The following is a 56,546-nucleotide window of genomic DNA, read 5'->3' on the forward strand; positions in this document are numbered from 1 at the left end:
AATCTTAGTGGGCCTTGGTGTAGGGTATTTTTTCGTTGCAGCTCCGCCGCTCACACACTCTAACTCAGCCATGGTTAATGTTTGCATTTTGAATATCCTTTTATATTATTGCGAATCAACATCTTGATTGAAAATACTCAGGCCTGAGTAAGAATCAAGCTAATCTTAAAAACAAAAAATGTCAATGTCATTTATTTTGTTACTTTTTACATTGTCCGACTGCTTATGGCATGTGCGATGCCCGTCAATATCTAGACCGACTTAATTGTTCTGCCGCGTACGATTACCGATCCACCTTACCTATCAGCAAGCCACTCCACTCCCAGACAGCCCCTCCATTTCACGCCATAATGCTAGGCTTTAGCCTCACACGCTCGCCTGCAAAAAATGAAAACCCTGACCAATCAAGACCTGGCGGCCATGTCCGCCAAGGCCGCCTGTGCGCCGCGCCAGCGCGCCCACCACAATCTGCATGAACAACTGGAAGACGAGATCCAGCGCCTGGCCATCGCCATGGAACCGGACACCTATGTCCGCCCGCACCGCCATCCCGGCAGCCCGGAGCTGTTGATCATGCTGTCCGGCTCGCTGGACTGGATAGAATTCGACGCCGCCGGCGAAACCGTGGTCGCCCGCCACCGCCTGGGCGCGGACGGCGCGCGCGTGTTTGAAATGTCGGCCAACACCTGGCATTCGGTGGTGTCGCTGGAGCCGGGCTCGGTGGTGTTCGAAGTGAAGCGCGGCCCTTACCAGCCTATCCCGCCGGCCGATACCGCCGCCTGGGCGCCGGCAGAGGGCGAAGCGCGCGTGGCCGAGATGCTGGCCTTCCTGCGCCGCTGCCAGCCGGGCGACCGCTTTCTGTAACATCGCTTAACACTTGGCCGCCCTTCCGCCAGGAACCCATGGCGGCCTCTCCACCACCAACCGGCATCGAACCACCCTTTGCAGAATTCAACGATGCCGCCTCCCCGCTTGTCCGCGCTGCTGATCGCGCTATTGCCTTTTGCCGCCGTCTCCGCCGAAACCGCCAATCCTCCGCCCGCACTCTCCTCCGCCCACCCGCCTGAAAAAGTGGCCGAATGCATTCAGCAGGGCTTGCAGAAACTGCACATCCCGCCTGATTTCATCGAGCGGCGCGACGCCTCCGCCGGCAGCAGCCTGACCTTGCGCAATCCGGTCAACGACGCCTCCGGCACCAGCGTGGACATTCTTAGGCAGGCCGACGGCAGCCAGCTGCAAGTGCAATTGAATGGCCTGCCGCTGAGCCCGGCCTGGAAGAAACTGATCCAGCGCTGCGCCGGCAAGCCGCTGTGAATAAATTGCAGAAAATGCGCCTGGCTGTGGGCAAGTTGAATAAGTCGGGACAACTCTGTGCATAAGCGTCAGCAAATCGCCATGCCCATCGCCCTGGATGTGAACAAGCCAATCCATCCACAGCCTCCTGTGCATAGTGTGGATAATTTTCTAACAAACTGTGCATAAAGCCGACCGCCGTCAGTCGGCAAACGGCCGGCTCTGCGGTTACACTGTCATGATCACGCCATAACCGGATGTTGCCGATGTCTGTTTCCCACCCCAAGTACGAACAACATTACGCCGACGGCAAGGCGCGCCGTCAGGACTGTTCCCGCACCCGCCAGGCGGAATGCTCCCTGGCCAAGGACAGAGACGTGCTGGCGCTGGTGGAGTCCACCTCGCAGGGCCGGGTGCCCACGCTGGCGCCGCTGCGCTACGCGCGGATGCGCGTGTCGCCGTTCACCTTTTTCCGCGGCATGGCGATGATCCAGGCCGCCGACCTGGCCGCCGGCCCGGACAGCGGCATCAGCCTGCAGATCTGCGGCGACGCCCATCTGATGAACTACGGCTTCTTCGCCTCGCCGGAACGCCATCTGGTGTTCGACATCAATGATTTCGACGAAACCCATCCCGGCCCGTGGGAATGGGACGTCAAACGGCTGGCGGTCAGCCTGGTGCTGGCGGCGCGCAGCCGCGGTTTCGCGGCGGAAGACGCCCATGCCATGGTGCAACGATTAGCCAGCACCTATCGCCGCCGCACGCAGGTCTTCTCGCAAATGAGCCAGCTGGAGCTGTGGTACAACAAGGTCGGCTTCGAGCAATTGCTGTCGCACGCCACCGACGAGGCGATGCGCCAGCAGCTGTTGAAAGTGGCGGATAAGGCGCGCAGCCAAACCCAAGAGCGGCTGCTGCCCAAGATGACCGAAAGCGAAGACGGCGCGCTGCGGCTGCGCGACAACCCTCCGGTGATCTTCCACCTGGACGAGCCCGGCAGCCCGCTGGCCGCCTGCGACGACTGGCTGGGCGCGGACAGTGTGGCCAAGGTGGGCGGCATGCTGGAGCATTACATCGCCACCTTGAAGGAAGACCGCCGCGAGCTGCTGCAGCGCTTCCGGCTGGTGGACGCGGCATTCAAAGTTGTGGGCGTGGGCAGCGTCGGCACCCGTTGCCTGGTTCTGCTGCTGCAGGACGACTACGACCAGCCGCTGTTCCTGCAACTGAAGGAGGCCCGCGCCTCGGTGCTGGAGCCCTTCACCCAGCAGTGCGTGCATGGCAATCAGGGCAAGCGCGTGGTGTTCGGCCAGCGGCTGATGCAAGCCACCAGCGACCTGTTCCTAGGCTGGACCCGCAGCGACGACGGCCGCCACTTCTACATGCGCCAGCTGCGCGACATGAAGGGCGCGCCGGCCCTGGAAACCTTCGCCAGCGCCGAAGAGCTGGCCAGCTACGGCCAAGCTTGCGCCTGGACGCTGGCGCGCGCCCATGCCAAATCCGGCGGCTGCGCGGCCGAGATCGCCGGCTATCTGGGCCAGTCGGACAAGTTCGACCTCGCCCTGGCCGACTACGCCCAGGCTTACGCCGATCAGGTGGAGCGCGACTACCAATTGTTCGACGCCGCCGTCGCCAGCGGGCGGTTGCCCTGCGCGGCTCAGGTCAAATAGTGAAAAGTTTGAACGGTGATTTTGATACTCTGGACTAGACTGAAACAATAATTCAGCATAATCGACAGACGCCCGCCCCGCCCCGCGGCCGCGGGCGTCGTCGCAAACGTCCCCGCAACAGAGTGTGAACATGCAGCTTAATACCCGTCTGATCGTCATCATCGCCGCCAGCCTGCTCGCCTTGCTCGCGTTGTCCACCGTCGCCTTGCTGTCCACCCGCGCCACCCTGCATCAGGAAAAGCGGGAACAGATCGTGCATCTCCTGAAAATGGCGGAAAACTCGCTCAGCCACTTCCAGCAGCTGGAGCAGCAAGGCATGCCGCGCGCCGAGGCGCAAAAGCAGGCCATCGCCGCGCTGGCGGCGCTGAAAGTGGACGACATCTATTTCTTCGGCCGCAACCGCGACCACTTGGTGTTGTTCCACCCCAGCAAGGACCGGGTGGGCAAAGTGGATGAAGGCAGCAAGCTGCCGGACGGCCGCACCACGGTGCAGGCCTACGAGGAAGCGATGCAGCAGGACCACTACGGCGTCCTGGTGATCCAGACCAAGCGCGCCGGCTCCGGCGCCGAGGAGCTGCCCAAGCTCAACGGCGTGTTCCGCTTCGCTCCCTGGGACTGGACCGTGGGCACCGGCATCTTCATCGACGACATCGACCAGCTGTTCTGGAGCGAGGCGCGCACGCTGCTGATCGTGGCGGCGGTCTGCGTGGCCGTGCTGGCGGTGCTGGTCGGCGGCATGGCGCGTTCCATCCTCGGCTCGCTGGGCGGCGAGCCGGCTTATGCCGCGCAGGTGGTCAAGGCCATCGCCAGCGGCGACCTCAGCCTCGCCATCGCCGCCAAAGGCGGGCCGGACAGCCTGCTGGGCGCGATGGGCGAGATGCAGACCAAGCTGCGGCAGATGATAGAAGAGATCAGCCGCGCCACCGCCAGCATCAACCAGTCCTGCCATCAACTGACCGAAGACATGGAAAAAGTGCACGAGGTATCCGGCATCGCCAGCTCGTCCACCACCTCCGCGGCGGCGGCGATCGAACAGCTGTCGGTCAGCATCGACCACGTCAGCGCCAGCACCCGCGACACCGAGACTGGCGCGCGCGACACCGCGGTGCTGGCCGGCCAGGGACAAGGCAAGGCCGGCGAAGCGGCCGACGGCATCCGCCGCATCGCCGACCAGGTCCGCGGCGCCAGCGATATGGTCAGCCAGCTGGCCGAGCGCAGCCGCAGCATCAGCAGCATCGCCGAAACCATACGCGACATCGCCAACCAGACCAATCTGTTGGCGCTGAACGCCGCCATCGAAGCGGCGCGCGCCGGCGAGATGGGCCGCGGCTTCGCCGTGGTGGCCGACGAAGTGCGCAAGCTGGCCGAGCGCACCGCCAGCGCCACCGACGAGATCAGCAATATCGTGCAGGCGGTGATAGACGACACCGGCATGGTGTCCGGCCGCATGGACGAAATCCGCCCGGCGGTGGAATCCGGCGTCGATCAGGTGCAGCAGGCGGCGGAAACGCTGCAGGCCATCAACCAGCAGGCCAGCGCCGCGCTGGAGCGGGTGCACGGCGTGGTGGTGGCGATGGGCGAGCAAAGCCAGGCCGGCACCAATATCGCCGGCAATGTCGAACAGGTGGCCGGCGTGGTGGAAGAAACCCAGAACGCGGTCAGCCACGCGGTGGCGGCGGTGCGCGCCATCGACCAGCAGGCGGCCAATCTGCACCAGACCGTAGGCCGCTTCCGCTTGTAACACCACTCCCCCCTTGCCGCCGCCGTTGCGGCTGGCATAATGGGGGACGGGCGCACGCTCCATGAAAGCAAGAAAAAAAACTGAGGACAGACAGGAACCCCAGCACGCTTCAGTGGAGAAACGTATGTCTGATGCCCGCATGCCGGCAGGCCGTATCGAATGGCTGCAACAGCGCAAGGTGCGAGACGTGGAGCTCGCCTTCGCCGACGTCCACGGCTTTCCCCGTGGCAAGACCCTCCCCGCCGCCGCCTTCATCCAGGGGCAGGCTTTGCGCATCGCCCGCGCGGTGCCGCTGCAAAGCTGCGTCGGCGAATTCCCCGATTACAGCTTTTACGGCGAACACGACCCCGATGTGACCCTGGCGCCGGACTACGCCACGCTGCGGCCGGTGCCGTGGGCCAAAACGCCGCGCGCCATGGTGATTTGCGACTGCGTGGACCACGACGGCAGCCTGTCGCCGCTGGCGCCGCGCTCGGTGCTCAAAACCCTGCTGCAGCGTTACGCCGCCCGCGGCTGGACGCCCATCGTCGCGCCGGAGCTGGAGTTTTATCTGTTCGCCGCCCACGGCGATCCGGCCGCGCCCTTCCAGGCCCCGCCGCTGGCCGGCGGCCGCCGCGAAGCCGGTTTCGACGCCTTCGGCTTTTCAGCCTTGGGCGAGCTGGAAGCGTTCTTCGACGACCTTTACCTCGCCTGCGAACAGCTGGAAATCGCCACCGACACCTGCGTGCACGAAATGGGCCCCAGCCAGTTCGAGATCAACCTCAAGCACGGCGACGCGCTGAAGCTGGCCGACGACACCTTCTTGTTCAAGACCGCACTGAAGCAAACCGCGCTGCGCCACGGCCTCAACGCCGTCTGCATGGCCAAGCCGCTGCCCGGCCAGCCCGGCAGTTCCATGCACCTCCACCAGAGCATCGTCGACCGCCAGGGCCGCAATGCCTTCAGCCGCGAAGACGGCTCGGAAAGCCCGGCATTCTTCGGCTTCATCGCCGGCTTGCAACGCTATCTGCCGGAGCTGATGCCGCTGTTCTGTCCCAATCCCAACTCCTACCGCCGCTTCGTCAAGGGCATGGCCGCGCCGGTCAACTTGAGCTGGGGCCTGGACAACCGTTCGGTAGGCCTCAGGGTGCCGGTATCCGGCCCGGAAGCGCGCCGCGTGGAAAACCGCCTGCCCGGCTGCGACGCCAACCCCTACCTGGCGCTGGCCGCCAGCCTGGGCGCGGGCCTGGCCGGCATCGAGCAAGGCTTGACGCCGGATGAAGCCGTGCGCGGCAATGTGTTCAAGCAGCAATCCGCCAGCCTGCCGTCCACGCTGGACGCGGCCTGCGGCGCGATGCAGGCCGGCGCCGCCGCCGAGTCGCTATTCGGCGCGGAGTTCAGCCGCGCCTATCTGGCGGTGAAGGAAGTGGAGTTGAACGACTACCATCGCCAGGTCACCACCTGGGAGCGCCAATACCTAGGCCCCTTGGCCTGAGCCGGCGGCGGCCATGGCCGCCGTTTGCGCTGGATCAAGCGTCCGTTCGGACATCATGACGGCAGCCGCCCGGATGGGTATGCTAAAGGCATCCCCACCAGCCGCAATGCAAGGAGCAGCTCATGTATCGACATCTGATAGCCGCGATAGACGGCAGCAACAATTCCGACAAGGCGCTGAACGAGGCCATCCGCGTGGCCAAGCATACCGACGCCCGCCTGACGCTGGTGCACATCGCCAGCCTGCGCGACTTGGCCGTGGACAGCCTGGGCGTCTACGCCGGCGATCCGGGATACGATCTGGCCTTGCAACAAGGCGAAGAGGCGCTGGCCCGGGCGCAGAAGCTGGCGCGCGACGCCGGCCTGATCAATGTGGCCAGCCACCTGGAAAAAAGCTGGGAAGGCGGCCACGACCTGGCCGACTTGCTGATCGGCTACGCCCAATCGCAACAAGCCGATCTGATCGTGCTGGGCACCCACGGCCGCAAGGGCCTGGCCCATCTCTTCCTCGGCAGCTTCGCCGAAGACATCCTGCGCCGCAGTCCGATTCCGCTGTTGGTGGTGCGCAGCACCGAGGATGAGGACATCAGCGTAGAGTAAGCATGCGGATGGCCGCATGACCGACCTGCGGGCGATTCGCCAGACGCGAACGGCGCAATGCCGACAATGCCAGAGGTCAGCAAAGAGTCCGGCTTTGCAGTATGTCGGCGGAACGCCCGCTTGCGGGCTTCCGCCCTACGGGAATCGAGGGTCTGATGAGATTGCCCAAGCAGCCCATCTCGGCGGACAGCAGGGATGCGACTCAGCGCCTCACTGCGTGAACGAAGAATTCGCGATTGCCGTCGCCGCCCTTGATCGGGCTGTCGAACCAGGCCAGCGCGCGCATGTTTTGCTCGGCCAGCACCTGATTGATCTTGTCCTGCACCCGCGGGTACAGGCTTTCGTCGCGGACGATGCCGCCCTTGGACAGACCCTCGCGCCCCACTTCGAACTGCGGCTTGACCAGGCTGAGCAAGCGGCCGCCCGGCTTCAGCAACGGCAGGGCCGAGGGCAGCACCAGGCTGAGCGAGATGAAGGACACGTCGCAGACCATCAGATCGAAGCCATCGCCGTCATTGGCCGCCAGCAAGGCCGCGTGATCCAGCGCTCGCGCGTTCACGCCCTCGAAAAAGCGCACCCGCGCATCCTCGCGCAGCCGCGCATGCAACTGGTCGTGGCCGACATCGACGCCCACCACCCGGCGCGCGCCGGCTTGCAATAAACAATCGGTGAAGCCGCCGGTGGACTGGCCCACATCCAGCGCGTCCCAGCCGCTCGGATCCAGTCCGGCCGCGGCCAGCGCGCCCTGCATCTTCAAACCGCCGCGCGAGACATAACGGTCCGCTTCGTCGGCGACGACGACAAATTCGGCATGCTGCGGAAACTTCTGGCTGGCCTTGCCGATCAGCGCGCCGTCGCAGCTGACGCGCCCGGCGGCGATCAGGTTCTGCGCCGCGGTCCGCGATGCCGCAAGCCCTTGCTCCACCAGCAAAATATCCACTCGAATCATCATCCGCTCCCAACTGCGCTCATCCGGCAAACGCGACAGGTTGGCGAAGGCCGCCGCCGCTGTCAAGCCGCCCCGTCTGCGTAAAAAATACGCCGCCAAGGTTTACAAGAAAATGCTAATAATGTTAACCTAAAAATCAAGCAATTGATTTCATTCAATTATTCATCAGGATAGCCGCCGAACCTTATCGCTGAATCTGCCGACCACAGGCCGATTTATGCGCTCGCGCTGACGCTATCCCTCTCGCGCCCGCCTTGCCGGGCCGTCCGCGGCGCTCGCCACGAGCCGCCAGTCTTGCCATCCCCAGCAGCGGCCCGCCTCGCGCGAGGCTCGCGCCGCCGCATTCACAGGAGTCCCGATGGTCCTGCGCCTATCGTTATTGTTGACCGTTTTATTCGCCTTGTGGGGCGTGATCGCCCCCGAGCACATGACCCAGGCCGCCAGCCAATGGCTGAGCTTCACCATTTCCCGCTTCGGCTGGTTCTATCTATTGTCGGTGTTCGGCTTCCTTTTGTTCGCCCTCTACCTGGCCTTCGGCCGCTTCGGCCATATCCGCCTGGGCAAAGAAGACGAAGAGCCCGAGTTTTCTCGGATGAGCTGGTTCGCCATGCTGTTTTCCGCCGGCATGGGCATAGGCCTGGTGTTCTGGGGCGTGGCCGAGCCGATCTCCCATTTCGCCACCCCCGCCAGCAAAGCCACCACGCCGGAATCGGCCGAGGCCGCGCGGCTGGCGATGCGCCATGTGTTCTTCCACTGGGGCCTTCACCCCTGGGCGGTGTATAGCCTGACCGCGCTGGCGCTGGCCTATTTCAAATTCAATCGCGGCCAGAAAGGCCTGATCAGCGCCGCCTTCCGCCCATTGCTGGGCGAGCGCGTGGACGGCCCGATCGGCATCGCCATCGACGTGCTGGCGGTGCTGGCCACCGTGTTCGGCGTGGCCACCACGCTGGGCTTCGGCGCGCTGCAGATCGAAAGCGGCCTGCAGATGCTGTTCGGCGTCCAGCCGTCCGACTGGCTGACCGTGGCCATTGTGGTGATCGCCACCGCCTTGTTCCTGCTGTCGTCCCTGACCGGCCTGTCGCGCGGCATCAAGTGGCTGTCCAATCTCAATATCGCGCTGGCGCTGCTGTTGTTCCTGGCCGTGGTGCTGCTCGGCCCCACCGGCTTCATCTTCGACACTTTCACCACCACGCTGGGCGACTACCTGGGCAATCTGACCAGCACCAGCCTGCGGATGAGCCCGTTCAGCCAGGGCGACTGGATGGCCAGCTGGACGCTGTTCTACTGGGCCTGGTGGGTCACCTGGGCGCCGTTCGTCGGCATGTTCATCGCCCGCGTCTCGCGCGGCCGCACCATACGCGAATTCATGGTCGGCGTGCTGCTGGTGCCGGCCGTAGCCAGCTTCGTCTGGTTCTCCGCCTTTGGCGGCACCGCGCTGGATCTGCAGCTATTCGGCGGCGTGGACCTGGTCGGCGCGGTGAAAAGCGATGTTTCCACCGCCTTGTACGTGATGTTCGAACACCTGCCGGGCGGCCATATTCTGTCGCTGCTGGCCATGCTGCTGGTGATCATTTTCTTCGTCACTTCGGCCGACTCCGCCACCTTCGTGCTGGGCATGTTCACCAGCGGCGGCAGCCTCAACCCCAGCCACCGGGTCAAGCTGATCTGGGGCGTGCTGCTGGCCGCCGTGGCGCTGGTGCTGCTGCAAAGCGGCGGCTTGAAGGCGCTGCAGGCGGTGCTAATCGTCAGCGCCCTGCCCTTCATGCTGATCATGATAGGCATGGCGGTCTCGCTGTACCGCGCGCTGGATGAGGAAGAGCGCGACAGCCGCCGCCGCGAGATCCGCCGGCTGCGCCAGCTAGAAGCGCTGGAAAAACGCGGCGAAAACTAAGCCGGCGCAGGACTTGGGGCCGATTTGGTGCGATGATGACAGTATTGTCAGTCCGTGGAGAAAATATGGAGACGCACCAACTCGACCCGGCCGAAATCCGCGTGCTGGGCGCGCTGGCCGAAAAGCAGGCGCTGACCCCGGATGCCTATCCGATGACGCTGAACGGCCTCGCCAGCGCCTGCAATCAACTCACCAGCCGCGAGCCGGTGATGCAGTTGTCCGAGGCGGAAATCAGCGCCGCGCTGGATGCGCTGATCGCCAAAAAACTGGTGGCCGAACGCCTGCCGGCCGGCAGCCGGGTGGCCAAGTACGAGCACCGACTCAACTACGAGTGGAATATCGACGGCGCGCGGCTGGCGGCGCTGGCGCTGCTGATGCTGCGCGGCCCGCAAACCTCGGCCGAAATCCGCACCCGCTCCGGCCGCATCTACAGTTTCTCCGGCGTGGAGGAAGTGGAAACGGCGCTGAACGCGCTGGCCGACAAATACCCGCCGCTGACCTTCAAGCTGGACAAGCAGCCGGGCGAGCGCGAAGCGCGCTGGTGCCATCTGCTGGCCGGCGAGCCGCAAGCCGTTCCCGTGTCCGCGCCCGTCTGTGAAATGATAGATGTCGGCCTGACCGGCCGCGTGGCCGCGCTGGAAGCGGAAGTATCGGCGCTGAAAGCGATGGTGCTGTCGCTGGAACAAAGACTGAGCGGTTGAACTTTGGCGAAGTAGTCACTATCTACCTTACTTTTAAACAGGATAGTGACAAATGAAACAACTCGCTCTCGCCGCGGCGCTGGCCGCGCTGGCCGGCGGCGCCCAAGCCGCCGACTACATCGCCGGCGCCGGCCATGATTTCCAGCAGTTCTCCCGCACGCCGAACGGCCTGGGCATAGGCATCAACCTCGATTACGTCAACAGCGACCACAAGGGCAGCGCCGGCGGCGCCGGCCTGGAATTCGCGCTGCCGCTGGGCCCGGTTTCCATCGCCGCCGGCGGCAAGCTGATGGCGCTGTCGCCGGACAGCGGCTCCGCCACCGCCGCGCTGATAGGCGGCCGCGCCAGCCTGGATGTGATGCCCAAGGTCACCGTCTTCGGCCAGGCCTATTACGCGCCGGAAAGCTTCGCCAGCGGCAGCGTCAACCGCGTGTCCGACTACAGCGCCGGCGTGCGCTGGAACGTGGTGGGCCCTTTCAGCGTGGAAGCCGGCTACCGCTACTTCGACATCCGCCGCAACGACAGCCAGCGCAGCCGCACCCTGGCCGACGGCGCCTACCTGGGCGCGGGGCTGAGCTTCTAAGCGCCAAGCGGAAACAAAAATGGCAGCCAACAGGCTGCCATTTTCTTTACGCCGCGCTTACCACCACAGATGGAAGCGCTGCTCTGGCGGCAAATACATCTTGTCGCCCGGCTTGACGCCGAAGGCCTGGTAGAACGGCTCCAGATTGCTGACCGTGCCGATGGGGCGATACAGGTCCGGCGTATGCGGGTCCGAAACGATCTGCTTCACCACCGAGGCGTCGCGGCTCTTGCTGCGCCACGATTGGGCGAAGGCCAGGAAAAAGCGCTGGTCGCCCGACATGCCGTCTATCACCGGCGCTTCTTTGCCGCCCAGGGCGATGTGGTAGGCCTTGTAGGCGATTTCCAGGCCGGCGTTGTCGGCGATGTTCTCGCCCAGCGTCAGCTCGCCGTTGACATGATGGCCCTTCACCGGCTCGAAGGCGCTGTACTGCTTGACCAGCTTGGCCGTCACCTCCTTGAAGTGCTTCTCGTCCGCCGGCGTCCACCAGTTGCGCATATTGCCGTCGCCGTCGTACTGATGGCCCTGGTCGTCGAAACCATGGCTGATTTCATGGCCTATGGTGGCGCCGATGCTGCCGTAATTGACCGCCAGATCGAACTTGGGATCGAAGTACGGCGATTGCAGGATGGCCGCCGGGAACACGATCTCGTTGTTCGCCGGGTTGTAGTAGGCGTTCACCGTTTGCGGCGTCATGCCCCACTCGGCGCGGTCCACCGGCTCGCCCAGGCGCTGCACGTCGCGCTTGTAGTTGAATTCGCTGATGCGGGTGATGTTGCCGACCAGATCATCGGCCTTGATTTCCAGCGAGCCGTAATCGCGCCATTTGTCCGGATAACCGATCTTGGGCGTGTACTTGGCCAGTTTGGCGTGCGCCTCGCGCTTGGTGGCGGGCTCCATCCAGGCCAGCGTGTCTATGCTCTGGTCGTAGGCCTTGAGCAGGTTGTGCACCAGCTCATCGGCCTGGCGCTTGGCCTCCGGCGTGAAGTACTTGGCCACATACAGCTTGCCCACCGCCTCGCCTACGCCTTCATTGACCAGCGATACCGCCTTCTTCCAGCGCGGACGGTCGGCGCTGCGGCCATCCAGCACTTTGCCGTAGAAGTCGAAGTGCGCGGCGACCCATGCCGGATCCAGGCTGGAGGCGTACGCGTCCAGCGTCCGCAGGGTCAGGTAATCCTTCAGCACCGCGGCCGGCGTTTTCGCCAGCACGCCGGACAGCTTGGCGAAATAGCTGGGCTGATCCAGATTGATGTCCTTGGCCGCGGACAACTGGGCGGCTGCAATCAGCTGCGGCCAGTCATAGCCGGGCAAACGCTTGCCCAGATCGGCGACGGCCACTTTGTTGTAGGTTTTCTGGACATCCCGGTTTTCGACGTTGCTCCATTGAATCCGGGCCAGCTTGTCTTCCAGGGCGAACACGGCCTTGGCGCGGGCGTCGGCGCGCTTTTCGCCGGCCAGCGTCAGTAACTTGGCCAGATAACGCTGATAAGCCTGGCGCGCGGCGGCGAAATCCGCCGACTTGGCCAGATAGTAGTCGCGATCCATGCCCAGGCCGGACTGGCTGAGGCCAGCCAGGTAGACCGATGAATTCTTCGGATCGGATTGAACATAAAAGCGGAACGGCGTGTCCACCGGCTGGCCTTGCAGCTTGCCCATATAGGCCACAGCTTGCTTGGCGGAAGTCAGCGCGGCGATTTCGTCCAGCCGGCCGCGCAAGGGCTTCAGGCCCAGCTTGGCGATGGCGGCCTCGTCCATGAAGCTCTGATACAGATCGGCGATCTTGCGCGCTTCCGGCGAGGAGGCGTCGCCGGACGCGTGTTCGATGATCTCGCGGACGCGCTGCTGGTTCAGGTCGTACAGATATTCCGCGATGCCGGTGGACGAGCGCTCCGCCGGAATTTCCACGCGCTTCATCCAGGCGCCGTTGGCATGCAAGGAAATATTGTCCTGGATGCGCACCGAGTGGTCGATGCCCTTCAAATCAATGCCGTAAGCGCCGTAATCCAGCTCTTCGGCGGGGCCGGCCCAGGCCGCCTGCAGGCACAGCAGCAGGGTCAGCGGCAGCAGTTTCTTCATTTGCATGGTTTCCTCTATTTTTCTGGCCATGGAGCCCCTCCGTTTCGACGGCGCCGCGCATGACAATGCAGTGGAGGAATAGTACCTCCCCCTAGATGCCGCGACAATCCCGCACTATTCAATTGGCATTTTATTCAGCTATGATGACAAGCAACATTTCTTTCATTGCGAAATCATGCGAACGGCAATTTTTCTTTCCCTGGCCCTGGCCGCCTCCATCCACGCCCGCGCCGATGAGGGCATGTGGACTTTCGATCACCCCCCGCTGGCGCAGATCAAGCAGCGCTACGGCGTGGAACTGACGCCGGCGTGGCTGGACAATCTGCGCCGATCTGCGGTCAATTTCGGCGCATCGGCCTCCTTCGTCTCGCCGGACGGCTTGATGCTGACCAACCATCACGTGGCTCTAGGCTGCCTGAACCAGCTCTCCAGCGCCAAACGCGATCTGGTTTCCAAGGGCTATCTGGCGCGCGACAGGCGGCAGGAGTTGAAATGCCCCAACGGCACCGCCCGCGTGCTGGAATCCTGGCAGGATGTGACCGCGTCCATCCAGGCCGCCTCTCCGGCCAGCCTGCCGGCCGAACAACAAGCCAGCCGCCGCAAGGCCGCCATCGCCGAAACCGAGCAGGCCTGCGACAAGGCATCCGGGCTCAAATGCGAAGTCGTCAGCCTGTATAACGGCGCGGTCTATCAGCTTTACCGCTACCGGGAATGGAAGGATGTGCGGCTGGTTTTCGCGCCGGAATTCAATGCCGCTTTCTTCGGCGGCGACGACGACAACTTCGTCTATCCGCGCCACGCGCTGGACATGACGCTGCTGCGCGTTTACCAAAACGGCAAACCCTATCGGCCGCCGCATTACCTCAAGCTATCCCGCCAGGGCGTGAAAGAGGGCGAAGCGATCTTCGTCGCCGGCCATCCCGGCCGCACCAGCCGGCTGGAAACGCTGGCCCAGCTGCAATTGCGCCGCGACGTGACCTTGCCGCTGCAATTGGCGGATGCGCGGATGCAGCAGACGCTGTTGCATCGCTATGCGGCAAGCTCGCCCGAAGCGGCGCGCCAGGCCAATGACACGCTGTTCGGCACCGAGAACTGGCTCAAATCGATGAATGGCGAATACAAAGCCTTGCGCCAGCCGGAACTGGAAGCCGCCAAGCGCAAAGAAGAAACCGAGCTGAAAACCGCTTATCGCCAGGCAGGCTTGGCCGGCGACCCGTGGCAAGCCGTCGATCAGGCCGTCGATTACCAGCGCAGCCATTTCCTGGAAAGTTATTTCGTCAGCTATGGCCACCACACGCTGCTGTCCCGCGCCGGGGCGCTGGTAGAGCTCGCGTCGGAACGCCAGTTGCCCGAAGGCGAACGGCTGAACGGCTACAGCAATAGCGATCTGCCGGATCAGGAGCGCAGAATCCGCGCCGACACTCCGGTCTACCCCGAGCTGGAAATCGCGCGGCTGACCGGACAGCTGGAACAGATGCGCGCCAAGCTGGGCGATCAGCATCCCGCCGTGCGCATCCTGCTGGGCCAGGATGAACCGGCGGCGGCAGCTCGCCGCCTGATCAGCGGCAGCAAACTCAATCTGGCGGGCGAACGGCAAAGGCTGCTGGACGGCGGCGCGGCGGCCATCGCCGCCAGCGCCGACCCGCTCATCGCCGCGGCGCGCCAGCTCTACCCGCTGCGGCGCCAACTGGAACGCGGTTTTGAAAACGAGGCATACATGCCGCTGCGGCAGGCCGCCGCCCAGTTGGGCCAGGCCCGCTTCAAACTGTATGGCGACAGCGTGCCGCCGGACGCCACCGGCACGCTGCGGCTGAGCTACGGCAAAGTGGCCGGCTACGACGCCGACGGCATCGCCACCCCCTGGAAAACGGTGATAGGCGGCGTCTACGCCCGCGCCAGCGCCTTCGACCAGCGCCCGCCCTTCCAACTGGCCGACGCTTTGGTGAAACAACGCCGCGCCATCAACCCCGACTTGCCGTTCAATTTCGTCAGCACCGTCGACATCATCGGCGGCAACAGCGGCTCGCCGGTGGTCAACGCCAAGGGCGAACTGGTCGGCCTGATCTTCGACAGCAATCTGGAAGGACTGGCCGGCGGCCATGTCTATAGCGACGCCAAAGCCCGCGCCATCGCGGTGGACAGCCGCGCCATCCTGCATCTGCTGGACAAGGCTTATCACGCTCAAGCGTTATTGAAGGAACTGGACAGCATCTGAGCCGTTTGGCCGAAGACCGGCGACGAAGGCTCTCCCAGCCTCGTCGCCGGATTGGAGCCCCGATTTGCAAGCACCGCCTAGAAACTCGACATGAAACTATCCGCACCACTGATGCTGCTGACCGCAGCAAGCCTGTTGGCGGGCCCGGCTCACGCAGCCCAGTCCGATTCCGATGCCCAACTGGCGAAACTGTATTTCCAATCCTCAGCCATGAGCAGCGCCATGCTGTCGCCAGACGGCGCCACGCTAGCCGTGACCATGCGCAATGCTAATGGCCGCCAGCAGTTGATCACCATGGATCCGGACCAACCGGCCAGCGCCAAAGTGGCCGCCTCATTCGACGATGCCGACATCACCGGCGTAGAGTGGCTGGGCGGAAGCAAGCTGCTGTTTTCGGTATTCGATTCTCAGCGCGGCTCCGGCGAGCAATTCGGCCACGGCTTATATGTAGTCGACAAGAATGGCGAACATTTCAAGCAGCTCATCTCTCCGCAATGGAATATTGTCTCCGCCGGCACCCATCTTGCCAATCGCACTCTGACTCCCGCCTTTTTCCTGCTGGGCAGGCTGCCAAACAACGATAAGGAAATCCTGCTCGGCGAATACAAAGGCGACAATATCGGTGAGCTGAAAGAAGTGGGCCTGCACCGGCTGAATATCGAAACCCAGCACAAAGTTTCTCTGACCTTCAAAGCGCCCGACTACACCACCGGCTGGATCACGGACAAAAGCAATGGCGAGCCGCTGATTGCGGTCTCGTCTCGCAACGGGCGCTATAAAGTGTATCGGCGGGCAGATGCCGATTCCGCCTGGCAGCTGTGGCAAGACGTTGATCACACCAGCGCCGCCGCCTGGACGCCGCAGCTGCTCTTCAACGGTCAGCTATACGCATCTACCGTGGGGCCATCCGGCTACAGCAGCCTGTATCAGATCGACCCCGCCACCCGTCAGCCAAGCAAATCGCCCATCGTCTCCACGCCAGGTTTCGATGCACAGGCGAGTCCGCTATTTGACGAGAGCCAGCATCAGTTACTCGGCTGGCGTTTCGAAACCGATGCGCTCGGCACTTACTGGACTCAGGCTGACATGGCGGCCGCGCAAGCTAAAATCGACGCGCAACTGAGCGATACCGTCAACTTGATTTACTGCCAGAGTTGCCTATCCGCCAAGCGCTGGACCGTGGTGTCCTTCTCCGACCGCGCGCCCGGCACCTATTGGCTATATGACCGGGCCAGCAACAAGCTGACGCCGATCGGCCACGCCAAACCAAAAATCGATCCGGCCAAGATGGCCGCCACCGAGTTCGATCACTACACAGCGCGCGACGGCCTGTCGATTCCGGTCTATATCACCCGCCCTCAAGGCAGTGACAAAGCGCCGCGCCCAGCAGTGCTGATGATACATGGCGGCCCCTATGTCCGCGGCGGCCACTGGGGCTGGGAACCGATGCGCCAATACCTGGCTTCGCTGGGCTACACCGTGATCGAGCCTGAGTACCGCGGCAGCACCGGCTATGGCGACAAGCTGTTCCGCGCCGGCTGGAAGGAATGGGGCCTGAAGATGCAGGACGATATGCAGGACGCGGTGCGTTGGGCGGCCGAGCGCAAGCTGATCGATCCCAAGCGCGTTTGCATCGCCGGCGCCAGCTACGGCGGCTATGCCGCGCTGATGGGGCCGATCCGCCACCCCGACACCTATCGCTGCGCCATCAGCTGGGTGGGAGTCACCGACATCGAGCTGATTGAAACCAGCACCTTGTCTGACTCGGATGAACAGTTTCTGAAATATGGCTTCAAGAAGCTGGTGGCCGATCTGCCTGCCGAGCGCAAAAAGATAGAAGACACCTCGCCGGTCTATCAGGCCGACCGCTTCAAAGTGCCGCTGCTGATCGCCTACGGCAGCGATGACCGCCGCGTGCCGATCGAACACGGCAACCGCTGGCGCAAGGCGGCGGAAAAAGCCGGCGTCGACATGGACTGGGTAGTCTACTCCGGCGAAGGACATGGCTGGATGAAGGAGGAAAACAATATCGACTTCGCCCTGCGCATCAAGCGCCTGCTGGACCGCACCCTGGGCGCGAACTAGTCTTCCCCGCCCAGCCACGGCCTGCCCGCCCAAGGGGCGGGCCGTTTTCACATCAGCCGCTGATACAGATACACCAGCACGCGCGCCAATTCGCTGGCGGTTTCCTCTTGTCCGGCGTTGCCGGCGTGGCCGCCGCCGTCCGTTTCGTAGAACAAAGCCTCATGGCCCAGCTCCTGCAGCCGCGCGGCCATCTTGCGGGCGTGTCCCGGATGCACCCGGTCGTCGCTGCCGCTGGTGGTGAACAAGGCCAGCGGGTAGCGCGCGTCGGCGCGCAGATTGTGATATGGCGAGTACGCCGCCAGCGCGGCGCGCTCGGCCTCGTCTTCCGGATCGCCGTATTCGTCTATCCAGCTCGCGCCGGCCAACAGCTCGGTGTAACGCAGCATGTCCAGCAGCGGCACTTCGCACACCACCGCCTGGAACAATTCCGGCCGCTGCGCCATCGCCGCGCCCACCAGCAGGCCACCGTTGCTGCCGCCCTCTATCGCCAGCTTGGCCGGCGAGGTCAGCTTGCGGCTGATCAGGTCTTCCGCCACCGCAATGAAGTCATCGAAGCTGACCTGGCGTTTGGGCCCCTGCGCCGCCTGGTGCCAATGCGGGCCGAACTCGCCGCCGCCGCGGATGCAGGCCAGCACGAAAGCGCCGCCCTGGCCCAGCCAGTGCGGGCCGAAGTTTTCGATGTAATACGGCAGCATCGGCACTTCGAAGCCGCCATAGCCGTACAGCAGCGTCGGCGTGGAGCCGTCGAAGGGCGCGTCGCGCCGCCGCACCACAAAATAAGGAATCTGCTCGCCGTCCGGCGCGATGGCCTGCCATTGCTCGGCGATATAAGCCGCCGGGTCGAAAGCCTCCGGCTGGCGGCGCAAACACTCCTGCTCGCCGCTGACCGTATCCAGACGGTACAGACCGCTGGGCGTCAGGAAGTCGCTATAGCTGTAATACAGCGCATCGCTCTGCCAGGGCTGGTCGGCGATCTCGATCACCCCGTCTGCCGGCAGGCTCAAGGGCTGTTGGGTCCAAACGCCGTCTTGCTTGGCGAAGCACAGCATGCGGCTCTTCACATTGTCCAGCAGATTGACCAGCAGCCGGCTGCGGGTGGTTTCCACCATCGCCACCGCCAGCCGCGGCTCCGGCGCTTGCAGCAGCTGCGGCGCGGCGCCTTCGCCGAACAAGCCGGCCAAACTCACCGCCAGCAGGCTGCCGCTGAGATAGCTTTCGCCCTGCCAGGCCCAATCTTCCGCCAGCTTGACGATGAAATCTCCGCCGATATAGGCCTCGATCTCCGCCTTGGCCGGCAAAGGCAAAGCGTGCAGCTCCTGCCCGCCGTCGATCAGATAATAGGTTTTGCGGTAGAAACCGTCGGACACCTCGGCCAGGTCCAGCGCGCTGCCGTCGCTGTCGAGGAAGCGCCAGGCCGCCGTCATCATCGCGTCTTCCGGCGCGGCGAACAGCTGGGTCCAGCCATGCTGGCCGTCTTCGCCGCGCTCCACCAGCCATACCTCGCGCGGATAGCCGGCGCGGGTCAGCGGCGCGCCCTTCCAGCCCGGGCAGACGAAGGCGCTGTCCGGGTCGCGCCAGGCGATGTGGTTCTTGCCCTCGGGAAAACTGAAACCGCCCTCAACCCAGCGCCGCGCCTCGATATCGTACTCGCGCGCCACGGTGGCGTCGCCGCCGCCATTGGTCAGATGCACCAGCGCCCGCTCCGGCATCACCGTGCAGTGGGACACGCCGTCCAGATACCAGTCTTTTTCGTCGGCGTCGGCCAGCGCGTCGATATCCAGCACCGTCTGCCAGTCCTGGCTGCCGGCGCGATAGGCGTCCAAGGTGGTGCGGCGATAGATGCCGCGCGGATGCGCCTCGTCCTGATGGAAGTTGTACAGCCAGCCGGCATGTTCGGCGAAATAGGGAATCTGCCGGGTGTCGCGCAGATGCTCCAGAATCTCGGCACGCAGCGGCGCGAAGCGCGGGTCGGCGTCCAACGCGCGCTCGGTGCGGGCGTTCTGCTCGGCCACCCAGGCGGCGGCGCGTTTGGAGTCCAGGCTTTCCAGCCAGGCGTGGGGATCGTGGGACGGTGTCATGGCATTGGAAAATAGAAGAATGGCGGCGAGGTTAGCATTGACGCGGTCGGCTGCCAAATCGCCTCAATGCCGGCTATGCGCCAGCACCCAGCGGCCAGCCAAGCCCAGCACCCGGCTCTCGATGCCGTTGTAGCCGTGCCAGGCCCAGGGCTGGCACGGGTCGCCCTCGCTCTTGCCGCCGTCCATCAGCATCAGTTCGCGCGGCCGGTCGGCGCGCAGCCGGTCTATCACCGGCCCCAGATTGTAAGCATGGCTGGCCCGGCAGTCGTCGCGGCGATGCTGGATCATCAGCACCGGCACGCTCAGCCGCTCCAAGGGCAGGCCGGTCAGACTGCCGCGGCCGCTGTCCAGGCTGGAGGTCAGCACCAGGCCATCCACCTTGTCCGGCCGCAGCAAGGCCGCGGCGGCGGCTGAAGTGGTGCCGCGGCTGGTGCCCACCAGCCACACCGGCAAGGCCGCGCCCTGTTTCAGGTAGTCGGACACCGCGGCCAGATCGGCGGCATGAGCCTCGCCTTCGCGGAAGTCGCCCAGCAAGCCGCGCGGCATGTCCGACGGCGCATCCACCACTGCCACGCGGAAACCCATGTCAGCCCAGGCCTGCCGGGTGCGCACCAGGAAGTTGCCCATGCCAGCGCCCAACTCGCCGGCGGCGGACAGCTTGAGCTGCCCTTCGCCGCCCATCAGCAAAATCAAATTGGCCCGCGCCTCGCCCGGCGGCTCCAGCAGCAGAAAGCGCAGACTGACGCCCGGCCGGGTGTTCAGCTCCACCAGCTTTTCGGCCCAGGCAGGCCAGGACAGGGCGCCGCACAGCAGCGCCAACAGGATTCGTCTCATCATCGCGCTCCCGTTTTCCATCAAGGCACTTCGGCCGCCGCCGCCTTGAAGCGGGCGATGACGTCCGGCGGCGTCTCCTTGTTGAACGCCGCGTACAGCGCGGAGTCGAGCTTGTCCAGCTTGATGCCGCGCGCCACCTTGTCGCGTTCCAGGCCCAACGCTTTGAGCTTGCTCGCCATGCCGGTCTCGGTGGACGGCAACAGATCGCAGCGGCCGTTGACCAGCTTCTTCACATTCAGCGTCGAGTCCGGCGTCACTTCCAGTTTCTGGAAGCCCTCGCTCTCCAGATACTCGTGCCGGTAATCGCCAAGCACCACGCAGACGCGGTATTTGCGGGCATCGTCCAGATCGCGGAGGCGGATGTCGGCGCGGCTGGCCAGGTGGTAGAAATAAACATCGGAATCCAGGATTTTGAAGGTGAAATCCAAAAACTTCTGCCGCTCTTTCGTCTTGGCGATGGGAAACACCATGGCGAAAGGCCGGGTTTTCGCCTCCTGATAGGCGCGCGCCCACGGCACCGCCTGCATGGCGCTGAACGGCAGGCCCAGCTTGCGCATCACCCGGCTGACCTTCTCCACCGTGGTGCCGCCCATCACCTGTCCGTCCGGACTCACCATCACATAGGGCGGGTCGTCGTCGGTGTAAATCCGCACCTGATCCAAACCCGCCGCCGCCGCCGGCCCACAACGGCATAAAGCGGCGAACACCAGCGCGCCGCGCGTCAAGCAATGCCGCATGCGGCCAGCCCCCGTCTATTCCTTACTGGATTAGTTATAGCTGGCCGCGGCGGGCTTGAGCGCCGCGAACCCAAGCCAGCCAAACGCCTGAAACAAGTCGCGCCGAACCGGGCGGCGCAAATCGCCCCCCCAGTCGGCGCAATGCGGCAGCAGGCGTTTGCTGACGGCGCTTAATCGCTGAGCACGCGCTCGAACACTTCCAGCAAGCGGTCGATGTCGCCGCGCCCCACCTGCCAGTGCGTCGCCAGACGCATCGCGCCCTGATGCGGCGGGTTGGCGAGGAAGCCGGCCTGCTTCAGCGCGGACATCAGTTCGGTCGTGTCGATGTCGGCGTTGAAGCGGAACCACACCAGATTGATATGCACCGCGGCCACGTCGATATCGATGCAGGGCAGCTTGGCCAGCCGCTCGGCCAAATAGCGGGCATTGGCGTGGTCCTCATCCAGCCGCGCCGCCATTTCGGTCAGCGCCAGGATGCCCGGCGCGGCGATGACCCCGGCCTGGCGCAGGCCGCCGCCCAGCAGCTTGCGCTTGCGGCGCGCGGCGGCGATGAAATCGGTGCGGCCGGCCAGCATGGAGCCGATGGGCGCGGCCAGGCCCTTGGACAGGCAGAACATCACGCTGTCGACGTGGCGGACGATCTCGCTGACCTCGCAACCCAGATGCGCCGCCGCGTTGAACACGCGCGCACCGTCCAGATGCACCGGCACGCCGTATTCGCGCGCCAGCTCGGCGGTGTCGGCCATGGCCGACAGCGGCAGCACCCGGCCGTTGCTGTGGGCGTTTTCCAGACAGATCAGGCCGGTGCGCGGCTCGTGGATGTCGTCGCCGACGCGGATGCGCCGTTCGATCGCCTCCACCGCCATCAGGCCCTTGTCGCCCTCTATGGTGCGCATGTGGGCGCCGGCGATCACCGCCGCCCCGCCGGCCTCGTGCCACACCAGATGGCTGTTGTCCTCGGCGATCACCTCATCGCCGCGGCGGCAATGGGTAAACAGCGCCAGCTGGTTGCCGAAGGTGCCGCTGGGCACCAGCAGGGCCGCCTCCTTGCCCAGCGTTTCCGCCGCCAGCGCTTCCAACTTGAGCACGGTCGGGTCGTCGCCGTAGACATCGTCGCCGACAGGGGCGTCGAACATCGCCAGGCGCATCGCCGACGTCGGCTGGGTGACGGTATCGCTGCGCAGATCGATCCATTGCATAGGGGCTTCTCCTCTTAGGGTGGCGACACGCCGCTGAGCGCGCCGAAACGGGCAGTCCGTCCCATCCCGCAGTCTGGGCCGGCGTCAAAGACAATCACACGATGCTAAACGTTGGCCATCGCCAACGGCAAGCGCGTCGGACCGCAAAACCAACGGCGGCCGCAAGGGCCGCCGTATCGGAGATGCATCCAGGAGTCAGGGCATGGCCTGACGCAGGCCGGCGTAGCCGGCGTAAACGATCAACAAATTGTCAATGTGGCGGGTTTAATGAATCCGATAAGATTGGCGTATGGCGTCAGCCTGGCGTTCGGCTTTCTGGATGTCCGGCGCGGCCAGCGAAATGTCGGCGCCGCAGCTGCAGCGCAGCTTGTGATCAGGTAGCAAGGATCGCAGATGTTGGCGGGTTTCGCGCCCGCACTCCTCGCAGGCGATGACCACAGTGGCGTTGTAATGTTTGTCCAGATCGATATCGAATCTTTGCTGCTTCATCGGAATCTCCCCAATGCTGAGAGTCGGCCGGCAGAGGAGGCGCGGGCGGCGCCTCTTGCCAGTCCCGGACCGCGTCCGTCAAATCAGACGCGTAAGGATCAAGATAGGGCAAACCGAAAAAGGTTCCAATCGATCAAGGCCTTGCATTATAAAAAAATTTTCACAAGGAGCGGAAACGCCACACCGCCTCAGCGGACCAGCTGGCCGTGGCCCACCTCCAGCTCGGAAAACCAATTGATGAAGCGCATCACGTCGTCGCCTCGGTAAATGGCGCCATGCTGCGGGCACAGCATATCGATCGGCATCTGCGACGCCCGCTCGCACCAGGCCAGGCGCGCTTCGTTCGATCCCATCCAGCGGCGATGAAAACCCTCGGCGTGGCGGATGTGGCGATCGAACTGGCTGACAAACAATTCGCCTTCATCCGGCGGCGGCAGCGCGGCGCCGACGTCGCCGCTGAACAGGATGCGCGCCACGGGATCGTATAGATGGAAATTGCCTGGAGAGTGCAGAAAATGCGCCGGCACCGCCTGCAGCGGCCGGCGGCCGAACGGAATCGCCATGCCCTCGTCCGGGATGGCGAGCAAAGACTCCGCGTCGCCGCCAAAATGAGGGATGAACCCGCCCCACAGCCAACTGACATAGCACTTGAGCTGGGGATTGCAGTCCAGCCATAAGCCCAGCGAGGAAATGATGTCCGGGTCCTGATGCGAGGCGAACAGCCACTGGATCCGCATCGGGTCCGTCACCGTGGACAGGGCGGCGAAGACTGCCGGAAAGATTTCGCTGCCGCCGGGATCCGTCAACAAGAACTCCCCCTCATCGCTCACCAGATATTCATTGGTGTCGATCACATGCTCGGGCCTGCCTGGATCGCGCGCGATCACCACCCAGCGCCGATTGTCTTGCTGATAGATCACCTGGGCCTTTTTCATCGATTTTTCATCCCCATGCACAAGCTGTCGATCGCGGGCAGGATGCATTGCGTCTTGTCGTCGAATTCGCGGCTGACCTCGCCCAGCGCCGCTTGAAAGCTTTGGCCGTATGCGGCTTCGATCTTGGCCGAACGCGCCAGCGCGGTGCCGAACTGGCACAACACGCGCGTCTCCTCCAAGGCCTCCAGCATGCTGGCCCTGGCTTCGGCCACCCGGCGCATCAAACGGTCATGTTCATCTTGATGCTGCCCCAGCACGGCTTCCAATCTGGGCAGCGGCCGCGCCATCCGCTCCTGGGTCAGCCTGAGCAAACGCTGCCGCCGCTCTTGCGACAGCAGCCGGGAAATCAAGCCGACCATGCCGGCGGCCTCGGTCGACACCCGGTCCATGCGCTTGGTCAGCTCCACCGCCAGCATGCGCAGCTCTTTGGAGATCACACTGAAACCGCGCGCCAGCTCTCCGGCCCGATGCGCCAGCAAGATGGCGTTGAGCGCCATCAGGTTGATGTGGAAAGCCAGCAGCACCACCTCCTTGATGCCTTCGTTCAAGCCGACGAAACGCGCCAGCTCCGCCGCCGCGCCATTGCCGGATGCGTCGCCCATCTCGCTCCCCTCATGCCCATGGACTTATCTAGTGTAGACAACGCCACACCGGATGCGGCAAGGCTTGCTTACTATCGCGCGGGGCTGGCCTCGCGCCGCCGCCTTGGTTATCCTTGGCCGTTTTTCGCGCAACAGGTTAAGCCATGGAACATTCCGCCGATCTCGATCGCCGCTTCGGCGGCATCGCCCGCCTATACGGCGATGAAGCGCTGGCGCGCTTTCGCCGCTCCCACGTCTGCGTGGTCGGCGTAGGCGGCGTCGGTTCCTGGGTGGTGGAGGCGCTGGCGCGCAGCGCCATCGGCAAACTGACGCTGATCGATCTGGACAACGTCGCCGAATCCAACACCAATCGCCAATTGCCGGCGCTGGATCCCCTGTACGGCATGGCCAAAGTCACCGCCTTGGCTGAGCGGGCCAAGGCCATCAACCCGGCCTGCGAGGTCGCGGAGATTGAAGACTTCGTCACCGAAGAGAATATGGATGCGATGCTGGGCCAGGGCTATGACTACATCGTCGATTGCATCGACAGCCTGAAGGTGAAGACGGCGATGGCCGCCTGGTGCGCCAGGAAGCGCCAGCGCTTCATCGTGTCCGGCGGCGCCGGCGGCCAGATGGATCCGAGCAAGATCAAGCTGGCCGACCTGGCCGAGGTGACGCAGGACCCGCTGCTGTCCAAGCTGCGCTACAACCTGCGCCGCCACCACGGCTTCGCCCGCGACGGCAAGAAAATGGGCGTGCCCTGCGTCTACTCCACCGAACAGCTGGTCTACCCTCAGGCGCAGGCCTGCGATACCGAAGAGGCCCGCGGCCCGCAGGGCCTGTCCTGCGCCGGCTTCGGCGCCGGCATGGTGGTGACGGCCAGCTTCGGCCTGTTCGCCGCGTCGCGGGTGCTGACCGAGCTGGCCAAGGCCAAAAAGTAGTCCGGACTCAGCCTTTGCGCTGAATCAGATCCCACTGATTGCCGCACAAGTCGCGGAACACCGCCACCGTGCCGTAGGGCTGCTCCAGCGGCGGACGGGTGAACTCCACCCCGGCCGCCCGATAGCGCTCGTAATCGCGCCAGAAATCGTCGGTATTGAGGAATAGCCAAACTCGGCCGCCCGCCTGATTGCCGATGGCCGCGCGCTGCGCGTCGTCGCTGGCCTGGGCCAACAACAGGCTGGCGGCCGAACCCGGCGGCGTCACCACCACCCAGCGCTTGTCCTGTTCCGGCTGATAGCTGTCTTCGGTCAACTCGAAACCCAGCTTGCCGACAAAAAAGGCTATCGCCTCGTCGTAATCGGCCACCACCAGCGTCACCAACGCCAGACTCTGTTTCATATCCGCTCCTTGTCTATGGCCGCGCCGGCTGCCCGGTCGCGGAACCGCGATGATACCGGAGCTGTCGGCCCGGCAGAACCTAGCGCGGCAACACCTTGCAATCGTGGTCCTGCAGCTCTTCCGCCGACGCCCGGTTGCCTCGCAGCAGATTGGCGCGGGTGGCCAGCAGCACGAAACCGTCGCCATCGGCGAACTTGGCCGGCAGCAAGGCCATGCCGTAGCTGCCCATATCGTCGCGGGCATCCGGCAGTTCATCGGCCAGCAAGCGGAAGGGGTCGCCCTGCGGATCGCCCGCCGCGTCGGCATCCACCCGCCGCGCCCAGTAGCCGTGCTTCTTCAGCTCCATGGGCAGTTCGCGCCAACTGCGCGGCAAGCTGTCGGCCACATCGTCGATTTGTTGCCGCACCGTGGGATCGACGCAGGAAATATGGATATGCAGCTGGTTCTGGCTGCGCCCCAGACGGGAGTTGATGGTCAGCGACACCGCCTGCGGCGGCAGCGCTTGGCCGCGCTTCTGGTCGAGGAAACGCCGCGCTTGCCAGGCCTGCCGCCAATAAGCCGGCGCATCCGGCAGCAGCAGTTGCGGGCTTTCGATGCCCTCCACCTTGCGCAAAGGCAGCAGCAAATACTGCAGAGCGCCTTCCCGGCTTTTCAACACCGCCGAGTCATGCGCCCTGTCCACTTCGGCGCAGGGCGAGGGATTGCCTTGCTGCTGTCCCGGCACGCACTGCTGGCTGATGATGCGCCACAAGGCGTCGCTATCGGCGTCGGCATAGTAAGGCACGCCCCATGCCAGCGCGCCCAAGACAGCGGCGCCCAGCGCGAGCCTTCTGAATCGTCTGGCCATATCGTCCCGTTTTGCCAATGAAAAGACCGCCCATCATACCCGCATGGCGAAAATGCGGCTCGCCTCCACATGAAATGATATTTACATATATTTTTGCGACAATAAATTATATGTAAATGACAATTTGTGCGCTTAGCAATTTCATGCTCAAAGAAATCATGGACAATTAAGTATATTTAATTGACTTACATACGAAATAATTAAGCATTAAATTTCAAATTAACGTTGAAATTTTGTTTTTAATTAAAAATTACAAACTAAAACAGTTTTATCTATCCCTTGATGAACAATCCGTCCTATCAGCCGCTCTTGCCGGTTTCCCGCAGCCGCGCGCTGCTTTTTTGCCTGTTGTTGACCAGCTTTGAGTTGCTGGTTTATCTGGGCAGCGACATGGTGATGCCGGCCATGCTGCAAGTCACCCGCGACATGCACGCCTCCAGCGCCCATGTTCCCACCGCCCTCAACGCCTATCTGCTGGGCGGCATCGCGTTCCAATGGCTGATCGGCCCCTTGTCCGATCGCTACGGCCGCCGCCCCTTGCTGTTGATCGGCGCCGCCGGTTTCGCCGCCGCCTGTCTGGCGGCCGCCGCCTGCGGCGAGATCACGGTCTTCAATCTCTTGCGTTTCTTCCAGGGCATCGCGCTGGGTTTCATCGTGGTGGTGAGCTATCCGGCGCTGCAAGAAACCTTCCGCGAACAGGACGCGGTGCGGCTGATGTCGCTGCTCGCCAATATCGCCCTGCTTTCGCCGCTGGTCGGCCCCCTGCTTGGCAGCCTGCTGCTGGAGTGGATGTCCTGGCGCACCATGTTCGCCGTTCTGGGCGGCCTGGGCTTGCTGGTTGGTTTCGGCCTGTGGCGCGGCATGCCGGAAACGCTGGGCGTCGTCCGGACCGACGGCAGTGTCCTGTCCTTCACCCCGCTGCATCTGAAACAGAACTGGGCCAACTATCGCGGCTTGCTGGCCGACTCGACCTTTGTTTGCGGCAGCCTGGCGCTCGGCCTGCTCACCCTGCCCCTGATCGCCTGGATCGGCCTGTCGCCGCTGCTGCTGATCCGCAACCTGGGCTATAGCGGCCTGGAATATGGTTTATGGCAATTGCCGGTGTTCGGCGGCGTCATCGTCGGCAATCTGCTGCTCAATCGGCTGGCGCTGAGCCGCTCCTTGCCCGCGCTGCTGCGCCTGTCGCTCGCGCCCATGGTTTGCGGCCTGCTGTTCGCCGGCGCATCCGCCTGGCTGGCCGGCGGCCTGCCGGCGCTGGTGGCGGGGCTGACGGTTTACGCCGTGGGCCTCGGCCTGGGCAACGCCACGCTGTACCGCCTCACGCTGTTCTCCAGCGAACTGGCCAAGGGCAGCGTCGCCGCCATGCTGGGCATGCTGTCCACCGCCATGCTCGGCGGCGGCGTCGCCGCCATGTCGCTTGCAGAGGCCGGCGATTCGCCCGCCCGCTTCACGGCGGCCATCCTGATTTCCTCGCTGTTGGCGCTGCCGCCCCTGTGGCGCCTGCTGCGCCAGCCGCCGCCGCAACAGCAGGCCGCTTGAGCTTGCCTCCTCTCGTCATACCAGGAATCACCATGAACCCGCTCAATCATGTCGAAACGCTGTGCATGATGGACCAGCCCTATCAAACCGGCCCGGAATGCGACCGCCTGTTCGATGCCGCCATGCGCGAATTGACCGAATACCACTGCGAGCACAGCCCCGGCTACCGCTCTTGGCTGGAGCAGAACGGCCTCGACGCCGCCAAGCTGGCGTCGCTGCGCGACTGGTCGGCGCTGCCGCCCATCTTCGCCAATTACTTCAAGCGCAATCTACTGCTGAGCAAGACCGGCGAGGACGCCCTGGAGCTGACTTCCTCCGGCACCACCGGCCAGAAAAGCCGGATGCGCTACGACGAGCGCAGCATCCGCGCCGCCCAGCGCATGGTGGACCGCATCTTCGACCACTATGGCTGGAACACGCCCGAGCAGCCGTGCAACTACCTGCTGCTGAGCTATGAGCCGGCCGGCGCCATCACGCTGGGCACCGCCTACACCGACCAGTTCCTATGCAAATACGCGCCGGTCAACCGCGCCGTCTACGCCTTGCGCCACAACGGCAAGGGCAATGAGTTCGATCCCTTCGGCACCATCCGCGCGCTGCAGGAGTTCGCCGCCGAAGGTTTGCCGGTGCGCATTTTCGGCTTCCCCGCCTTTTTGTGGTTCACGCTGGAGCGGATGCGGGAGATGGGCGTGCCGCCCCTGCAGCTGCATCCCGACTCGCTGGTCTTCCTGGGCGGCGGCTGGAAAACCCATGCCGACCAAGCCATCGCCAAAACCGAGCTGTACCGGCGGCTAGGCGAACAACTCGGCCTGCCGGACGCGCGTTGCCGCGACGGCTACGGCTCGGTGGAGCACCCGGTGCCCTATGTGGAATGCCCGCATCACCATTTCCATGTGCCGGCCTACGCCCGCGCCTATGTGCGCCGGACATCCGACCTGGCGGTCCAGCCCTACGGCGAGCCCGGCTTCCTGCACCTGGTTTCGCCCTACATCACCTCCAGTCCGGCCCACAGCATGCTGCTGAGCGACCTGGCAGCGCTGCAGCCCGCCGAGCGCTGCGGCTGCGGACTGGCCTCCGACTGGTTCGAGCTACTGGGCCGCGCCGGCACCAGCAAAAGCCGCAGCTGCGCCATCGCCGCTTCCGAACTGATCAAGGAGTCCTGACATGTATCTGAGTCAAGGCAAACTGCATGCCGAGGCCGATCTGGCCGAATTGCTGCCCTTGTTGCGCAGCCGCCTGCCCCGCGCGTTTAGCCAAGCGCTGCCGACAGAAACCGTGCTGGCCTGCGCCCAGCGCTTCGCCGACGGCCTGCTGAACGCGAAATTCCACCCCTTGCTGGACGAGGACGCTCGCCGGCAACTGGCGGCCTTCTGTCAACGTTCCGCGCTGCAGGCCAAGCTGGACAATGAATTGGGCGAGCAACCCTTCTCCTTGCGCCGCCTCGATTACCGCGCGGCCCATTTCGAGGCTTGGCGGCCGCTGGGGCTGGTGGTGCACATCACGCCGGCCAATGCCGCGCTGCTGCCCTTCATGGCTGCGCTGGAAGGCTTGCTGGCCGGCAATGTCAACTGGCTGCGGCCCAGCGCCAGCGATGGCGGGCTGAGCGCGCGCCTGTTGGCGGAATTCCTGCATCACGATGCCAGCGGCCGGCTGGCCGACTATCTGGCCGTGCTGCCGCTGCCCAGCAGCCAGCTCGCCCCGCTATTGGCCGAGGCCGACGGCGTCTCGGCCTGGGGCGGCGACGCCGCGCTAGCGGCGATCCGTACTCAATTGCCCGCCGGCTGCCGCTGGATAGACTGGGGCCACAAGATCAGCTTCGCCTATCTCGACCCGGCCGCGCTGGACGACGCCGGCCTGGACGCCCTGGCCGACGACATCTGCCGCCATGACCAGCAAGCCTGTTCCAGCCCGCAATGCCTGCTGGTGGACAGCGGCGATCCCGCCGCGCTGCGCCATGCCGCCCAGCGCGTGGCCGAGGCGCTACGCCGCCGCGCTCCCCTGTGGCCGGCCTTGCGGCCGGATACCCAGGAGGCCGCGGAAATCACCACCCAGCTGGCCTACCAGAAATTGGACCAGGCCTTCGCCGGCCTGGAAGGCGAAGTGCTGGAGGGCGAGGGCTGGCGTCTGGCCTGGAATATGCGCCAGGAGTTGGCGGCGTCGCCGCTGTTCCGCACCTTGCAGCTGCGCCCCGCCCCGCGCGCCGCGCTGCCCGCCCTGCTGCGCCCCTGGCGCACCCATCTGCAAAGCTGCGGCTTGATCGCGCCGCCCTCGCGGCTGGCGGAGTTGAGCCGGCTCTTGCTGCTGTCGGGCGTCGGCCGCGTCGCTCGCGCCGGCGCCATGCATGACGGTTATGCCGGCGAGCCGCACGACGGCGTGCTGGCCTTGACCCGCCTGGCGCGCCGCGTATCGGTCAGCCTCGATGAAGCGGCGCTGCCTGGCCGCGCCCATCTGGACGCGCCGCCGGCCGAACCGGCAGGCCTGGCCGAGCTTCCGGTGATGGATAAGCATGGCTTCCAGCACGGCGCCATGGGCGACAGCGCCCAGCTGTTCTTCCTCAGCGGCGGCAGCAGCGGCGAACCCAAGCTGGCGGGCTTCAGCTATCGCGACTATCACCGCCAGATGCGCGCCGCGGCGGACGGTTTGTTCGCCGCCGGCCTGGACCCGGCCCGCGACCGGGTGATGAACCTGTTGTACGGCGGCAAGCTGTACGGCGGCATGCTCAGCTTCTTCACCATCCTGGACCAGCTGGGCGCGCCGCAATATCCGATGGGCGGCCCCTCCGACGACGACTTCAGCGAAATCGCGCAGTTCATCGTCCGGCAGCGCGTCAACACCTTGATAGGCATGCCTAGCACCCTGCACAGGCTGTTCGAACGCGAAGAAGCCGCGCTGCGCGCCTACGGCGGCGTGAAAAAGATCTTCTTCGGCGGCGAGCATCTGAACGAAGCGCAGCACGCCTATATCGAGAGCTTCGGCGTGGCGCTGATCCGCTCCGCGATCTACGGCTCGGTGGACGCCGGCCCGCTCGGCCATGGCTGCCCGCACAGCGCCAACGGCGAATTCCATCTGCTGGCCGAAACCCAATGGCTGGAGATACTGGACTCGGGCGGCGATCACCCCGCCGCGCCCGGCGCCGCCGGCCGTTTGGTGTTCACCTCGCTCGCGCGCGAAGCGCAAAGCGTGGCGCGCTACGACCTGGGCGACCTGGGCCGCTGGCTGCCCGGCGCCTGCCCCTGCGGGCTCGAAACGCCGCGTTTCCAGCTCGCCGGCCGCCATGGCGCGCTGCTGCGGGTCGGCACCATCTTCATCAATCCGGCGGAGATGGGCATGAGCCTCCCCCACCCGCAGCAGTGGCTGATCGATCAGGCCGACAGAGGCTGCGACCGCATCCGCCTGCTGGTGGATGGCGATGCCTCCGGCCTGCGCGAGCAACTGCTGCTCGATCCGATGCTGAACGAGGTGGTGAACGGCGGCCTGCTGCAACTGGAGCTCGTTCCGACCCCGGCAGGCGAATTCCGCCGCCAAACGCATAGCGGCAAGACGCCGCTGGTGATGGACCTGAGACGCTAGCCCAAAGCGCCGGCCCCGGCCGGCGCATTCGGAACCCACATGAAACTTTCGCTGATTCAACTTGTAGAGCATGCCCGATCCCATTCGGCCTTTTACCGCGACCTGTACCGCGAGCTGCCCGAACAAGGCTGGCGGCTGCGCGACCTGCCCGTGACGCCGGCCGCCGCGTACTGGCGCGGCGCGGATTCGCTCCCGGACTGGCCGGTGCTGACCGGGCCGCTGGAAGACGGGCATGTGTTCAAAACCGGCGGCTCCACCGGCGACGGCAAGCTGTCGGTGTTCCGCCGCGCCGAATGGCGGGACTTCGTCCAGTCCTTCGGCCAGGGCCTGGCCCATCAATTGCGCGCCGGCGATCGCGTCGCCAATCTGTTTTTCGCCGGCGACCTCTACACCAGCCTGCTGTTCATCCATGGCGCGCTGTCGAACGCGCCGCTGCCGGTGGTCGAATACCCGTTCACCTGCACCGTCGAGCACGCGCATCTGGCCGACGCCATCCGCAGCTTGAATATCAACGTGCTGGCCGGCGTGCCGGCTCAACTGATCCGCTTCGCCCAGTTCCTGCGCGACGCCGGCCAGGCATTGCATGGCGTGGAAACCGTGCTCTACGGCGGCGAAAGCCTGTTCGGCGAACAATTGGCGCTGCTGGGCCAGGCCTTTCCGCAAGCGCGGCTGGCATCGGTCGGCTGCGCCAGCGTAGACGCGGGCCTGATCGGCTATGCCGCGCCCGATTGCCGCAACGGCGAGCACCGCGTGTTCGACGGCGACAGCATCGTGGAAATCATCGACGAGGACAGCGGCGAGCCGGTGGAGGACATCGATCAGCCCGGCCTGCTGGTTTTGACCAATCTGCAGCGACGGCTGATGCCGGTGATCCGATACCCCACCGGCGACCGCGCCTGCTGGCGCGAGACCGAAGGCCCCAACCGCAAATTTTCCTTGCTGGGCCGCGCCGGCGCCGGCCATCGCATCCGCATCGGCACCTTGTCGCTGTTCCCTGACGCGCTGGCCGAAACGCTGCAAAGCTGGCCGCAGCTGCTGGCCTGGCAGCTGCAAATAGACCGGCAGGATGGCCGCGATCTGCTGGGCTTGCAGCTTGCCGCCAACCAGCCCCTGCCCTTGGACGCGATCCGGCGCGAAGTGCTGGCACGGCACGCTGACATCGCCGCGCGCTGCGACAGCGGCGAGCTGGCCTTTGTCGTGCGGCAATCGCCGCCCGGCGAGCTGCGCACCCATCCCCGCTCCGGCAAGCTGATGCGGGTGGCGGACCTGCGCGACTATCAGGAGGCCTGACATGAACGCTCGCGTGGAGAAAACCGCTTGGGCGCGCGACTACCAAGCCGGCGACGCAGCCGGCGTCAGCGCCTTGTTCCGCGCCGTCTACGGCGATTACTACGTGTACCCGGATGTGTACCTGCCCAGCCAGATCGAACGACGCAACCGCAGCGGCCAGTGGCTGTCGGCGGTTGCCCTGCGCGGCGATCAATTGGTCGGCCACGCCGCCTTGTGGCGCGATCCGGCCCGCCCCGGCCAGGCGGAGCTGGCGCTCAATGCGGTCCATCCGGACGCCCGCGGCCTGGGCATCGCCACCCTGCTGGGCCGCCATCTGATCGATGCCGCCAAAGGACTGGGGCTGGCGCTGATCACCATCAAGCAGGTGTGCTCCCATCCACAAAGCCAGTATGTCGCCCAATCGCTGGGCTTTCACACCACCGCCCTGCTGCTGGACTACGTCGCCTCGCCCTTCGGCAAGCCCGAGCCGGAAAGCATCGTGCTGGGCTGCCTGCCGCTGCGCGCCCGCGCCTTGCCCGCATTGGACTGGCCAGCCGCATGGCGGGACTGGCTGCGCCCCCTGGTTCAAACCTTCGGGGAAAATGCCGCGCCGTCTGCGGCGCAACTGCCGTCGGAACTGAGTTTGGCGCGCCATGGCCAGCGGCTGGAGATCCATCTGGATTCGCCCTCCGCCGCCCGCATCGACGAAATCGCCGCGCTGCCGGCCAATCAGCTGCTGTACCTGACCCTGGCGCTGAGCGCGGAAGCGCTGAGCCTGGCCGATGCGCTGGCCAGCCACGGCTTCCGCTTTTGCGGCTTGCTGCCCGATGCCCGGCTAGGCTGGCGTTTGCTGTGGCTGCGCGGACAGGGCCCCTCGCCCGAGCATTTCTGCGATGCGCGCGCCGAGCAGTTGTGCGAACTGGGCGAAACCGCGCTTACGGCTGGGAAGGCGTAAGCGCTTTGCGCAAACAGAGATCCAGCTCCTCCATTTCCGGCATCGCATCATGGTGGCATGCTCCCTCTGCGATGCGATCCCAACTCGCGCGGGAGGCGACAAATAGGTGCGCCCGCACCTCGCTGTCGCCGGCCTCGTCCAACAGCCCGGCCGGCACCCAAGCCTGCCGGCCATTGCGCATCCGGTGCGGGACGGTGCTGCCGCAGGTCAGGCAAAAATCCGAGCGGTAAGCGCTGGCGGTTTGATAGGAGCGGATATTGTCCTCGCCGGCCTCCCAGCGAAATTGCGGCAAATCGACGAAACAAGCCGTATCGCAGGCCGAGCCGCTCAAACGCCGGCACAAGGAACAATGGCATTGATAAAAATGCGGCAGCGGCGCGGCGATGGAAAAACGCACAGCGCCGCACAAGCAACAGCCTGGATAACGGGTTTCAGCCATCGATGGGTTCCACCCGCACCGCCGTGCCGTAACACAGCACCTCGGTCAGGCCGGCCATCACGTCGGTGGCGTCGTAGCGCATGCCTATCACTGCATTGGCGCCCAAGGCCAGCGCATGCTCGCTCATCAGCGCGTAGGTTTCCGAGCGAGCCTGCTCGCACAAGCTGGTATAGATGGTGATGTTGCCGCCGAACAGCGACTGCAAACCACCCAAGATATTGCCGACCACCGAGCGCGAGCGCACGGTGATGCCGCGCACCACGCCCAGATTGGCGGTGATGCGGTAGCCCGGCAGCTCGAATGCTGTGGTGACCATTTTGGCTGGCAGCATGGTTTTCTCCTTCTTCGGTTTCAGAATTGCACCAATGGACTGGCCCCGCCATCCACATACCAATTAGCGCCGGACACGAAGCTGGCCGCCGGGCTAAGCAGAAAGGCGGCCACCCGCGCCACTTCTTCCGGCGCGGCGAAACGGCCCAGCGGATACTCCGCCAACTTGCGCCGATACGCTTCCGGATCTTCGCGCCGCAGCTGATCCCACATTCCGCCGGGAAACTCGGTGACGCCGGGCGACACGGTATTGACCCGCACCTGCGGCAATAACTGACAGGACAGGCTTTTCATATAGTGGGCCATCGCCGCCTTGGCCGCGCCATAGCCTTCGAACAAGGCGGCGGGCTGCGAGGCAGACATCGAGCCGATATAGCACAAGGCGCCGGCGGACGATTGCCGCAAATAGGGCGTCGCCGCTTCGACCAAGGCGATGGTGGCCTCCATATCGGTGCGGATGGATTCGCGCCAACTGCCTTTGAGCGCGCTGACATTGGCCGCCAGGCCGTCGAAGGCGCCGATGTCGGCCAGCCATTCAGCCACTGCCTGATCATCCAGTACGTCCAGCGCGCGGCCGCTCACCCGCCACTCGCGTGGCAAGCCGCTCAGAAAAGCATCCAGCCGCGCGGCGTCGCGAGCGCAGCAGAACACTTCCGCGCCCTCCGCCGCCAGGGTTTTGACGATGGCCGCGCCGATGCCGGACGAGCCGCCCGTCACCGCCATGCGTTTGCCCCGCAATTGCAAATCCATGCCTGTCCTCACTGTGATTGGGAAAAATATGCGCCCAATGACGTAGGGCGGAAGCCCAAAGGGCGTTCCGCCGTACCTTTCGCACGAACCATCGATAAGGCGGAACGCCCGGTCATGCCGGGCTTCCGCCCTACCGCAGCCACGCCAGGCGTCAATCCAGCCACAAAGTCAGCAGATACTCGCCGCCATGCGCGCCGGGCTGGCTGATGATGCGGCCCTCTCCTGACAGGTTCTGAAAATCGCCGCTGCCGCTGCCCGGCAGGATTTTCAAACTACCGCTGACGCCCGCCGTCGCCGAATAGACGCCGTCGTGCAGCAGCACGAAGCTGCCGCGCTTGTCGCCCCAGCTGGCGACGACCCGCTCATAACCGATGAAGCGCACATCGCCGCCGGCCTCGCGCGGATACAAAAGCTGATATTCCAGCCAGCCCTCGCCTTGCAGCGAGCCTTCAAAAGCGTTGACGACGCTGGCGCGCTTGAGCTCGCCCGCGCCTTCCTGCTGTTGCAGCGCCTGCTCCTGCCATTGCTTGGCCTGAAAACGGGTACTGGTCGCCGTCACGATGGAAGCCATGCCTTTCTCCTCGGTTTACGTTGGAAGGCGCCCGCAGGGCGCCTCGCATTTTGCCGGTGAATCGCTCCTCAGGCGGGGCGTCCACCAGGGACTTAAGCTTGGGATCGGCTTGACGGCTCAAGCATCGCCAAACAGAAAATAACATTAGCATACCACTGCCTGAACAAGAAAAAACCGCCCGCGGCCTTGCGGCGACGGGCGGTTCCTTCATCCGGCCTGGGTCAAGCCAGCAGGCAGGAGGACTGGGTTTGTTCGCTCAGCTTGCGCAGTTCCGGTTTTTCCTTGCCGCAACGCTCTTCCGCCTGCGGGCAGCGGGTGCGGAACACGCAGCCGGACGGCGGATTGATCGGGCTGGGCAGATCGCCTTGCAGGATCTGGATCACCTTGTTCTTTTCCTGCTTCGGGTCCGGAATGGGGATGGCCGACAGCAGCGCGCGGGTGTAGGGGTGCGAAGGCACGTCGTACAGCGCGTGCTTTTGCGCCAGCTCCATCTCGCGGCCCAGGTACATCACCAGGATGCGGTCGGAGATGTGCTTCACCACCGCCAGATCGTGGGCGATGAAGATCAGCGCCAGGCCCATCTCGCGCTGCAGCTCCTTCAGCAGATTGATGATCTGCGCCTGGATGGACACGTCCAGCGCCGACACCGGCTCGTCGCAGATGATCAGCTTGGGCTCGAGGATCAACGCGCGGGCGATGCCGATGCGCTGGCACTGCCCGCCGGAGAACTCGTGCGGGTAGCGGTTTATCATCTGCTCCCTGAGGCCCACCTTCTTCATCATCGCCTTGACGCGCTTGAGCACCTCTTCGGACGACAGTTCCGGCTTATGCACGCGCAGCGGCTCGCCTATGATCTGGGCGATGGTCATGCGCGGGTTCAGCGAGGCCAGCGGATCCTGGAAGATCATCTGGATGTCTTTGCGCACGTTCAGCCAATCTTTTGGGCTGCCCTTGCGCAAGTCCTTGCCCATCCAGACGATTTCGCCTTCGGTGGCCGGAATCAGGTTGAGAATGGCACGGCTCAGCGTGGACTTGCCGCAGCCGGATTCGCCCACCACGCCCAGCGTTTCGCCGGCGAAGAGGTCGAAGCTGACGCCGTCCACCGCCTTCAGCGTTTTCTTGGGGCTCCACGGCCAGGCGTCGCCGCCCTTGACCTGGAAATGCACCTTGACGTTGCGCACCGACAGGATGGCTTGCTTGTTGTCAGCCATGGGTCACCTCCTCGGCGGCTTTCACCAGTTCTTCCGCCGGCTTGTGGCAGGCGCGCAGGATTTGCGGATTGAGCGTGCTCGGCGCCAGCGGCGGCAGCTCGGCCGCGCAACGCGAGCCGGCGTGCGCGCAGCGTTCGCTGAACGGGCAGCCCTTGGGCATGTTCGCCATATTGGGCGGATTGCCCGGAATGCTGATCAGGTCGCTGCCGTCGTGGTCCAGGCGCGGCAAGGCGCCCAGGAGGCCTATGGTGTAGGGATGGCTGGGGTGATAGAAAATATCGTCGGCCTTGCCGTATTCCATCGCGCGGCCGCCATACATCACCAGCACGTTTTCGCACAGGCCCGCCACCACGCCCAGATCGTGGGTGATCATGATGATGGAGGTGCCGAAATCGCGCTGCAGGTCTTTCAGCAGCGCCAGGATCTGCGCCTGCACCGTCACGTCCAGCGCGGTGGTCGGCTCGTCGGCGATCAGCAGTTCCGGCTCGCACAGCAGCGCCATGGCGATCATCACCCGCTGGCGCATGCCGCCGGAGAACTCGTGCGGATACATGGCCACGCGGCGCGCCGCCTCGGGGATGCGCACCGCGTCCAAGAGCTCGATCGCCCGCTTCTTGGCCTCGCGGCGGCTCATGCCCTTGTGCAGCTCCAGCACCTCGGTCATCTGCCGCTCCACCGTCAGGTAGGGGTTCAGCGAGGTCATCGGGTCCTGGAAGATCATCGAAATGCGGTCGCCGCGGATCTTGTTCAGCTCGGCCGGGCTCATCGCCAGGATGTTCTGGCCGTGGAACAGCGCTTCGCCGCTGGTTTTGCCGTTCTTGGCCAGCAGGCCCATCATCGCCAGCACGGTCTGGCTCTTGCCGGAGCCGGATTCGCCGACGATGCCCAGGGTCTGGCCCTTGTTCAGCTCGAAGTTCACGCCATTGACGGCGTTGACCACGCCGTCGTTGGTCTGGAACTGAACCCCGAGGTTGTTGACTTTCAAAATGCTCATGACTTGCCTCGTCTATCCTGGGGTCAGCGGTCTTTCGGGTCCAGCGCGTCGCGCAGGCCGTCGCCGATGTAGTTGGCGCAGTAAAGCGTCAACGACAGCATGCCTGCCGGGAACAGCATCATCCACGGCTGGTTCTCCATCACCTTGGTGCCGTCGCCGATCAACACGCCCCAGCTGGTCATCGGCTCTTGCACGCCCAGGCCCAGGAAGGACAGCACCGACTCGGTCAGGATCACGCCCGGCACCGTCACCGTGGTGTAGATCACCACGATGCCCAGCAGATTGGGCACGATGTGGCGGAAGATGATGGTGGTGGTGGACACGCCGATGGCGTGGGCCGCTTCGATGTATTCCTTGGAGCGGATGGCCAGCGTCTGGCCGCGCACCACGCGCGCCATGTCCATCCAGCCCAGGATGGTGATGGTCAGCACCACCAGGTAGAACTCGCGGCCCAGCAGCGTCACCATCATGATGGCGATCAACAGATAGGGCACGGCGTACATCATGTCGACCACGCGCATCATCGCATTGTCCACCACGCCGCCGAGGAAGCCGGCGGTGGCGCCCCACAGCACGCCGATGATCACGGCGGCGATGGTGGCCAGCAGGCCCACCATCAGCGAGATGCGGCCGCCGATCAGGGTGCGCACCAACAGGTCGCGGCCCAGATCGTCAGTGCCGAACAAGTGCAGGTTCTGGAAAGTCGGCGCCAGGCTGATCGCGTCCCAGTCGGTATCGGCATAGCCATGCGGCAGCAGCCACGGACCGACGATACAGGACAGCGTGATCAGGGTCATGATCACCAGGCTCACCACGGCGGCCTTGTTGCGGAAGAAACGGATGCGGGCGTCGCGCCACGGGCTGCGGCCCTCGGTCGCGGCTTCGGCCAGGCCGGTTTCCAGCGCCGCGACGACCGCGGCTTGTTTGCTTTTCATCATGAAGAAATCCCCCTCAGTAGCGGATCTTCGGATCGAGCAAGGCATAGGCCAGGTCGACGAGGAGGTTGAACAACACGGTAATCACCGTCACCAGCACCACCAGGCCCAACACCAGCGTGTAATCGCGGTTGGAGGCGCCGTTGACGATCAGCTTGCCCAGGCCCGGCAGCGAGAAGATGGACTCGGTCACCACGGCGGAGGTGATGGACGAGATCGCCAGCGGCCCCAGCAGCGTCACCACCGGCATCAGCGCGGGCTTGAGCGCGTGGCGCAGCACGATGGTGCGCAAGGGCAGGCCCTTGGCGCGCGCGGTGCGGATGAAGTTGCTGTTCAGCACCTCGATCAGACTGCCGCGCATCACGCGGCCTATGGTGGCCACGTTGATGAACACCAGCAGCGCCACCGGCAACACCATGTAGGAGACGGCGAAGTCATCCCAGCCGCCGGACGGCAGCCAGTGCAGCGTCATCGAGAAGATCAGCACCAGCACCGGGCCGATAATGAAGGATGGGAAGGCGCTGCCCATATTGCCCACCAGCATCACCAGATAGTCGATGATGCTGTTCTGGCGCAAGGCGGCGATGGTGCCCAGCAGCACGCCTATGAGCAGCGAGATCAGGATGGCGCTGCCGCCGATGGCGGCGGAAACCGGCAGCGCGTGGGCCACCAGGTCGTTGACGCTCCAGTCGGCGTAACGGAACGACGCGCCCAGGTCGCCGTGCAGCAGGCTGTTCAGGTAATAGAGATATTGCTTCCACAAGGGCAGGTCGAGGTGATACTTGGCCTGCAGATTGGCCAGCACCTCCGGCGAAACCTTGCGTTCGCCGTCAAACGGGCCGCCCGGCGTCATGTGCAACAGCAGGTAGCAGACCGTCGTCACGATCCAGACGGTTGGTATCGTCACCAACACGCGGCGAAGAGTATAAGACCACATCGCATGAAACTCCCGTTCGCCCTTCCGCGGCGGCGGGTAGGGGCCGACCGCTCGCTCGGGGCGAGAACACCACAATCATCGGCCGGCTGCCCTTGCGGAGCAACCGGCCTCGTCACGCGGCAAATCCCGCGTCGTTCCGCTTAGTGCTGAATGATGTACAGGTACTTGCTGCGGTAACGGTCAGCCGTATTCTTCAGCGAGTAGCCGCCAACATAAGGCTTCACCAAACGCGGCAGGGTGTATTGCAACACCGGGATCATCGGGTAGTCGTCCATCACCACCTTGGTGGCCTGGGTCAGCAGCTCGGTGCGCTTGGCCGCGTCGGTGGTGGCGTTGCCCTGGTTGATCAACTCTTCCGCTTTCTTGTTGCAGTTGAAGTTGTCGTTCTGGGTGTTGCCGCACTGCACCAGGGCCAGGAAGGTGGTGGCGTCGTTGTAGTCGGCCAGCCAGCCGTTGCGGGCGATCTGATAGTCGCCGTCATGGCGCTTCTTCAGGAATACCTTGAACTCGGTGTTGTCCATGGTGGTATTCAGGCCCAGCTTGGTTTTCCACTCGGAGGCCACGAAGATGGCCATCTTCTTGTGGTAGTCGCTGGTATTGTAGGAGAGCTTGATGGCGGTGCCCGGCTTCACGCCGGCCTGGGCCAACAGCTTCTTGGCCTCTTCCACGCGCTTGGCCATCGGCCACTTCGCCCAGTCGTAGGTGGACGGTTTGGCGCCGTGCACGCCGTTGACCATCACGCTATAGGCCGGTTGCTGGCCGTCGGCGGTGATCTTGCTGGCCAACAGATCGCGGTCCACCACCATGGACAGCGCCTTGCGCACGCGGATGTCCTTCATCAGCGGGTCTTTATTGTTCAGACCATAGTAGCGCAAGCCCAGGATGGTGTTGTTCTTCAGGTCCTTCGGCATTTCGCTCTTCAGCTTGGCGAAGGTGCCGGGCGGAATTTCATAAGTCATGTCGGTCTGGCCCGACAGGTAGAGCTTGTTGTCAGCGTTCTGGTCTTCGATCGGCAGGAAGCTCACCTTGGTCAGCTGGACGTTCTTGGCGTCCCAGTACTGGGCGTTCTTCTCGATCACGACCTTGCTGTTGACTTGCCAGTCTTTCAGCACGTAGGGGCCGTTGGATACCATCTTGCCCGGCTTCACCCAATCCTTGCCGTATTTGTCGATCACGGCCTTGGGGGCGGGGCCGAGCTGGGCGTTGGACATCAGTTCCGGCAGATAGGACACCGGGAAGGCGGTCTTCACTTCCAGGGTAAACTTGTCCAGCGCCTTCACGCCGATGGCGGAGTTCGGCTTCTTGCCGGCGACGATGTCGGCGCCGTTTTCGAAGAAGATGCCGAAGGTGCCGGCGTAAGGCGCGGCCAGCTTCGGATCCACCAGGCGGCGGATGCCGTAGACGAAGTCGTCGGCAGTCACGATGTTGCCGTCGGACCATTTGGCGTTCTTGCGCAGCTTGAACACCCAGGTGGTCGGATTGGTCTGTTTCCAGGACTCCGCCACGCCCGGCTGCACTTTGCCGTCGTTGTCGGTGGCGGTCAGCGCTTCGAACAGGTCATGGGTGATGATGTTGGCGGGCACGCCTTCCACCACCATCGGGTCCAGCGACTCCGGCTCGGAGCCGTTGGAGCGCACCAGTTCCTGCTTGGCGGCCAGCTTGACGCCGGCCGGGATATTGGCGGCGAACACGGAACCCGAGGCCAGGGCCAGCGCGACCGCGCCGGCGATCGCCTTCAGCGATTGCTTGTTAGTCATCTTCTACTCTCCTTGTTCTGTCTCCGCCTCGTCAGTCGCGAGGCGGGGGATTTTTTTCACTCGATTGTATCCAGAGTGGGTGCGCTGATTATGCGCTGAGGATTTTGAATACTTCAAGCCCCTCGAACGACAATATGCCATTCATTTTTCTAAGAAAGAAAAATTTGTCCGACAATGGACTTTTAAGGCAAATCAACGGCCTGCGATGCGAGTTTGTTTTATACAAACAGCATTCAGATATGTCGGATACTGATTTGAGCTTTCAGAAAAACTAATGGCTAAAACGCCGACGGGCAAGCAAAGAAGAGTAAAAACCGCGGTTACACATCAGTGTTTTCTGATATGCAAAAAATGAGGAAAGAAGCGAAAACAAACAGAAAAGCGCGCCAAGCGGCGCGCCGTGGAAAAACTTTCAACGAAGCCGGGAAAACTCAGCCTCGCACTGGCTTCAGCCTTGCAATCGCCACTGCACGGTTTCGCCCGCGCGCAGCGGCACCAGGCTGTCGCCCGGATAAGGCAGGCTGGCCGGCACTGTCCAGCTCTCTTTAAGCAATGTGATGCGGTCTGGATTGGCTGGCAAACCATAGAAAGCCGGGCCGTTCATGCTGGCGAAAGTTTCCAGCTTGTCCAGCGCGCCTGCCGCCTCAAAGGCCTCGGCGTACAGTTCGATCGCCGCGTTGGCGGTATACATGCCGGCGCAGCCGCAAGCCGCCTCCTTGGCGCCTTTCGCATGCGGCGCGCTGTCGGTGCCGAGGAAGAACTTGGCCGAGCCGGAAGTCGCCGCCTTGAGCAACGCCTGGCGGTGCAGCTCGCGCTTGAGCACCGGCAGGCAATAGTGGTGCGGGCGGATGCCGCCGACGAACAGCGCGTTGCGGTTCATCAGCAGGTGGTGGGCGGTGATGGTGGCGGCGATATTGGCCGGCGCGGCGGCGACGAACTCGGCCGCCTCTCGGGTGGTGATGTGCTCGAACACCACCTTCAGCGTCGGCAGCTTGGCCAGCAGCGGCTTCATCACCCGCTCGATGAACACCGCCTCGCGGTCGAACACGTCGATATCGGCATCGGTGACTTCGCCATGCACCAACAGCGGCATGCCGACCTCAGCCATCGCCTGCAGCGCCGGCATCGCGTGGGCGATATCGGTGACGCCGTGATCGGAGTTGGTGGTGGCGCCGGCCGGATACAGTTTGACACCATGGACGAAGCCACAGGCCTTGGCCTTGCGGATCTCCTCGGCGCTGGTTTTATCGGTGAGGTACAAGGTCATCAGCGGCTCGAAAGCGCTGCCGGCCGGGCGCGCGGCCAGGATGCGCTCGCGGTAGGCGGCGGCGGCTTCCACCGTGGTGACCGGCGGCTTCAGATTGGGCATCACGATGGCGCGGCCCATCTGGCGGCAGGTGTCGGGCAGCACCGCTGCCAGCGCGTCGCCATCGCGCAAGTGGAGGTGCCAGTCGTCGGGACGGATCAGGGTGAGAGTCTGCATGGTGGGTGGCTTTGCATCGTAAATGGATAAAACAATGGCGACGGAACAACCGTCGCCAATCGCGCTTATTTTCGCTTGAGCACCATCCGGAACTTGCCCTCGCCGGTGGTGGTCGATTCCAGCAGGCCGTTGCCGGTCTGGCGGCAGAAGGCCTCGAAATCCTTGGGCGCGCCCGGATCGGTGGCGATCACCTCCAGCACGGCGCCGCTGGCCATGTCGGCTAGCGCCTTCTTGGCGCGCAAAATCGGCAGCGGGCAGTTCAGGCCGGAAAGATCAATCTGTTTATCGGGTGTCATGGGCCGGTGTCCTTCCCCGGATCGGGTTACAATTGAGTCAGGCGCAGCCGCTCGATGCCGGCCGCAGCCCGATAGTTTACGCCTTCGTCACGCCATACCCAAATCGGTCCGCAATATGTGCATTATCGCTTTCGCCTATAAAATGCCGGGCATGGGCCAACTGGTCCTGCTGGGCAACCGCGATGAATACTATGCCCGCCCCGCCGCGCCGCTGGACTGGTGGCCGGAATATCCCCACACCCTGGGCGGCCGCGACCTGCAGTCCGGCGGCAGCTGGCTGATGGTGGACGGCCGCAACCGCATCGCCGCCATCACCAATTTCCGCGACGGCTTCCCGCCCAAGGCGGAGCGCTCCCGCGGCGAACTGGTGCAGCGCTTTGTCACCGGCGACGAAGACCCGTTCGCCTTCGCCGACTGGCTGCGCGCCGAATGTCATCATTACGGGCCGTTCAATCTGCTGTTCGGCACCACCTCGGACTTGTTCTTCTTCCACAGCCCCGGCCGCCAGATCGCCCGCGTCACGCCCGGCATCCACACCCTGTCCAACGCCACGCTGGACACTCAGTGGTTCAAGAGCAAGCGGCTGGCGGAATACCTGGCCGAATTCGGCCGTCCGCCGACCGAAGACCAAGCTTATGCGGCGCTGACGGACTCGACGCCGGCCGGTCCTGGCGAATTGCCGAATACCCGCATCGGCCTCGCACTGGAGAAAATCCTGTCGCCGATCTACATCCAGGGCCGCGATTACGGCACCCGCGCCTCCATGCTGTTGACCGTCTCCAGCCGCGGCGACATCGCGTTCTCGGAATTGAGCTGGGGCCTGGCGCGGCGCGAAGCGGGACGCCGCCATTACAACCTGCGCGCCGGCACGGCGCGCTGATAGGGAGATGCAATTGAAGTTCCATGCCACTCTGCCGGCTTTGCTGGCGCTATGCCTCAGCGCCGCAGCCCTTGCCGAAGGCAAGCTGCCGATCAACCGCAATTACGCGACGGATGACGACAAACCATGGGAGGAGCAGGCCTACGCCCTACCCGCCTATCCGAAGCAGGCCGACTGGATAGAAGTGAAACCGGACTGGCTGCAAAGCAACCGCTTCTATGTCGACGGGCAAACGCTGAGCGTGGGCCAGGACGGCGTGGTGCGCTTCATCAGCAAGGTGCTCAGCCCCAACGGCGTGGAAAACCTCAGCGTCGAAGGCATCCAGTGCAAAAGCAACCAATACCGCGCCTATGGCTTCGGCGACAGCGTCAATCAGCGCTGGATAGAAACCTTGCGCCCGGTTTGGCTGCCCATCGATTATGGCGACAAATTGAGACGCGAGCTGCGCGAACGCATGTGCCCCTACCACTCCGCGCCGCGCGCGCCGGAGGAAGCCGTTCAGAGCTTGCGCAAAGGCGGCTGAAACGATGCCTGACAGGTGTTCTAAGATGAAGCATCTGTCTTGCACTCGCGTAGGCGCCGATGGATCAGCAAACTCAACAGGAAAACCGCGAAAGAGAGTGGGTCCGGCGGTTATTCGAACAGAAAGGCATCGCGCCGCTGGATGTCAGATCGCTGAAGTGCCCGGCCCCGGATGTCGGCGTGGCCTTGTCCGATGGGCGCTTCCTGGCCATTGAGGTCACCGAGGTGCTGGCAGGCGAGCACGCCCGCCGCACGGCCCGGAAAAAAGACGTTCAATCCGCCCAGCAAGCCGCGGGCGGCATCGGCCTGATGTTCACCCAACCCGCCAATGCGCTGGATGTGGCCTGTCGAATAGAAGCCAAAGTCGGCAAGGACTACCAAGTGCCGCATGGCCACCAACTTCACCTGCTATTGGCGGCCGGCACCGTCGAACACGGCTCGCTGGCCTCGGCCCTGCCCTCCATCCTGTCGATAAGCGAACTGGATCAACTCACCCATGACATGCTGTCGCGCTCCCGCTATCAGCATGCTTACCTTCATGTCCAGCTAGGGCAAGGCCTCTACGAGTGGAACCGCCATCAGCGCTGGCATGAGATTCACCCTCCCCATCCAGTTGAAGCGCATTACCCAGATGCCTCTGAGCCTGTGAGGCAAGCGGCCCGTTGATAGCGGCGATCGAAATTTCAACGGTATTGCCCACATAGGGTCCAGCGGTCCGCCTCGCTATCCCTGTCATTTATTCGCCAATCTCATCTTTGTCCTTTTTCTTCCCATCTCCCAGCCCCTGACGCTTGTTGTTTTTCATAATTATTTGTGGCACATTTAAATGACAATTGCATTTTGTTCTAAGTGCAACTGTTCTTCTGAATACAATTCCAAGGTTGAGGTTATGCACCCCATTTATTCTTTCAAACACTTCTCAGAACTGGAGTGTTTCGTCGATCAACTGGAATGCGTCGGTCAAATGGCTGGCGCCAAGGACCTCCACCATAATTTTGTTTATGTCAATGCGTCTTATGCTGACTTCCATGGGCTGCCTAGGGACGAAATTATTGGAAAAAAATCAGGAGACATGCCCAATGGCATTAATGTTCTATCGCCATTAATGCATGAGCAAGATCAAATGGTATTGCTGCAACAGAAAAAAATCATCATGGGCAGCATCCACCCTCATCGCAATGGCGGCGACCCCAGAGCCTACAAGTTTCGTAAATTCCCAGCTCTTCTCAATGAAAAACACCCAATCATCTTATTTACTGGAGAAGACCTGACATGCGACACGACTTTTTGGAGCGATGTCCTATGGAATATTGAACCCATGGTTAAAGTAGAGAAGCTTGTCTCCGCATCATATTCACAGCAATTAGAATCAAAGGACTTAGGCATTCCCTTAAGCGACAATGAGTGGGCAGTACTCAGTCTATTGCTACGCGGCATACCGACAAAGCGAATCGCTTCCATCTATGAAGTCTCTATACGCACAATCGAAAACAGAATTGAATCTCTGAAAGATAAATTTGGCGCTCTTAATCAGCAGAACTTATTAGACATGGCCAGGAGAAGCGGCTATCAATCGGTTATTTCTCGCGCAATATTCAAAGAACACATGACCTACAATCTTCTAGTCGAATAAAATGAACCGAACTCACACTTTAATTACCATACTGCTAGCAACAAGTATTTTTGGTTTCAATTACGTAGCCGCGAAAATCAGCTCGATAAAAATCGACCCCGTTGATACCGCGATGCTGCGAGTGGCATTCGCTGCACTTCCCGCCTGTCTGATTCTGCGAGTTGAACGAAAAGAATGGGCTCACGTTTTACTTTATGGCGTGGCATTCTCTTTCGGTCTATTCCTCTTCTTCAAAGGTTTAAAAACTGGCGCAGATGCCGGTATATCATCCGTCATCATGCAAGCTGGATCGCTTTTCACTGCAGTTGCTGGAATTATATTTTTTAAAGAAAAGTGGAACCAATTTAATATCCTAGGATGTGCCATTGCCATGTTAGGAATTTACTCAATATCAAAAATACAGGGAGGCGGCATCAACCTGGCAGGCATTGCCTTTGTTCTTGCATCAGCATTTAGCTGGACATTCGCCAACTTAGCCGTCCGCCACTCCAGAACTAAGCGCCCGGTTGCCTTTGTCGCCTGGGGAAGCTTGGTTTCAGCCCTTCTGCTTGCAGCCACTCACTTAATTGATGGAGCGCCTCTTGCTGCCGTCTTGGAAAAGATTGATCAACGCGCTTGGTTGGCCATAGCATTTCAAGGTTACATCACTACCCTAGTGGGTTATGGACTTTGGACTTTGCTACTCAGCCGCAATCAACTAGTACTAAGCGCACCCAGCTATTTACTCGTCCCTGCCTTTGCGCTACTCTTCTCTCACATTATCCTTAATGAGACAATAACCATCCAAAAAGTGTTATTCTCATGTATCGTCGTCATTGGCGTCACCATCAACTCATGCGCCCATCAAGTTGGCGCCTGGATCAATTTACGTAAGAAATCCACCATTCTATCACAATGACATATGCGGCAGAAGCGTGTTTTTCACTCTGGCACGCTTCACGCATAAAAATAAAATCTCCATATCACTTCTTATTCATACCTGTGAAGGGTTGTTGATATGGCCAATGATAACTTTTCAGATATTGACCGTTTCCGAGATAAATTTATCGAGATTGTTGCCCGGCATATCCGCCAAGAGCTGGATCAAACTGAGTTGGAAAATTTAACTGCTCAGGCTCAATGCAATATCCCTCACACTCCAGGCCTACATTTTGAGGCTTTTGACTCTATCGAGAATAGAGTTAGACATCTCGCTTTTGAAGAAGCCATTTCTCCCTTGGAAATGCTGTCTGTTCCATATTTTTTTCAACGCTTGCAAATCATCGGGCAGTTGCATGATCGGCCCGTCTGTTACTTCAAGGGTTGCGGCATCTACTTGTGGAGCCTGGAGCCGGATGGCGACTCGCTAAGCTTTTGGCTTTCATACCCAGCCTATCCGCCCGGCTGGCCCCAGTCGGAGATAGACTCATTTCAAACCATGCTGGAGATCGAGAAAGCGCCCAACTCTCACCCTCTGCCATGCTAAAACCATGGAGAGAAAATTTACTCCACCTACAGGCAATGACACGCATCCTACTTCCGCTTGCACGGAAACGTTGGCCAAGGATCGCCAGCAATGAAAGATATTTTTGGCGTTGCGAAAAGCTCATCCCCCAAATGCCTTGAGGGAAATAAAAACAGCCCCTGGTCACGGGGGCTGTAAATGACATGCGATGAACGGCAAAGATGCAAATCACGCGCCCTTTGCCGCGCTTCTCCAGCTGCCGCTCTGGCCGCCATCCTTCTCCAGCAGCCGCACGCCGCTGATTTCCATGCCGCGGTCCACGGCCTTGCACATATCGTAAATGGTCAGCAGGCCGATATTGGCGGCCGTCAGCGCCTCCATCTCCACGCCAGTCTGGCCCTGGCATTCCGCGGTCACTTCGACGCGCACCGCGCTCTGCTCTTCCAATAACGCAAAATCCACCGCCAACCGCGTCAGCGCGATCGGATGGCACAACGGGATCAGATCCCAGGTTTTCTTGGCCGCCATGATGGCGGCGACGCGGGCGATGCCCAATACGTCGCCCTTCTTGTGGCCGCCGTCACGCACCAGCGCGAAAGTGGCCGGCAGCATGCAGATGACGCCTTCGGCCACGGCGCGGCGGGCGGTGACGGCCTTGTCGCCGACATCGACCATATGGGCCTGGCCGGCTGCGTCGAAATGAGTCAGTTTTGTCATGGCGTACCCTTCAAATGACAACGCCCGCCGCGTTCAACGCAGCAGGCGGAATATCAGCCAGAAACAGCAAACAATAATCAACAAGCCGGCGCTCCAGCGGACGATGGCCAGCCCGCGGCGCAGATAACGGCGGTCATGGGTGAGCGCGAAACACAGCATCGCCCAGCCTATCGCCAGTATCGTCGCCAGCAGCCACAGCCGCCAGAAGCCGAACATGCTTACTCCTGCGGCGGCAGCAGATGGAAGCTGGACGGCGCATCCAGAGGATCGTCGAAGGTGACGTATTCCCAGGCGTCCGGCGTGGCCAGCAGCTTGCGCAGCAGCTTGTTGTTCATCGCGTGGCCGGACTTGTGGCCGGAGAAGGCGGCGATCAGCGGATGGCCGATGATGTACAAATCGCCGATCGCATCCAGCAGCTTGTGGCGGACGAACTCATCCGGGAAACGCAGGCCTTCCGGATTGAGCACGTATTCGTCATCAATGACGATGGCATTATCCAGACTGCCGCCGCGGCCCAGGCCATGGTTGCGCATGTATTCCAGCTCATGCATGAAGCCGAAGGTGCGGGCGCGGCTGATCTCGTCCATATAGGAGTGGCGGGCGAAGTCCACTTCCACCGTCTGCGGCGCGCGGTTGAACGCCGGATGGTTGAACACGATGCCTAGCTTGACCTTGAAGCCTTCATGCGGATCCAGCCGGACCCACACATCGCCCTCTTCCACCAGCACGCTCTGTTTGACGCGGATGAAACGCTTTTTCTTGGACTGATCCACCACCCCGGCCGTCTGCAACAGATAGAGGAAAGGCGCGGCGGAGCCATCCATGATGGGCATTTCCGCCGCCGTCACCTCGACGACCAGGTTATCGATGCCGAAGCCGGCGAAGGCCGACATCAGATGTTCGATCGTGCCGACACGCACGCCGGTGTCTGTCACCAGCGTGGAGGAGAGTCGCGTGTCGTTCACGAGCGATGGTTCCGCCTTCACGTCCACCGGCTCGGGCAAGTCGGTGCGGCGGAAGACGATGCCGGTATCGGGCGGCGCCGGCAGCAGGGTGAGCTTCACCCGCTCGCCGGAATGCAGACCGACGCCCGTGGCGCTGATCGCTTGTTTCAGCGTGCGCTGCAGAATCATTTCAGGCTACTCAACCAAACGGGAAAACCCGATTCTAGCATAGCGACTGCCTATGCTTTATTGATTGATTTGCTTGCAAGAATAGCGTTTCTCTATCCTGTTTCTCCGCTTAATCAGCCTGCTTGCGCAGGAAGGCCGGAATGTCGTAGCTCTCGCTCACTTCCGGATTGGAAAAATCCAGCGATTGCGACGGACGGCGGCGGCCGGTACGCATGATGGCCGGCGCATCCAGGTCTTCGTAGTTCACCATTTCCACGGCGCGGTCGTCGGTGCCGGTCTTGACGATCTTGATGTACTCCGGACGCTCCTCGTTGCGAACGGTCTTTTTCTGCCCCAGGCCGGTGGCGATCAAGGTCACGCGGATGGTGTCTTCCGGCATGTCTTCCACTTCGGCGGTGCCGAACTTGATCTGCGCGTCTTCGTCCGCGTACTGGCGGATGATGCTCATGATCTCGCGGTACTCGCTCATCTTCAGGCAACCAGGCGCGGTGGAAATGTTCACCAGCACGCCGCGCGCGCCTTCCAGGGTGATGTTGTCCAGCAGCGGGCTGGCCACGGCCTGCTCGGCGGCCACGCGGGCGCGGTCGATGCCGGAAGCGTAGGCGGAACCCATCATCGCCAGGCCCATCTCGCCCATCACGGTGCGCACGTCGGCGAAGTCGACGTTGATCAGACCCGGGCAGGTAATCACTTCGGCGATGCCGGCCACGGCGCCCTTGAGCACGTCGTCGGCGGCGCGGAAGGCTTCGCGCATGGTCACGTCTTCGCCCAGCACTTCCATCAGCTTCTCGTTGGGAATCACGATCAGCGAGTCGACGTGCTTTTTCAGGTCTTCGATGCCGTTCTGCGCCACTTTCAGGCGTTTGCCTTCGTGGTCGAACGGACGGGTGACCACGCCCACGGTCAGAATGCCCATTTCCTTGGCCACTTCGGCCACGACCGGAGCCGCGCCGGTGCCGGTGCCGCCGCCCATGCCGGCGGTGACGAACACCATATTGGCGCCGCGCAGGCTTTCAGCGATGCGCTCGCGGTCTTCCAGAGCGGCGCTGCGGCCCACTTCCGGATTGGCGCCGGCGCCCAGGCCGCGCGTCAGGTTGGAGCCGAGCTGCAGCTTCTGCGGCGCGCGGTTGCGCTGCAGCGATTGGGCGTCGGTGTTGGCGCAGATGAATTCCACGCCGTGCACATTGCCGGAAATCATGTTGTCGATGGCATTGCAGCCGCCGCCGCCGACGCCGATCACCTTGATCACGGCCGCGCTGGCCGTTTCTTGCATCACTTCAAAAACCATACCGCTCATTTCCCTCTCCTCAATAAAGATGAGCCATCCATACTGCTTGGTACTACGCCCGAACAAACTCGAAAATGCCGCCGGCGCCCGCCGGCAGCCCGTAAATCCATCAGAAATTGCTGCCGAACCACGCCTTCATGCGCGAGAACATCTGGCCCATGCCGGCCGACTCGGTCTTCACCGGGCCGGCATAGCCTTGAATCTGATCCTTGCCGTACAACAACAGGCCGACGCCGGTGGAGAAGCGCGGCGTCTTCACCACTTCCGCCAGGCCGCCCACATACTTGGGCACGCCCACGCGCACCGGCAGGTGGAACACCTCTTCGGCCAGCTCCACCATGCCCGGCATCAGGCTGGCGCCGCCGGTCAACACCATGCCGGACGACAGCAGCTCTTCGAAGCCGCTGCGGCGCAGCTCTTGCTGCACCAGCTGGAACAGCTCCTCCACGCGCGGCTCGACCACTTCGGCCAAGGTGGCGCGGGACATCTGGCGCGGACCGCGCTCGCCCACGCCCGGCACTTCAATCATCTGAGCCGGATCGGCCATGCCCACCAAGGCCACGGCATGCTGGATCTTGATGTCCTCGGCCTCCTTGGTCGGGGTGCGCAGCGCCATGGCGATATCGTTGGTGATCTGGTCGCCGGCGATCGGAATCACTGCGGTGTGGCGGATGGCGCCGCCCACATACACGGCGATGTCGGTGGTGCCGCCGCCGATGTCGATCAGGCACACGCCCAGGTCTTTCTCGTCTTCCGACAGCACCGCGATGGCCGAGGCCATAGGCTGCAGCACCAGGTCGGACACTTCCAGGCCGCAGCGGCGCACGCACTTGGTCACGTTCTGCGCGGCGGACACCGCGCCGGTGACGATGTGCACCTTGGCTTCCAGCCTCACGCCGCTCATGCCCAAGGGCTCGCGCACGCCTTCCTGGCCGTCGATGCTGTATTCCTGGGTCAGGATGTGCAGCACCTGGTGATCCGGCGGAATGGTCACGGCGCGCGCGGTTTCGATCACGCGGTCGATATCCATCTTGGTGACTTCGCGATCCTTGATCGCCACCATGCCGTGCGAGTTCACGCTCTTGATGTGGCTGCCGGCGATGCCGACGAACACCTCGTGAATCTTGCAGTCGGCCATCAGCTCGGCCTCTTCCAGCGCGCGCTGGATCGCCTGCACCGTGGATTCGATGTTCACCACCATGCCGCGCTTCAGGCCGCGCGAAGGCGTGTGGCCCATGCCGACGATATTGAGCTGGCCGTCTTCCAGCACCTCAGCCACGATCGCCACGATCTTGGAGGTGCCGATGTCCAGGCCGACCAGCATGTTCTTGCTTTCCTTGGGTTTGCTCACCTGTCGCTCCAACGCCTAATCACTTGTTTCCCTTGGCCGGCGGCGCCTTGTAATCGGGCATCCGCACGGCGAATCCATTTGGATAGCGCAGATCGACGTATTCGATGTGATACGGCAACCGCGCCAACTCGCTCTTCCAGTAGGTGGCGAAACGCTCAGCCCTCGCCACCACGTCATTTCTGCCCAGCTCCAGCTGCAGCTGGTTGTCCAGCACCACTTTCCACGCTCGCCGCGACGACAGCCACAGCTCGCGCGGCGCCTGGCCCGACGGCTGCAACACCTGGCGCATTTGCGTCAGCATCGCCGTCATGTCCTTCTCGGCGCCGGCCGGACCATAAAACACCGGCAGCTTGGCGTCGCTGGCGGCGTCGAAACGCTCGCCGCGGGTGTTAACCAGGCCGTTTTCTCCCCAGCGCGCCAGCGCCACATGCTCCTCCACGGTGATGTCCAGCGCGTCCGGCCAGCGCCGCCTCACCTGCGCGTCGCGCACCCACGGCAATTTGCCGAAGGCGGCGCGCGTCTTGTCGATATCCAGCGTGAAGAAGGTGCCGGACAGTTCATGCTCCGCGATGAATTTCAGCTGTTCGGCCGTCACCCGGTTCATGTCGCCCTGAATCCGTATCTTCTTCACCGGGAACACCGGCGCGTGCGTCAGCCAGAATCCCCCCGCATACAACAACATCAGCGCCGTGGCGCCCAGCATCAGATTGGCCAGGCTTTTGAGCAGCCGATGGTTATCCCACATGCACCGTATCCAATACCTTCAGACACAGGTCCTCGTAAGCGATGCCCTCGGCCCGCGCCGCCATCGGCACCAGGCTGTGGCTGGTCATGCCCGGGCTGGTATTGGCTTCCAGCAGGTAGATTTCGCCCGCTTCGTCCATCAGGAAATCCACCCGGCTCCAGCCGCGGCAACCCAATACCTTGAACGCCTTCAGCGCCAGTTCGCGCGCCTTGGCCTCCACTTCCGGCGCCAGTCCCGACGGACAGCGGTACACCGTGTCATCGCGGAAATACTTGGCCTGGTAATCGTAATACTCAGTGGCCGGTTCAATCTTGATGGTCGGATACGCTTTGTCGCCGATCACCGCGCAGGTGTACTCGCCGCCGCCGATGAACTGCTCGGCGATCACCACCTTGTCGTACTTGCGCGCTTCTTCGAACGCCGCGCGCAATTCGCCCGGCTGCTTCACCTTGGTCACGCCTATGCTCGAACCTTCGGTGGAAGGCTTGACGAAGATGGGCAGGCCCAATTGCTTTTCGATGGCGTCGAAATCGCTGCTTTCATCCAACAGCTCAAAGGCCGGAATCGGCAGGCCCGCGCCCTTCCACAACAGCTTGGTGCGCCACTTGTCCATGGCGATGGCCGAGGCCATCACGCCGCAGCCGGTATACGGCATGCCCAGCGCTTCCAGCGCGCCCTGCAGCGTGCCGTCCTCGCCGAAGGGGCCGTGCAGGATGTTGAACACGCAAGCGAAACCTTCTTCCTTCAGCGCCGAAAGCGGTTTTTCCGACGGGTCGAACGAATGCGCGTCCACCCCTTTGGACTGCAGCGCCGCCAGCACGCCCGCGCCGCTCATCAGCGACACTTCGCGCTCCGAGGAACTGCCGCCCATCAATACCGCCACCTTGCCGTACTGCTTCATCTATCTATCCTCAACAAGCCCGCGCCGCGGCGCGGGCAGAAATCCAGTCACACCGCCAGCGCCAGCGCCTTGGCCGGCACTGCGCCGATCGAGCCTGCGCCCATGGTCACCACCACGTCGCCATCCTGCGCCGCGTCCAAAATGGTTTGCGGCATGTCGGCGATATTCTCGACAAACAGCGGCTCCACCTTGCCGCCCACGCGCACGGCGCGGGACAGGGCGCGGCCGTCGGCGGCCACGATGGGCGCTTCGCCGGCGGCATACACTTCGCCCAACAGCAGCGCGTCGACGCCGGACAGCACCTTGACGAAGTCTTCAAACAGATCGCGGGTGCGGGTATAGCGGTGCGGCTGGAAAGCCAACACCAGCCGGCGGCCCGGGAACGCGCCGCGCACCGCCGACAGCGTGGCCGCCATTTCCACCGGGTGGTGGCCGTAGTCGTCGATCAAAGTAAAACTGCCGCCGTTCTTGGCCTTCACTTCGCCATAACGCTGGAAGCGGCGGCCGACGCCGGCGAACTCCGCCAGACCCTTCTGGATGGCTTCGATGCTGGCGCCGCATTCCAGGCCGATGGCGATGGCGGACAGCGCGTTCAACACGTTGTGGCGGCCCGGCAGGTTCAGCACCATCGGGAAGCGAGTGGTCTTGCCGTTTTTCACCACCACGTCGAAATGCATCTGGCCGGCGGCGGCGCGGACGTTTTCGGCGTAGATGTCGGCGGAATCGTCCAGGCCGTAAGTGGTGACCGGCTTGGTGATGCGATCCTTGATCTCGCGGACGTTCGGATCATCGACGCACAGCACCGCGCGGCCGTAGAACGGCATGCGCTGCAGGAAATCGACGAAAGCCTGCTTCAGCTTGTCGAAGCTGTGGTCGTAGGTGTCCATGTGGTCGGCGTCGATATTGGTCACCACCGCCATCACCGGAGACAGATGGAGGAAAGACGCGTCCGATTCATCGGCCTCGGCCACCAGGAATTCGCCGGAGCCCAGCTTGGCATTGGTGCCGGCGGCGGTCAGCTTGCCGCCGATGACGAAGGTCGGGTCCAGGCCGGCCGCGCCCAAAATGGATGCGGTCAGGCTGGTGGTGGTGGTCTTGCCGTGGGTGCCGGCGATGGCGATGCCCTGCTTGAAGCGCATCAGCTCGGCCAACATCATCGCGCGCGGAATCACCGGGATGCGCTTGTCTCGCGCCGCCAGCACTTCCGGGTTGTCCGCCTTCACCGCGGTGGAGGTCACCACCACGTCGGCGCCTGCTATATAAGTGGCGTCGTGGCCGAACGATACGCGCACGCCTTCGGCCGCGAGCCGCTTGGTGGTGGCGTTGTCGGCCACGTCCGAGCCGGACACGGTATAGCCCAGTCCGTGCAGCACCTCGGCGATGCCGCACATGCCGACGCCGCCTATGCCCACGAAATGTATGTGTTTGACTCTGTGTTTCATCGTTTTATCTCTTGTCGTCCCCGATCAGCTGCTGGCACAAATCCGCCACCCTGCCGGCCGCGCCCAAGCGGGCCAGCGCGCGGGCGCGCGTCGCCTTGTCCAGCAGTTGCTCTCTGTCCAGCTTCGCCAACAGGCTGGCCAGCCCGTCGGCGTTCAATTCTTTCTGCGGCAAATGCCAGGCCGCGCCTTCCTTGGCCATCCACTCGGCGTTGTCGCGCTGATGGCTGGTGGTGGACACCACCAGCGGCACCAGCATGCTCGGCACGCCTGCAGCGCACAGTTCGCTGACCGTGATGGCGCCGGCGCGGCAGATCACCAGATCGCACTCGGCCAGCCGCTTCGGCATGTCGTCGACAAAGGGCAGCAGCTCCACTTGATCGCGCAGGCCCGCCGCCTGATAGGCCGCTTCCACCGAGGCGAAGTTGGCTTCGCCGGTCTGGTGGATCAGCGCCGGACGCTTGTCGGCCGGCAACCGCGCCATCACCTGCGGCAGCGTTTCGTTCAATACCCTGGCGCCCTGGCTGCCGCCCACCACCAGGACTTTCAACGGACCGCTGCGGCCGGCGAAACGCTGGGCCGGCTCGGCGATGGCTTCGATCTCGCGCCGCACCGGATTGCCTGTCACCAGCGCCTTGGCATCCCGGGCCGCGCTGCCGTCGAAACCACATACCAGCTTTTTGGCGAAAGGCAGCAGCGCCTTATTGCTGAGCAGCAGGCTGGCATCGGCATTGACCAGCACCAGCGGCTTCCACAGCAGGCCGGCCATCACGCCGCCGGGCAGGCAGACATAGCCGCCCATGCCCAGCACCACGTCCGGCCGATGGCGGAAGATCTGCGCCGCGCTGCTGAAGAAGGCGCCGACCAGTTGCAGCGCGCCCTTGATCGAGCCCAACAGGCCCTTGCCGCGCACGCCGTGGAAATTCAAACGCTCCAGCGGAATGCCGGACGGCGGCACCAGCTTGTTTTCCATGCCGCGGCGAGTGCCCAGCCACACCACCTTCCAGCCGCGTTGTTGCAACTCTTTGGCCACGGCGAGGCCGGGGACAATGTGTCCGCCCGTGCCAGCCGCCATCACCATGACCGTTCGATTCGCCATTTACCTTCTTCTTTCGTAGGGCGGAAGCCCAAAGGGCGTTCCG

At 63.3% G+C, this 56,546-nt stretch carries 54 protein-coding genes; 23 read left to right on the forward strand and 31 right to left on the reverse strand.

Going from position 1 to position 56,546, the window contains the following annotated elements:
• Positions 1–387: 387 nt before the first annotated feature.
• From NKT35_RS05310 to NKT35_RS05335, 6 genes are all read left to right on the forward strand, one after another.
• The gene (locus tag NKT35_RS05310; RefSeq protein WP_254299509.1) at positions 388–864 is read left to right on the forward strand and encodes a WbuC family cupin fold metalloprotein; all 477 of its coding nucleotides are present in this window, start codon (positions 388–390) and stop codon (positions 862–864) included.
• 93 nt (positions 865–957) lie between these two features.
• Positions 958–1,314, forward strand: coding sequence for a hypothetical protein (locus NKT35_RS05315; protein WP_254299510.1), 357 nt, complete (start codon positions 958–960; stop codon positions 1,312–1,314).
• 245 nt (positions 1,315–1,559) lie between these two features.
• Positions 1,560–2,957 carry a DUF2252 domain-containing protein gene (locus NKT35_RS05320; protein ID WP_254299511.1) on the forward strand — a complete coding sequence of 466 codons (1,398 nt, stop codon included), beginning with the start codon at positions 1,560–1,562 and terminating at the stop codon, positions 2,955–2,957.
• A 130-nt stretch (positions 2,958–3,087) separates the two neighbouring features.
• On the forward strand, positions 3,088–4,698 hold the full coding sequence (locus tag NKT35_RS05325; protein WP_254299513.1) for a methyl-accepting chemotaxis protein: 1,611 nt from the start codon (positions 3,088–3,090) through the stop codon (positions 4,696–4,698).
• Between the two features lie 124 nt (positions 4,699–4,822).
• Positions 4,823–6,172 (forward strand): glutamine synthetase family protein, encoded by a 1,350-nt coding sequence (locus NKT35_RS05330; protein ID WP_254299514.1) that lies wholly within the window; start codon positions 4,823–4,825, stop codon positions 6,170–6,172.
• A gap of 122 nt (positions 6,173–6,294) precedes the next feature.
• On the forward strand, positions 6,295–6,771 hold the full coding sequence (locus NKT35_RS05335) for a universal stress protein (protein WP_254299515.1): 477 nt from the start codon (positions 6,295–6,297) through the stop codon (positions 6,769–6,771).
• 202 nt (positions 6,772–6,973) lie between these two features.
• Here NKT35_RS05335 and NKT35_RS05340 read toward each other — a convergent pair whose 3' ends face one another.
• Positions 6,974–7,786 (reverse strand): TlyA family RNA methyltransferase, encoded by an 813-nt coding sequence (locus tag NKT35_RS05340; RefSeq protein WP_254299516.1) that lies wholly within the window; start codon positions 7,784–7,786, stop codon positions 6,974–6,976.
• A gap of 292 nt (positions 7,787–8,078) precedes the next feature.
• Here NKT35_RS05340 and NKT35_RS05345 point away from each other — a divergent pair, with 292 nt between their 5' ends.
• The 3 genes from NKT35_RS05345 (at position 8,079) to NKT35_RS05355 (ending at position 10,895) form a co-directional block, all read left to right on the forward strand.
• A complete protein-coding gene (locus NKT35_RS05345; RefSeq protein WP_254299517.1) occupies positions 8,079–9,611 on the forward strand; it encodes a glycine betaine uptake BCCT transporter in 1,533 nt (510 codons plus the stop codon).
• 65 nt (positions 9,612–9,676) lie between these two features.
• On the forward strand, positions 9,677–10,312 hold the full coding sequence (locus tag NKT35_RS05350; protein ID WP_254299518.1) for a YceH family protein: 636 nt from the start codon (positions 9,677–9,679) through the stop codon (positions 10,310–10,312).
• 52 nt (positions 10,313–10,364) lie between these two features.
• Positions 10,365–10,895: a YfaZ family outer membrane protein gene (locus tag NKT35_RS05355; protein WP_254299519.1), complete on the forward strand. Its 531-nt coding sequence runs from the start codon at positions 10,365–10,367 to the stop codon at positions 10,893–10,895.
• Between the two features lie 57 nt (positions 10,896–10,952).
• Here NKT35_RS05355 and NKT35_RS05360 read toward each other — a convergent pair whose 3' ends face one another.
• A complete protein-coding gene (locus NKT35_RS05360; RefSeq protein WP_254299524.1) occupies positions 10,953–12,974 on the reverse strand; it encodes a M13 family metallopeptidase in 2,022 nt (673 codons plus the stop codon).
• Positions 12,975–13,149: 175 nt separating this feature from the next.
• Here NKT35_RS05360 and NKT35_RS05365 point away from each other — a divergent pair, with 175 nt between their 5' ends.
• Complete coding sequence (locus NKT35_RS05365; RefSeq protein WP_254299526.1) at positions 13,150–15,189, forward strand: S46 family peptidase; 2,040 nt, start codon at positions 13,150–13,152, stop codon at positions 15,187–15,189.
• A gap of 90 nt (positions 15,190–15,279) precedes the next feature.
• Positions 15,280–17,274 (forward strand): alpha/beta hydrolase family protein, encoded by a 1,995-nt coding sequence (locus tag NKT35_RS05370; RefSeq protein ID WP_254299528.1) that lies wholly within the window; start codon positions 15,280–15,282, stop codon positions 17,272–17,274.
• A 47-nt stretch (positions 17,275–17,321) separates the two neighbouring features.
• On the opposite strand, the gene NKT35_RS05375 is transcribed toward NKT35_RS05370, so the two are convergent.
• From NKT35_RS05375 to NKT35_RS05405, 7 genes are all read right to left on the reverse strand, one after another.
• Positions 17,322–19,409 carry a prolyl oligopeptidase family serine peptidase gene (locus tag NKT35_RS05375; protein ID WP_254299530.1) on the reverse strand — a complete coding sequence of 696 codons (2,088 nt, stop codon included), beginning with the start codon at positions 19,407–19,409 and terminating at the stop codon, positions 17,322–17,324.
• Between the two features lie 6 nt (positions 19,410–19,415).
• Positions 19,416–20,189, reverse strand: coding sequence for an alpha/beta hydrolase (locus tag NKT35_RS05380; protein WP_254299532.1), 774 nt, complete (start codon positions 20,187–20,189; stop codon positions 19,416–19,418).
• 17 nt (positions 20,190–20,206) lie between these two features.
• On the reverse strand, positions 20,207–20,923 hold the full coding sequence (locus NKT35_RS05385; RefSeq protein WP_254299534.1) for a substrate-binding periplasmic protein: 717 nt from the start codon (positions 20,921–20,923) through the stop codon (positions 20,207–20,209).
• Positions 20,924–21,093: 170 nt separating this feature from the next.
• Entirely contained in the window at positions 21,094–22,122 is a 1,029-nt protein-coding gene (gene ltaE, locus NKT35_RS05390) for a low-specificity L-threonine aldolase (protein WP_254299535.1), read from the reverse strand.
• 264 nt (positions 22,123–22,386) lie between these two features.
• On the reverse strand, positions 22,387–22,611 hold the full coding sequence (locus NKT35_RS05395; protein ID WP_254299537.1) for a hypothetical protein: 225 nt from the start codon (positions 22,609–22,611) through the stop codon (positions 22,387–22,389).
• A 188-nt stretch (positions 22,612–22,799) separates the two neighbouring features.
• Entirely contained in the window at positions 22,800–23,546 is a 747-nt protein-coding gene (locus NKT35_RS05400; protein ID WP_254299539.1) for an oxygen-binding di-iron domain-containing protein, read from the reverse strand.
• Positions 23,543–24,148, reverse strand: a complete 606-nt coding sequence (locus tag NKT35_RS05405; RefSeq protein WP_254299540.1) for a methyl-accepting chemotaxis protein — start codon at positions 24,146–24,148, stop codon at positions 23,543–23,545. The genes NKT35_RS05400 and NKT35_RS05405 overlap by 4 nt, the downstream gene beginning before the upstream one ends.
• Before the next feature lie 143 nt (positions 24,149–24,291).
• Between NKT35_RS05405 and NKT35_RS05410 the strand changes: the two genes are divergently transcribed.
• Complete coding sequence (locus NKT35_RS05410) at positions 24,292–25,068, forward strand: tRNA threonylcarbamoyladenosine dehydratase (RefSeq protein WP_254299542.1); 777 nt, start codon at positions 24,292–24,294, stop codon at positions 25,066–25,068.
• A gap of 7 nt (positions 25,069–25,075) precedes the next feature.
• Here NKT35_RS05410 and NKT35_RS05415 read toward each other — a convergent pair whose 3' ends face one another.
• Both NKT35_RS05415 and NKT35_RS05420 read right to left on the reverse strand, forming a co-directional pair.
• On the reverse strand, positions 25,076–25,468 hold the full coding sequence (locus NKT35_RS05415; RefSeq protein WP_254299544.1) for a VOC family protein: 393 nt from the start codon (positions 25,466–25,468) through the stop codon (positions 25,076–25,078).
• Positions 25,469–25,547: 79 nt separating this feature from the next.
• Positions 25,548–26,315 (reverse strand): CDP-diacylglycerol diphosphatase, encoded by a 768-nt coding sequence (locus tag NKT35_RS05420; protein WP_254299546.1) that lies wholly within the window; start codon positions 26,313–26,315, stop codon positions 25,548–25,550.
• A 282-nt stretch (positions 26,316–26,597) separates the two neighbouring features.
• Here NKT35_RS05420 and NKT35_RS05425 point away from each other — a divergent pair, with 282 nt between their 5' ends.
• Genes NKT35_RS05425 through NKT35_RS05445 form a run of 5 tightly spaced genes read left to right on the forward strand, consistent with a single transcriptional unit; the run spans position 26,598 to position 33,648 of the window.
• Positions 26,598–27,854 carry an MFS transporter gene (locus NKT35_RS05425; RefSeq protein ID WP_254299548.1) on the forward strand — a complete coding sequence of 419 codons (1,257 nt, stop codon included), beginning with the start codon at positions 26,598–26,600 and terminating at the stop codon, positions 27,852–27,854.
• A 32-nt stretch (positions 27,855–27,886) separates the two neighbouring features.
• Positions 27,887–29,017 carry a LuxE/PaaK family acyltransferase gene (locus tag NKT35_RS05430; RefSeq protein ID WP_254299550.1) on the forward strand — a complete coding sequence of 377 codons (1,131 nt, stop codon included), beginning with the start codon at positions 27,887–27,889 and terminating at the stop codon, positions 29,015–29,017.
• A gap of 1 nt (position 29,018) precedes the next feature.
• Positions 29,019–31,424: an acyl-CoA reductase gene (locus NKT35_RS05435; RefSeq protein ID WP_254299554.1), complete on the forward strand. Its 2,406-nt coding sequence runs from the start codon at positions 29,019–29,021 to the stop codon at positions 31,422–31,424.
• Between the two features lie 39 nt (positions 31,425–31,463).
• A complete protein-coding gene (locus NKT35_RS05440; protein WP_254299555.1) occupies positions 31,464–32,714 on the forward strand; it encodes a phenylacetate--CoA ligase family protein in 1,251 nt (416 codons plus the stop codon).
• 1 nt (position 32,715) lies between these two features.
• Positions 32,716–33,648: a GNAT family N-acetyltransferase gene (locus tag NKT35_RS05445; protein WP_254299556.1), complete on the forward strand. Its 933-nt coding sequence runs from the start codon at positions 32,716–32,718 to the stop codon at positions 33,646–33,648.
• Here NKT35_RS05445 and NKT35_RS05450 read toward each other — a convergent pair.
• From NKT35_RS05450 to NKT35_RS05500, 11 genes are all read right to left on the reverse strand, one after another.
• Complete coding sequence (locus tag NKT35_RS05450) at positions 33,629–34,087, reverse strand: GFA family protein (protein ID WP_254299558.1); 459 nt, start codon at positions 34,085–34,087, stop codon at positions 33,629–33,631. The genes NKT35_RS05445 and NKT35_RS05450 overlap by 20 nt on opposite strands.
• Entirely contained in the window at positions 34,080–34,418 is a 339-nt protein-coding gene (locus NKT35_RS05455; RefSeq protein WP_254299559.1) for a YbjQ family protein, read from the reverse strand. The genes NKT35_RS05450 and NKT35_RS05455 overlap by 8 nt, the downstream gene beginning before the upstream one ends.
• Positions 34,419–34,438: 20 nt before the next feature.
• Entirely contained in the window at positions 34,439–35,167 is a 729-nt protein-coding gene (locus NKT35_RS05460; protein WP_254299560.1) for an SDR family NAD(P)-dependent oxidoreductase, read from the reverse strand.
• 151 nt (positions 35,168–35,318) lie between these two features.
• Positions 35,319–35,738 carry a DUF3224 domain-containing protein gene (locus NKT35_RS05465; RefSeq protein WP_254299563.1) on the reverse strand — a complete coding sequence of 140 codons (420 nt, stop codon included), beginning with the start codon at positions 35,736–35,738 and terminating at the stop codon, positions 35,319–35,321.
• Positions 35,739–35,959: 221 nt separating this feature from the next.
• On the reverse strand, positions 35,960–36,949 hold the full coding sequence (oppF, locus tag NKT35_RS05470) for a murein tripeptide/oligopeptide ABC transporter ATP binding protein OppF (RefSeq protein ID WP_254299566.1): 990 nt from the start codon (positions 36,947–36,949) through the stop codon (positions 35,960–35,962).
• Positions 36,942–37,943, reverse strand: a complete 1,002-nt coding sequence (locus NKT35_RS05475) for an oligopeptide/dipeptide ABC transporter ATP-binding protein (RefSeq protein WP_254299568.1) — start codon at positions 37,941–37,943, stop codon at positions 36,942–36,944. Before NKT35_RS05475 ends, oppF begins: the two co-directional genes overlap by 8 nt.
• 23 nt (positions 37,944–37,966) lie before the next feature.
• On the reverse strand, positions 37,967–38,881 hold the full coding sequence (locus tag NKT35_RS05480) for an ABC transporter permease (protein ID WP_254299570.1): 915 nt from the start codon (positions 38,879–38,881) through the stop codon (positions 37,967–37,969).
• Between the two features lie 13 nt (positions 38,882–38,894).
• Entirely contained in the window at positions 38,895–39,815 is a 921-nt protein-coding gene (gene oppB, locus NKT35_RS05485) for an oligopeptide ABC transporter permease OppB (protein WP_254299573.1), read from the reverse strand.
• A gap of 140 nt (positions 39,816–39,955) precedes the next feature.
• Entirely contained in the window at positions 39,956–41,572 is a 1,617-nt protein-coding gene (locus NKT35_RS05490) for a peptide ABC transporter substrate-binding protein (RefSeq protein ID WP_254299575.1), read from the reverse strand.
• A 448-nt stretch (positions 41,573–42,020) separates the two neighbouring features.
• Positions 42,021–43,055, reverse strand: a complete 1,035-nt coding sequence (gene pyrC / locus NKT35_RS05495) for a dihydroorotase (protein WP_254299577.1) — start codon at positions 43,053–43,055, stop codon at positions 42,021–42,023.
• A gap of 65 nt (positions 43,056–43,120) precedes the next feature.
• Positions 43,121–43,351 (reverse strand): sulfurtransferase TusA family protein, encoded by a 231-nt coding sequence (locus NKT35_RS05500; RefSeq protein WP_043571791.1) that lies wholly within the window; start codon positions 43,349–43,351, stop codon positions 43,121–43,123.
• A gap of 115 nt (positions 43,352–43,466) precedes the next feature.
• Here NKT35_RS05500 and NKT35_RS05505 point away from each other — a divergent pair, with 115 nt between their 5' ends.
• From NKT35_RS05505 to NKT35_RS05530, 6 genes are all read left to right on the forward strand, one after another.
• Positions 43,467–44,231, forward strand: coding sequence for an NRDE family protein (locus tag NKT35_RS05505; RefSeq protein ID WP_371926450.1), 765 nt, complete (start codon positions 43,467–43,469; stop codon positions 44,229–44,231).
• 7 nt (positions 44,232–44,238) lie between these two features.
• Positions 44,239–44,754, forward strand: a complete 516-nt coding sequence (locus tag NKT35_RS05510) for a CNP1-like family protein (RefSeq protein ID WP_254299581.1) — start codon at positions 44,239–44,241, stop codon at positions 44,752–44,754.
• 59 nt (positions 44,755–44,813) lie between these two features.
• Positions 44,814–45,419 (forward strand): hypothetical protein, encoded by a 606-nt coding sequence (locus tag NKT35_RS05515; RefSeq protein ID WP_254299583.1) that lies wholly within the window; start codon positions 44,814–44,816, stop codon positions 45,417–45,419.
• Positions 45,420–45,642: 223 nt separating this feature from the next.
• Positions 45,643–46,386, forward strand: coding sequence for a PAS domain-containing protein (locus NKT35_RS05520; protein WP_505190905.1), 744 nt, complete (start codon positions 45,643–45,645; stop codon positions 46,384–46,386).
• A 1-nt stretch (position 46,387) separates the two neighbouring features.
• Positions 46,388–47,284: a DMT family transporter gene (locus NKT35_RS05525; protein WP_254299587.1), complete on the forward strand. Its 897-nt coding sequence runs from the start codon at positions 46,388–46,390 to the stop codon at positions 47,282–47,284.
• 99 nt (positions 47,285–47,383) lie between these two features.
• Entirely contained in the window at positions 47,384–47,851 is a 468-nt protein-coding gene (locus tag NKT35_RS05530; RefSeq protein ID WP_254299593.1) for a hypothetical protein, read from the forward strand.
• 207 nt (positions 47,852–48,058) lie between these two features.
• Here the strand turns inward: NKT35_RS05530 and moaC are convergent, their stop codons facing one another.
• The 9 genes from moaC to murG form a co-directional block, all read right to left on the reverse strand.
• Positions 48,059–48,547, reverse strand: coding sequence for a cyclic pyranopterin monophosphate synthase MoaC (gene moaC / locus NKT35_RS05535; RefSeq protein WP_254299600.1), 489 nt, complete (start codon positions 48,545–48,547; stop codon positions 48,059–48,061).
• Positions 48,548–48,580: 33 nt separating this feature from the next.
• The gene (locus NKT35_RS05540) at positions 48,581–48,763 is read right to left on the reverse strand and encodes a hypothetical protein (protein WP_254299602.1); all 183 of its coding nucleotides are present in this window, start codon (positions 48,761–48,763) and stop codon (positions 48,581–48,583) included.
• Between the two features lie 2 nt (positions 48,764–48,765).
• On the reverse strand, positions 48,766–49,677 hold the full coding sequence (gene lpxC / locus NKT35_RS05545) for a UDP-3-O-acyl-N-acetylglucosamine deacetylase (protein WP_254301349.1): 912 nt from the start codon (positions 49,675–49,677) through the stop codon (positions 48,766–48,768).
• Between the two features lie 112 nt (positions 49,678–49,789).
• Positions 49,790–50,977, reverse strand: coding sequence for a cell division protein FtsZ (ftsZ, locus tag NKT35_RS05550; RefSeq protein ID WP_254299603.1), 1,188 nt, complete (start codon positions 50,975–50,977; stop codon positions 49,790–49,792).
• Between the two features lie 100 nt (positions 50,978–51,077).
• On the reverse strand, positions 51,078–52,292 hold the full coding sequence (gene ftsA, locus NKT35_RS05555) for a cell division protein FtsA (RefSeq protein WP_254301350.1): 1,215 nt from the start codon (positions 52,290–52,292) through the stop codon (positions 51,078–51,080).
• A 46-nt stretch (positions 52,293–52,338) separates the two neighbouring features.
• Complete coding sequence (locus tag NKT35_RS05560) at positions 52,339–53,064, reverse strand: cell division protein FtsQ/DivIB (protein WP_254299604.1); 726 nt, start codon at positions 53,062–53,064, stop codon at positions 52,339–52,341.
• Positions 53,054–53,965 (reverse strand): D-alanine--D-alanine ligase, encoded by a 912-nt coding sequence (locus tag NKT35_RS05565; RefSeq protein WP_254299605.1) that lies wholly within the window; start codon positions 53,963–53,965, stop codon positions 53,054–53,056. The genes NKT35_RS05560 and NKT35_RS05565 overlap by 11 nt, the downstream gene beginning before the upstream one ends.
• Before the next feature lie 47 nt (positions 53,966–54,012).
• On the reverse strand, positions 54,013–55,407 hold the full coding sequence (gene murC / locus NKT35_RS05570; protein WP_254299606.1) for a UDP-N-acetylmuramate--L-alanine ligase: 1,395 nt from the start codon (positions 55,405–55,407) through the stop codon (positions 54,013–54,015).
• A gap of 4 nt (positions 55,408–55,411) precedes the next feature.
• Entirely contained in the window at positions 55,412–56,503 is a 1,092-nt protein-coding gene (gene murG / locus NKT35_RS05575) for an undecaprenyldiphospho-muramoylpentapeptide beta-N-acetylglucosaminyltransferase (RefSeq protein ID WP_254299607.1), read from the reverse strand.
• Positions 56,504–56,546 lie beyond the last annotated feature (43 nt).

It is taken from the genome of Chromobacterium sp. IIBBL 290-4, assembly GCF_024207115.1.
Classification (GTDB): domain Bacteria; phylum Pseudomonadota; class Gammaproteobacteria; order Burkholderiales; family Chromobacteriaceae; genus Chromobacterium.

Excerpts from the sequence above, each read along its gene's own strand:
- NKT35_RS05465 (WP_254299563.1), bottom strand. The coding sequence starts at position 35,738 with ATGGCTTCCATCGTGACGGCGACCAGTACCCGTTTTCAGGCCAAGCAA.
- NKT35_RS05505 (WP_371926450.1), top strand. The coding sequence starts at position 43,467 with ATGTGCATTATCGCTTTCGCCTATAAAATGCCGGGCATGGGCCAACTG.
- NKT35_RS05385 (WP_254299534.1), bottom strand. The coding sequence starts at position 20,923 with ATGCGGCATTGCTTGACGCGCGGCGCGCTGGTGTTCGCCGCTTTATGC.
- NKT35_RS05380 (WP_254299532.1), bottom strand. The coding sequence starts at position 20,189 with ATGATGAGACGAATCCTGTTGGCGCTGCTGTGCGGCGCCCTGTCCTGG.
- ftsZ (WP_254299603.1), bottom strand. The coding sequence starts at position 50,977 with ATGAGCGGTATGGTTTTTGAAGTGATGCAAGAAACGGCCAGCGCGGCC.
- NKT35_RS05525 (WP_254299587.1), top strand. The coding sequence starts at position 46,388 with ATGAACCGAACTCACACTTTAATTACCATACTGCTAGCAACAAGTATT.
- NKT35_RS05405 (WP_254299540.1), bottom strand. The coding sequence starts at position 24,148 with ATGGGCGACGCATCCGGCAATGGCGCGGCGGCGGAGCTGGCGCGTTTC.
- NKT35_RS05515 (WP_254299583.1), top strand. The coding sequence starts at position 44,814 with ATGGATCAGCAAACTCAACAGGAAAACCGCGAAAGAGAGTGGGTCCGG.
- NKT35_RS05330 (WP_254299514.1), top strand. The coding sequence starts at position 4,823 with ATGTCTGATGCCCGCATGCCGGCAGGCCGTATCGAATGGCTGCAACAG.
- NKT35_RS05420 (WP_254299546.1), bottom strand. The coding sequence starts at position 26,315 with ATGGCCAGACGATTCAGAAGGCTCGCGCTGGGCGCCGCTGTCTTGGGC.
- NKT35_RS05435 (WP_254299554.1), top strand. The coding sequence starts at position 29,019 with ATGTATCTGAGTCAAGGCAAACTGCATGCCGAGGCCGATCTGGCCGAA.
- NKT35_RS05410 (WP_254299542.1), top strand. The coding sequence starts at position 24,292 with ATGGAACATTCCGCCGATCTCGATCGCCGCTTCGGCGGCATCGCCCGC.
- NKT35_RS05325 (WP_254299513.1), top strand. The coding sequence starts at position 3,088 with ATGCAGCTTAATACCCGTCTGATCGTCATCATCGCCGCCAGCCTGCTC.
- NKT35_RS05510 (WP_254299581.1), top strand. The coding sequence starts at position 44,239 with ATGCAATTGAAGTTCCATGCCACTCTGCCGGCTTTGCTGGCGCTATGC.
- murC (WP_254299606.1), bottom strand. The coding sequence starts at position 55,407 with ATGAAACACAGAGTCAAACACATACATTTCGTGGGCATAGGCGGCGTC.
- NKT35_RS05450 (WP_254299558.1), bottom strand. The coding sequence starts at position 34,087 with ATGGCTGAAACCCGTTATCCAGGCTGTTGCTTGTGCGGCGCTGTGCGT.
- NKT35_RS05350 (WP_254299518.1), top strand. The coding sequence starts at position 9,677 with ATGGAGACGCACCAACTCGACCCGGCCGAAATCCGCGTGCTGGGCGCG.
- ltaE (WP_254299535.1), bottom strand. The coding sequence starts at position 22,122 with ATGCAATGGATCGATCTGCGCAGCGATACCGTCACCCAGCCGACGTCG.
- NKT35_RS05565 (WP_254299605.1), bottom strand. The coding sequence starts at position 53,965 with ATGAAGCAGTACGGCAAGGTGGCGGTATTGATGGGCGGCAGTTCCTCG.
- NKT35_RS05540 (WP_254299602.1), bottom strand. The coding sequence starts at position 48,763 with ATGTTCGGCTTCTGGCGGCTGTGGCTGCTGGCGACGATACTGGCGATA.
- NKT35_RS05460 (WP_254299560.1), bottom strand. The coding sequence starts at position 35,167 with ATGGATTTGCAATTGCGGGGCAAACGCATGGCGGTGACGGGCGGCTCG.
- NKT35_RS05345 (WP_254299517.1), top strand. The coding sequence starts at position 8,079 with ATGGTCCTGCGCCTATCGTTATTGTTGACCGTTTTATTCGCCTTGTGG.
- NKT35_RS05310 (WP_254299509.1), top strand. The coding sequence starts at position 388 with ATGAAAACCCTGACCAATCAAGACCTGGCGGCCATGTCCGCCAAGGCC.
- NKT35_RS05520 (WP_505190905.1), top strand. The coding sequence starts at position 45,643 with ATGCACCCCATTTATTCTTTCAAACACTTCTCAGAACTGGAGTGTTTC.
- NKT35_RS05440 (WP_254299555.1), top strand. The coding sequence starts at position 31,464 with ATGAAACTTTCGCTGATTCAACTTGTAGAGCATGCCCGATCCCATTCG.
- NKT35_RS05530 (WP_254299593.1), top strand. The coding sequence starts at position 47,384 with ATGGCCAATGATAACTTTTCAGATATTGACCGTTTCCGAGATAAATTT.
- NKT35_RS05360 (WP_254299524.1), bottom strand. The coding sequence starts at position 12,974 with ATGAAGAAACTGCTGCCGCTGACCCTGCTGCTGTGCCTGCAGGCGGCC.
- NKT35_RS05425 (WP_254299548.1), top strand. The coding sequence starts at position 26,598 with ATGAACAATCCGTCCTATCAGCCGCTCTTGCCGGTTTCCCGCAGCCGC.
- NKT35_RS05320 (WP_254299511.1), top strand. The coding sequence starts at position 1,560 with ATGTCTGTTTCCCACCCCAAGTACGAACAACATTACGCCGACGGCAAG.
- oppB (WP_254299573.1), bottom strand. The coding sequence starts at position 39,815 with ATGTGGTCTTATACTCTTCGCCGCGTGTTGGTGACGATACCAACCGTC.
- NKT35_RS05395 (WP_254299537.1), bottom strand. The coding sequence starts at position 22,611 with ATGAAGCAGCAAAGATTCGATATCGATCTGGACAAACATTACAACGCC.
- NKT35_RS05500 (WP_043571791.1), bottom strand. The coding sequence starts at position 43,351 with ATGACACCCGATAAACAGATTGATCTTTCCGGCCTGAACTGCCCGCTG.
- ftsA (WP_254301350.1), bottom strand. The coding sequence starts at position 52,292 with ATGCTGGTCGGCCTGGACATCGGCACCTCCAAGATCGTGGCGATCGTG.
- NKT35_RS05370 (WP_254299528.1), top strand. The coding sequence starts at position 15,280 with ATGAAACTATCCGCACCACTGATGCTGCTGACCGCAGCAAGCCTGTTG.
- oppF (WP_254299566.1), bottom strand. The coding sequence starts at position 36,949 with ATGGCTGACAACAAGCAAGCCATCCTGTCGGTGCGCAACGTCAAGGTG.
- NKT35_RS05490 (WP_254299575.1), bottom strand. The coding sequence starts at position 41,572 with ATGACTAACAAGCAATCGCTGAAGGCGATCGCCGGCGCGGTCGCGCTG.
- NKT35_RS05365 (WP_254299526.1), top strand. The coding sequence starts at position 13,150 with ATGCGAACGGCAATTTTTCTTTCCCTGGCCCTGGCCGCCTCCATCCAC.
- NKT35_RS05335 (WP_254299515.1), top strand. The coding sequence starts at position 6,295 with ATGTATCGACATCTGATAGCCGCGATAGACGGCAGCAACAATTCCGAC.
- NKT35_RS05480 (WP_254299570.1), bottom strand. The coding sequence starts at position 38,881 with ATGATGAAAAGCAAACAAGCCGCGGTCGTCGCGGCGCTGGAAACCGGC.
- murG (WP_254299607.1), bottom strand. The coding sequence starts at position 56,503 with ATGGCGAATCGAACGGTCATGGTGATGGCGGCTGGCACGGGCGGACAC.
- NKT35_RS05455 (WP_254299559.1), bottom strand. The coding sequence starts at position 34,418 with ATGCTGCCAGCCAAAATGGTCACCACAGCATTCGAGCTGCCGGGCTAC.
- NKT35_RS05415 (WP_254299544.1), bottom strand. The coding sequence starts at position 25,468 with ATGAAACAGAGTCTGGCGTTGGTGACGCTGGTGGTGGCCGATTACGAC.
- NKT35_RS05430 (WP_254299550.1), top strand. The coding sequence starts at position 27,887 with ATGAACCCGCTCAATCATGTCGAAACGCTGTGCATGATGGACCAGCCC.
- NKT35_RS05400 (WP_254299539.1), bottom strand. The coding sequence starts at position 23,546 with ATGAAAAAGGCCCAGGTGATCTATCAGCAAGACAATCGGCGCTGGGTG.
- pyrC (WP_254299577.1), bottom strand. The coding sequence starts at position 43,055 with ATGCAGACTCTCACCCTGATCCGTCCCGACGACTGGCACCTCCACTTG.
- NKT35_RS05445 (WP_254299556.1), top strand. The coding sequence starts at position 32,716 with ATGAACGCTCGCGTGGAGAAAACCGCTTGGGCGCGCGACTACCAAGCC.
- NKT35_RS05475 (WP_254299568.1), bottom strand. The coding sequence starts at position 37,943 with ATGAGCATTTTGAAAGTCAACAACCTCGGGGTTCAGTTCCAGACCAAC.
- NKT35_RS05315 (WP_254299510.1), top strand. The coding sequence starts at position 958 with ATGCCGCCTCCCCGCTTGTCCGCGCTGCTGATCGCGCTATTGCCTTTT.
- NKT35_RS05355 (WP_254299519.1), top strand. The coding sequence starts at position 10,365 with ATGAAACAACTCGCTCTCGCCGCGGCGCTGGCCGCGCTGGCCGGCGGC.
- moaC (WP_254299600.1), bottom strand. The coding sequence starts at position 48,547 with ATGACAAAACTGACTCATTTCGACGCAGCCGGCCAGGCCCATATGGTC.
- NKT35_RS05560 (WP_254299604.1), bottom strand. The coding sequence starts at position 53,064 with ATGTGGGATAACCATCGGCTGCTCAAAAGCCTGGCCAATCTGATGCTG.